The organism is Segatella cerevisiae, from assembly GCF_024054555.1.
In the GTDB taxonomy this organism is placed as follows: domain Bacteria; phylum Bacteroidota; class Bacteroidia; order Bacteroidales; family Bacteroidaceae; genus Prevotella; species Prevotella cerevisiae.
The window spans coordinates 1-57,671 of the sequence record NZ_JAMXLY010000013.1; the positions used below are offsets into that span (position 1 = coordinate 1).

At 44.9% G+C, this 57,671-nt stretch carries 38 protein-coding genes, 1 tRNA gene, 2 rRNA genes and 1 pseudogene (1 of these 42 running past the window's edge); 27 read left to right on the forward strand and 15 right to left on the reverse strand.

All coding sequences use genetic code 11. The features are described from left to right. The 9 genes from NG821_RS04925 to NG821_RS04965 form a co-directional block, all read left to right on the forward strand. Window positions 1-223, forward strand: a 23S ribosomal RNA gene (locus NG821_RS04925); the annotation flags it as partial. A gap of 80 nt (window positions 224-303) precedes the next feature. Then, window positions 304-416: ribosomal RNA gene (rrf, locus tag NG821_RS04930) — 5S ribosomal RNA — on the forward strand. A 279-nt stretch (window positions 417-695) separates the two neighbouring features. Then, complete coding sequence (locus NG821_RS04935) at window positions 696-1,058, forward strand: ISAon1 family transposase N-terminal region protein (protein ID WP_252760549.1); 363 nt, start codon at window positions 696-698, stop codon at window positions 1,056-1,058. A gap of 500 nt (window positions 1,059-1,558) precedes the next feature. Further along, window positions 1,559-2,089, forward strand: coding sequence for a YceD family protein (locus NG821_RS04940; RefSeq protein WP_252760550.1), 531 nt, complete (start codon window positions 1,559-1,561; stop codon window positions 2,087-2,089). 21 nt (window positions 2,090-2,110) lie between these two features. Continuing rightward, window positions 2,111-2,296, forward strand: coding sequence for a 50S ribosomal protein L32 (rpmF, locus tag NG821_RS04945; protein ID WP_252760551.1), 186 nt, complete (start codon window positions 2,111-2,113; stop codon window positions 2,294-2,296). Then, window positions 2,296-3,321, forward strand: a complete 1,026-nt coding sequence (locus NG821_RS04950) for a beta-ketoacyl-ACP synthase III (protein ID WP_252760552.1) — start codon at window positions 2,296-2,298, stop codon at window positions 3,319-3,321. Before rpmF ends, NG821_RS04950 begins: the two co-directional genes overlap by 1 nt. Before the next feature lie 205 nt (window positions 3,322-3,526). Next, on the forward strand, window positions 3,527-4,408 hold the full coding sequence (gene era, locus NG821_RS04955) for a GTPase Era (RefSeq protein WP_252760553.1): 882 nt from the start codon (window positions 3,527-3,529) through the stop codon (window positions 4,406-4,408). 157 nt (window positions 4,409-4,565) lie between these two features. Beyond that, complete coding sequence (gene der / locus NG821_RS04960) at window positions 4,566-5,879, forward strand: ribosome biogenesis GTPase Der (RefSeq protein ID WP_252760554.1); 1,314 nt, start codon at window positions 4,566-4,568, stop codon at window positions 5,877-5,879. Next, a complete protein-coding gene (locus NG821_RS04965) occupies window positions 5,879-6,277 on the forward strand; it encodes a hypothetical protein (protein WP_252760555.1) in 399 nt (132 codons plus the stop codon). The genes der and NG821_RS04965 overlap by 1 nt, the downstream gene beginning before the upstream one ends. 164 nt (window positions 6,278-6,441) lie before the next feature. Here NG821_RS04965 and NG821_RS04970 read toward each other — a convergent pair whose 3' ends face one another. Beyond that, window positions 6,442-7,206, reverse strand: coding sequence for an ABC transporter ATP-binding protein (locus NG821_RS04970; RefSeq protein ID WP_252760556.1), 765 nt, complete (start codon window positions 7,204-7,206; stop codon window positions 6,442-6,444). Between the two features lie 18 nt (window positions 7,207-7,224). Further along, complete coding sequence (locus NG821_RS04975) at window positions 7,225-7,971, reverse strand: MlaE family ABC transporter permease (RefSeq protein WP_252760557.1); 747 nt, start codon at window positions 7,969-7,971, stop codon at window positions 7,225-7,227. 161 nt (window positions 7,972-8,132) lie between these two features. On the opposite strand from NG821_RS04975, the gene lptB reads away from it, so the two are divergent. The 18 genes from lptB (at window position 8,133) to NG821_RS05065 (ending at window position 36,344) form a co-directional block, all read left to right on the forward strand. After that, a complete protein-coding gene (lptB, locus tag NG821_RS04980; protein ID WP_252760597.1) occupies window positions 8,133-8,963 on the forward strand; it encodes an LPS export ABC transporter ATP-binding protein in 831 nt (276 codons plus the stop codon). A gap of 120 nt (window positions 8,964-9,083) precedes the next feature. Continuing rightward, window positions 9,084-10,439 carry a trigger factor gene (tig, locus tag NG821_RS04985; protein WP_252760558.1) on the forward strand — a complete coding sequence of 452 codons (1,356 nt, stop codon included), beginning with the start codon at window positions 9,084-9,086 and terminating at the stop codon, window positions 10,437-10,439. Between the two features lie 344 nt (window positions 10,440-10,783). Next, window positions 10,784-11,488, forward strand: a complete 705-nt coding sequence (gene clpP, locus NG821_RS04990) for an ATP-dependent Clp endopeptidase proteolytic subunit ClpP (protein ID WP_252760559.1) — start codon at window positions 10,784-10,786, stop codon at window positions 11,486-11,488. Between the two features lie 2 nt (window positions 11,489-11,490). Further along, window positions 11,491-12,726 (forward strand): ATP-dependent Clp protease ATP-binding subunit ClpX, encoded by a 1,236-nt coding sequence (gene clpX, locus NG821_RS04995; RefSeq protein WP_252760560.1) that lies wholly within the window; start codon window positions 11,491-11,493, stop codon window positions 12,724-12,726. A gap of 925 nt (window positions 12,727-13,651) precedes the next feature. After that, entirely contained in the window at window positions 13,652-15,877 is a 2,226-nt protein-coding gene (gene recQ, locus NG821_RS05000) for a DNA helicase RecQ (RefSeq protein ID WP_252760561.1), read from the forward strand. An 837-nt stretch (window positions 15,878-16,714) separates the two neighbouring features. Then, complete coding sequence (guaB, locus tag NG821_RS05005) at window positions 16,715-18,208, forward strand: IMP dehydrogenase (protein ID WP_252760562.1); 1,494 nt, start codon at window positions 16,715-16,717, stop codon at window positions 18,206-18,208. 42 nt (window positions 18,209-18,250) lie between these two features. Beyond that, entirely contained in the window at window positions 18,251-19,654 is a 1,404-nt protein-coding gene (locus NG821_RS05010) for a peptidylprolyl isomerase (protein WP_252760563.1), read from the forward strand. 8 nt (window positions 19,655-19,662) lie between these two features. After that, a complete protein-coding gene (locus NG821_RS05015) occupies window positions 19,663-21,171 on the forward strand; it encodes a peptidylprolyl isomerase (RefSeq protein ID WP_394802060.1) in 1,509 nt (502 codons plus the stop codon). Beyond that, the gene (locus NG821_RS05020) at window positions 21,168-22,889 is read left to right on the forward strand and encodes an OstA-like protein (protein ID WP_252760565.1); all 1,722 of its coding nucleotides are present in this window, start codon (window positions 21,168-21,170) and stop codon (window positions 22,887-22,889) included. Before NG821_RS05015 ends, NG821_RS05020 begins: the two co-directional genes overlap by 4 nt. A gap of 313 nt (window positions 22,890-23,202) precedes the next feature. After that, entirely contained in the window at window positions 23,203-25,029 is a 1,827-nt protein-coding gene (gene mutL, locus NG821_RS05025; protein ID WP_252760566.1) for a DNA mismatch repair endonuclease MutL, read from the forward strand. A gap of 330 nt (window positions 25,030-25,359) precedes the next feature. Then, a complete protein-coding gene (locus tag NG821_RS05030; RefSeq protein ID WP_252760567.1) occupies window positions 25,360-26,520 on the forward strand; it encodes an OmpA family protein in 1,161 nt (386 codons plus the stop codon). Between the two features lie 535 nt (window positions 26,521-27,055). After that, window positions 27,056-27,130, forward strand: a tRNA-Val gene (locus tag NG821_RS05035). 209 nt (window positions 27,131-27,339) lie between these two features. Further along, window positions 27,340-28,686 (forward strand): adenylosuccinate lyase, encoded by a 1,347-nt coding sequence (purB, locus tag NG821_RS05040; RefSeq protein ID WP_252760568.1) that lies wholly within the window; start codon window positions 27,340-27,342, stop codon window positions 28,684-28,686. Window positions 28,687-28,988: 302 nt separating this feature from the next. After that, complete coding sequence (locus NG821_RS05045) at window positions 28,989-30,566, forward strand: pseudouridine synthase (RefSeq protein WP_252760569.1); 1,578 nt, start codon at window positions 28,989-28,991, stop codon at window positions 30,564-30,566. Between the two features lie 61 nt (window positions 30,567-30,627). Next, window positions 30,628-32,028, forward strand: coding sequence for an asparagine--tRNA ligase (asnS, locus tag NG821_RS05050; protein ID WP_252760570.1), 1,401 nt, complete (start codon window positions 30,628-30,630; stop codon window positions 32,026-32,028). Between the two features lie 168 nt (window positions 32,029-32,196). Continuing rightward, a complete protein-coding gene (trpS, locus tag NG821_RS05055; RefSeq protein WP_252760571.1) occupies window positions 32,197-33,285 on the forward strand; it encodes a tryptophan--tRNA ligase in 1,089 nt (362 codons plus the stop codon). A 265-nt stretch (window positions 33,286-33,550) separates the two neighbouring features. Next, window positions 33,551-33,904: a hypothetical protein gene (locus tag NG821_RS05060; protein ID WP_252760572.1), complete on the forward strand. Its 354-nt coding sequence runs from the start codon at window positions 33,551-33,553 to the stop codon at window positions 33,902-33,904. A gap of 64 nt (window positions 33,905-33,968) precedes the next feature. Next, the gene (locus tag NG821_RS05065; protein ID WP_252760573.1) at window positions 33,969-36,344 is read left to right on the forward strand and encodes a TonB-dependent receptor; all 2,376 of its coding nucleotides are present in this window, start codon (window positions 33,969-33,971) and stop codon (window positions 36,342-36,344) included. Window positions 36,345-37,231: 887 nt separating this feature from the next. On the opposite strand, the gene NG821_RS05070 is transcribed toward NG821_RS05065, so the two are convergent. The 13 genes and pseudogenes from NG821_RS05070 to NG821_RS05130 all read right to left on the reverse strand — a co-directional run. After that, window positions 37,232-37,867 (reverse strand): GDSL-type esterase/lipase family protein, encoded by a 636-nt coding sequence (locus NG821_RS05070; protein ID WP_252760574.1) that lies wholly within the window; start codon window positions 37,865-37,867, stop codon window positions 37,232-37,234. After that, complete coding sequence (murQ, locus tag NG821_RS05075) at window positions 37,857-38,681, reverse strand: N-acetylmuramic acid 6-phosphate etherase (protein ID WP_252760575.1); 825 nt, start codon at window positions 38,679-38,681, stop codon at window positions 37,857-37,859. Before murQ ends, NG821_RS05070 begins: the two co-directional genes overlap by 11 nt. A gap of 9 nt (window positions 38,682-38,690) precedes the next feature. Further along, window positions 38,691-39,536, reverse strand: a complete 846-nt coding sequence (locus NG821_RS05080) for an ATPase (protein ID WP_252760576.1) — start codon at window positions 39,534-39,536, stop codon at window positions 38,691-38,693. Next, on the reverse strand, window positions 39,533-40,693 hold the full coding sequence (locus NG821_RS05085) for an acyltransferase family protein (protein WP_252760577.1): 1,161 nt from the start codon (window positions 40,691-40,693) through the stop codon (window positions 39,533-39,535). Before NG821_RS05085 ends, NG821_RS05080 begins: the two co-directional genes overlap by 4 nt. A 13-nt stretch (window positions 40,694-40,706) precedes the next feature. Continuing rightward, window positions 40,707-41,933: an exo-beta-N-acetylmuramidase NamZ family protein gene (locus NG821_RS05090; RefSeq protein ID WP_252760578.1), complete on the reverse strand. Its 1,227-nt coding sequence runs from the start codon at window positions 41,931-41,933 to the stop codon at window positions 40,707-40,709. Then, window positions 41,930-43,279 (reverse strand): MFS transporter, encoded by a 1,350-nt coding sequence (locus tag NG821_RS05095; protein WP_252760579.1) that lies wholly within the window; start codon window positions 43,277-43,279, stop codon window positions 41,930-41,932. Before NG821_RS05095 ends, NG821_RS05090 begins: the two co-directional genes overlap by 4 nt. Before the next feature lie 53 nt (window positions 43,280-43,332). Further along, window positions 43,333-45,219 carry an outer membrane protein assembly factor BamB family protein gene (locus NG821_RS05100; RefSeq protein WP_252760580.1) on the reverse strand — a complete coding sequence of 629 codons (1,887 nt, stop codon included), beginning with the start codon at window positions 45,217-45,219 and terminating at the stop codon, window positions 43,333-43,335. An 11-nt stretch (window positions 45,220-45,230) separates the two neighbouring features. Continuing rightward, on the reverse strand, window positions 45,231-48,284 hold the full coding sequence (locus NG821_RS05105) for a golvesin C-terminal-like domain-containing protein (protein ID WP_252760581.1): 3,054 nt from the start codon (window positions 48,282-48,284) through the stop codon (window positions 45,231-45,233). A 530-nt stretch (window positions 48,285-48,814) separates the two neighbouring features. Continuing rightward, the gene (locus NG821_RS05110; RefSeq protein ID WP_252760582.1) at window positions 48,815-50,539 is read right to left on the reverse strand and encodes a RagB/SusD family nutrient uptake outer membrane protein; all 1,725 of its coding nucleotides are present in this window, start codon (window positions 50,537-50,539) and stop codon (window positions 48,815-48,817) included. A 30-nt stretch (window positions 50,540-50,569) separates the two neighbouring features. Then, on the reverse strand, window positions 50,570-53,929 hold the full coding sequence (locus NG821_RS05115) for a SusC/RagA family TonB-linked outer membrane protein (RefSeq protein WP_252760583.1): 3,360 nt from the start codon (window positions 53,927-53,929) through the stop codon (window positions 50,570-50,572). A 202-nt stretch (window positions 53,930-54,131) separates the two neighbouring features. Continuing rightward, entirely contained in the window at window positions 54,132-55,460 is a 1,329-nt protein-coding gene (locus NG821_RS05120; protein WP_252760584.1) for a transglutaminase-like domain-containing protein, read from the reverse strand. 90 nt (window positions 55,461-55,550) lie between these two features. Continuing rightward, window positions 55,551-56,609, reverse strand: a pseudogene (locus tag NG821_RS05125) (dipeptide epimerase); the annotation flags it as partial. Window positions 56,610-56,679: 70 nt separating this feature from the next. Next, on the reverse strand, window positions 56,680-57,671 hold the 3' portion of the coding sequence (locus NG821_RS05130) for a C40 family peptidase (protein ID WP_252760586.1). 19 nt of this gene lie beyond the right edge of the window; the window shows 992 of its 1,011 coding nt (coding positions 20-1,011); its start codon lies beyond the right edge, outside the window — the gene reads right to left on this strand; its stop codon occupies window positions 56,680-56,682.

Consider the following 57,671-nt stretch of genomic DNA (forward strand, 5'->3'; position numbering starts at 1 on the left):
GGACCGTGACGGACAGACCTCCGGTGTACCGGTTGTGCCGCCAGGCGCATCGCCGGGTATCCGAGTCTGGGCAGGATAAGCGCTGAAAGCATCTAAGTGCGAAGCCAGCCGCGAGATGAGAGCTCCATAGAGGGCCGTCAGAGACGATGACGTTGATAGGGTGCAGGTCCAAAGGCGGCGACGCCAAAGCCGAGCACTACTAATTGCCCGAAATCTTTCCGAGTGATGGGATAGTAAATAAACAGATGGCAAAGCATAGAAAAGCGGTGTTCCTGATTGTGTAGAAGATATGTCAACGCCAAACCAGGTGGCTTGAGCGGTGGTGTCCCACCTCTTCCCATTCCGAACAGAGAAGTTAAGCCCACTTGCGCCGATGGTACTGCAATGCAATGCGGGAGAGTAGGCAGCCGCCTCCTTTTAAAAAGAAAACTAGAAGGACTGAAGATGAGGACCCCGGAGGCAGGAATGCTTCCGGGGCCCTCTTTTTTGTGCCGCCGGCTCATGTCAGGACCAGGGCTTGCGGAGTGGTTGTTTCATTCCCTGGATTAACGGGTCAGGCCATAATCTTGGAATTTCATGTTATATTCTTCCGGTAAATGCGTATCTTTGCAGGATATAAAGCTAAAAGACATAGTAGGTATATAATCTTGGGGATTTAACGTAAGAGTCTATTGATAATTTTCTATCTTTGTAGCATGGAAAGCAAAAAGACAACAGACTATAAATCCATTCTATCCCTGTTCCTACCGAAGGGTATGTTGGATTATTTTGACTTTACTGACTATGCCGATATGGGCTCGTATTACATTTTCTGTCTGGAGGAGAAGCCCTCGATTCCTGACGACCTATCCCATCTTCCACTGGTTCCGAAAGGTTTCTACCCTGAGATAGTCGTGACGGACTTTCCTGTCCGCGACCATACAGTCTACCTCAAAGTCCGTCGCCGCCGTTGGGAGGATAAGTTGACAGGTAAAAGTTACAGCCGTAATTGGAAACTGGTAGCCGACGGAACCAATGTTACGGCTGAGTTCAGTGCTTTTTTAAAAGAATTGCCTTGATAGCCACGAGGTAAGCATTAAAAGTCTGGCAGATTTCTGCTGGATGGAGGACAGTACATTCGGCAATTATTACAAGGTTGATGTGCACATGCTTATGCGTACCATATTGGAGTATGGAGGGCAGTACATTCGGCAATTATTACAAGGTTGATGTTGTCCATGCTTATGCCTTATAACATTGGTGTATGGGTGCAGTACCCTCGACAATTATTATAAGAAGCACAGTTCAGTTATTAATCTTGGTGATTTGCGATTCTTCTCCATTTAGGCATCATATTATATTACATGAATGGTATTGAAAATATAATGTGAGCTTCTTGATGATGAGATAAAGCATAGTCATCCTAACAAAAACGTATAAAGGTTAAAAGTTGGAAATGCATGGTATAACTTTTTAGTTTTAACTAATTGAGGTGAATACTTAAAAACATTGATTTTTAGGGTGAAAATTATATTATATCAGAAATAATTCGTAACTTTGCAATCCGTAAATTGTACCTATGTATAGTTTGACGCCATTTCATATTGACCTGAGAGCTTTAGGTGAGGGTGAGAAAATCTTTACGTATAAGCTTGGTAATGAGTACTTTCAAGCAATAGATGCAACGGAAGTGCACCGTGGAAATTTAGATGTTAATCTATCTGTCTATAGGGTAGATAATCTATTTGAACTCCATTTCAAAATCAAGGGCTTTGTATGTGTTCCTTGTGATATCTGTTTGGATGATATGGATCAGCCAATAGATACAGCAAGTAAATTAGTGGCAAAATTCGGAGAAGGTCTTTCTGAAGATGAGGATCTTGTAATAGTAGATGAAGATAAAGGTATACTCGATATTTCGTGGTATATTTATGAAACGATAGTTCTCAATATTCCTATTAGGCACGTGCATGAACCTGGAAAATGCAACCCTGTCATGATAGAAAAGTTTAAGGAACTTTCTACTACCCGAAGTAGGGGTGATGGAGATTCTGAAATCGACATTGATCCCCGTTGGGCAGCTCTGAAAAAACTGAAGAAAAGAAATTAAAACATTAAAATTTTAAGTATTATGGCACATCCTAAAAGTAGACAGTCTAAAGCACGTAGACTTAAAAGAAGAACTCATGATAAGGCAGTCGCTCCAACATTAGCAGTATGTCCGAACTGCGGCGCTTATTATGAATACCACAAAGTTTGTCCTACCTGTGGTTATTATCGTGGTAAAGTTGCGATTGTAAAAGAAGCAGCTGAATAATGGGAAAAGTTCACGCAATAATCACCGGTATAGGTGGCTATGTCCCAGATTATATCCTCACGAATGAGGAATTGTCCAGGATGGTAGACACCAACGATGAATGGATAACATCTCGCGTGGGAATCAAAGAGCGTCGAATTCTGACGGAAGAAGGCTTGGGTACGAGTTATATGGCTCGTAAGGCAGCCAAGCAATTACTCCAAAAAACCGGTGTAGATCCTGATACGATTGATGCACTGATTGTCACTACGACAACACCGGACTATCCTTTTCCTTCTACAGCTTCGATTGTATTGGGAAAACTTGGTCTGAAAAATGCTTTTGCGTTTGACCTCTCCGCAGCTTGCTGCGGTTTCTTGTATTCGTTGAATATTGCGGCAACGATGATAGAAAGCGGACGCTATAAGAAAATTATTGTCATAGGAGCAGATAAGATGTCTTCTGTAGTCGATTATACAGACCGCTCAACTTGTACGCTCTTTGGCGATGGCGCTGGCGCTGCCTTGATCGAAGGTACAGAAGAAGAGGGCATTGGACTTCAGAATTCTTTCCTTCGTACAGATGGAAAGGGACTTCCTTTCTTGCATATGAAAGCAGGTGGTTCCGTTTGTCCGGCTTCTCGATTCACAGTTGATCATCGGTTGCATTATATCTATCAGGAAGGCCGTACGGTATTCCGTTATGCTGTGACAGATATGAGTGATGATGTCGTGAAGATATTGAAAGACAATAATCTGACGGCTGATGATATCCAATGGGTTGTTCCTCATGAGGCCAATTACCGTATAATCGAGGCAGTTTGCCGTCGTGCAGGCGTTCCTTTGGAAAAGGCTGTAGTCAATATTGATCATTATGGGAATACGAGTTCTGCTACGATTCCTCTCGCTCTTTGGGATGCTGAAAGCAAACTCAAGAAGGGTGACAATATTATATTTACAGCTTTTGGTGCCGGATTTGTACACGGCGCTTCTTACTATAAATGGGCTTATGACGGAGCAAATGTTGCAGCACCGACAAAGAAATGAGAAAATTAGTAAAGTAAGAAAAGCGCATCTTTCTTCATTAACTGGAAGGTGCGTTTTTTTATTGGATAGTGTAAGATCAGAGTCATCGTTTGGGCTTTGTGATTGCAATAGCAGACAGGATGATTGAGCAATTTAGGTGTTTGATTTTGCTTGTTGATAAAAACTTATAAGGATAAGAAAGTCAAACAGTCAATAAAGGAAACTTATGTTTAAAGCAGGTTTTGTAAATATAGTTGGCAATCCCAATGTGGGAAAGAGTTCTTTGATGAATCAACTCGTCGGAGAGCGCATTTCGATAGCCACTTTCAAGGCTCAGACCACACGCCATCGGATTATGGGAATCGTCAACAATGAGGATTGCCAGATTGTGTTTTCGGACACTCCGGGTGTCTTGAAGCCGAATTATAAGATGCAGGAATATATGCTGGCCTTTTCTGAATCGGCTTTGGCAGATGCGGATATTCTTTTATATGTGACAGATGTAGTAGAAGATCCGGAGAAGAATATGAGTTTTCTTGAGAAGGTCAGGAAAATGACTATTCCTGTATTGCTTCTGATTAATAAGATTGATTTAGTTGACCAAAAAGTTCTCGATGGAATCGTCGAGCATTGGCACAAACTCTTACCCGATGCCGAAATTCTTCCCATCTCAGCATCGAACAAGTTTGGCATAGATATCCTCCTCAAGCGCATCAAGGAATTGTTACCTGAGAATCCGGCTTTCTTTGATAAAGATCAGCTCACGGATAAACCTGCACGTTTCTTTGTCAGTGAAATCATCCGTGAGAAGATTCTGCTTTATTATGATAAAGAGATCCCTTATTCAGTGGAAGTCCGCATAGATGAATTCAAAGAATTGGCAAAGATCATTCACATTCATGCCGTGATTTATGTTGAGCGGGATTCGCAGAAAGGAATAGTAATAGGTCATAAGGGCGTGGCGTTAAAGAAAGTAGGGACAGCATCTCGCATGGCTTTGGAAAGGTTCTTCGGAAAAAAGGTTTTTCTGGAACTCTTGGTCAAGGTCGATGAAGATTGGAGAAGTTCTCAGCATGAACTGGATCTGTTTGGGTATAATCCCAAATAGAGAAGGGCGTGCAATGACAGACTTCTAAAAATATTTAGGAATAGCCCTGAATGCAAAGAGGGTTTAATTTTCTTTGTCTAGAATATCCGATTGCCCTAATACACGGAATCAGACAGGGAGGACCGAAGAATGTATAACTTCAGAAATTAAACAGAAAATGGAAAATTTAGTAGCAATTGTAGGCCGGCCGAATGTAGGCAAGTCAACTCTTTTCAACCGACTGACACAATCCCGTCGTGCCATTGTGAGTGATCAGGCGGGAACAACCAGAGATAGTCAGTATGGCAAATGTGATTGGAATGGTGTAGAGTTCTCCGTTGTCGATACCGGAGGTTGGGTGGCCAATTCGGAAGACGTATTTGAAGGCGCTATCCGCAAACAGGTCCTTGTCGCAACTCAGAAGGCTGACCTTGTTCTCTTCTTGGTAGATATAGAAACGGGTGTGACAGATTGGGATGAAGATGTAGCCAGGATATTGCAGCGCAGTAAGGTCCCGGTCCTGTTGGTTGCTAATAAAGTAGACAATAGCGCAGACTATTATGAAGCTGCCGAATTTTATAAACTTGGTCTGGGTGAACCGCAATGTATCAGTGCTGCCACAGGTGGCGGAACAGGCGATCTGCTGGATTTGGTCTTGCAGAAACTGAAAACCATACCTGCAGAGAAGGTAGAAGAAAATATACCTCGATTTGCAGTTGTAGGTCGTCCTAATGCAGGGAAAAGCAGTTTGATCAATGCAATGATCGGCGAAGACCGCAATATTGTGACCGATATTGCCGGCACGACGCGTGACAGCATCTACACAAGATACACGAAATTCGGCTTTGATTTTTATCTTGTAGATACGGCAGGTATCAGAAAGAAGAATAAGGTTACCGAGGATTTGGAATTCTATTCAGTCATGCGTTCTATTCGCTCTATTGAGAATTGTGATGTGTGTATTCTGATGCTGGATGCGACCAAAGGCATAGAGGCACAGGATATGAATATATTCCAGTTGATTCAGAAAAACAACAAGTCTTTGGTCGTTGTCGTGAACAAGTGGGATTTGGTAGAAGATAAGAGCAAAACCGTGATTGATACTTTCACAAATGCAATTTATCAGCGCATGTCGCCGTTTGTGGATTTCCCCATCATTTTCGCTTCTGCGCTCACCAAGCAGCATATATTCAAAGTCCTTGAGACCGCCAAGCAAGTTTACTTGAACCGTAAGATACATGTCGGTACTTCGAAACTGAATGAGGTGATGCTTCCGATCATTGAGGCAAATCCCCCACAGAGCATCAAGGGAAAGTATATCAAGATCAAATATTGCACACAGATCCCTGACACACAGATCCCCTCGTTCGTGTTTTATGCCAACCTTCCACAGTATGTGAAAGAGAACTATCGCCGTTATCTGGAAAATCAGATCCGGGAGCATTGGTCTATGCATGGTTGTCCGATAAATGTTTTCATCCGTCAGAAATAATGAGAAGATTTACTTTCTTTTTTATAGGTTGTACTTTGGTGGTATCCTTATTGGGATGCCACCGAAAAATAGATCCTTCCGAGATGGCTGCCATCACGGCCAAAGGCTATTATGATCAGCTTCTGAAAGGAAAAGCTAATGATTTCGTGAATGGTACCTATCATGCTTATCCTATTCCTAAGGTCCTGCATGAGCAGTTGGTTGCAAATGCCAAAATGTTCATTTACACGCAGGACTCACTTCATCAGGGAATAAAGAAGATTGATGTCGGAGATTCCAAGATAGATACCGCATCTCATACGGACAACGTTTTCCTGAAATTCTATTATGGGGACGGCTCACAAGAGAATATACTCGTCCCAATGGTAGAGCACAAAGGAAAATGGATGATGAGATGACTTTGAAATATTAGAACAAGCAAAGTCAGTAGGTTTGGGATCAACTACTGTCTCTATAGGTTTATTCATAGATGAAGCGGTTTAGATACCGCTCTTTTACTGTCGCTTTTGAAACGTCAGGCTGAAGGGCAAGGCGAGTTTTATGCTATCCTGAAGAATGGTGTTCATTCTTCATTCGTTTCTACTTCTTTCACTTTCTTAAACAAGTCAGAAGCGAAAATCAAGTCATTCAGATGCTTATTGGTACTGTCCATGATTTGGTCCTTAGTCCCCTGCCAGTTCTTGTGCCCTTGATAAATGAACAAGATGTTTTCACCGATGTTGATGACAGAGTTCATGTCGTGAGTGTTGATGATCGTTGTCATCTTATACTCTTTTGTAATACCCGAAAGAAGTTTATCGATGACAATAGAGGTCTTGGGATCAAGTCCTGAGTTAGGTTCGTCACAGAAAAGGTATTTGGGATTCATGACGATGGCACGTGCTATCGCCACACGCTTTTGCATACCACCGGAGATTTCCGAAGGATATTTGTTTTCTGCATCGAGAAGATCGACGCGAGCCAGGCATTCTTCAGCGCGTTTGACACGGTCACGAAGAGTCTTATTAGAGAATACATCTAGAGGAAAACGCACATTCTCCTGTACTGTCAGCGAATCGAACAGTGCTCCACCTTGAAATATCATTCCCATTTCCCGCCGCATCATTGCAACCTCTCGCTTGCCCATTTGGACAAAATCCCTCCCGTCATAAAGCACCTGACCCGTGGTAGGCTTAAGTAACCCTACAAGGCTCTTCATGAGCACAGTTTTTCCTGAGCCACTTTGCCCGATGACCAGATTAGTCTTTCCAGTCTCAAAAGTTGTATTGATATCGAAAAGAACGGTCTTGCCGTCAAATTTCTTTGTTAGATCTTTAACTTCTATCATAAACTCGAGCTTTAAGAATTAAGAAAGCAACTGTGTCAGGAAAATGTCTGAGAACAGGATGAGCACACTGCTGCTCACGACAGCATTCGTACTTGCTTTTCCGACTTCTACGGAACCTCCTTCTACTGTAAATCCGAAATAGGAAGAAACGCTGGTGATAATAAAAGCGAAAAAGAGGCTTTTTATCATACTCATCCAAATGAACCACTCGTTGAAAGCATGTTGAATGCCAAGTGTCAGGTCATCGGGAGAGATAATATGCCCGATATAGGCAGTACCGTAGGCACCGACTATTCCCATTGCCGAGGAAAAGATGACCAGGAACGGCATGATGGTCATGAGTCCTAATATTTTAGGCAATATCAGATAGTTGGCAGAGTTCACACCCATAATGTCGAGGGCATCTATTTGCTGAGTGACCCGCATCGTCCCCAATTCAGACGCGATATTGGAACCTACCTTTCCTGCCAGAATCAGGCACATAATGGAAGAGGAGAATTCAAGCAACATGATTTCCCTGGTCACATACCCTGATACCCAGCGAGGCATCCAAGGACTTTGAACATTGACTTTGATCTGAATGCAGATCATGGCGCCGATGAAGAAGGAGATCAGCAACACAATACCTATGGAGTCCACTCCCAGTTGTTGCATCTCCTTGACATACTTTTTCATGAACATCCGCATTCTATCCGGCTTAGTGAAAGATCTTCCCATAAGCATCAGGTATTTGCCAAATGTTGTCAGCCACTTGAATAATATCATATATGAATTTTCAAACGTTTGTTGTATGCAAAAGTAACCAAATTCTAATAAAAAACTGCAATATTATGGAGAGTTTTTAAAATTAACCACTTTATTCTATCCTTTTTTCGTATTTTTGCATTTAAATATAGGATATTATGAATAATATGGATGCGGGTCGGATGGAATCTCCACAGACCCCCGATTTCGGACAGCAGAGCGCCCAAACTTTACAAAGGTCAGTCTTGAGGACCGAAGGGTTGGTGAAGCGATATGGCAAGCGTACGGTAGCGAATAAAGTGACGATAAATGTCAAGCAAGGAGAGATTGTCGGTCTTCTCGGACCTAATGGAGCCGGTAAAACGACCTCTTTCTATATGACCACCGGACTTATTCGTCCTAATGCAGGTCATGTTTTCCTGAACGACAAGGAAATCACCGATTATCCGGTATATAAACGTGCGCGTGCCGGCATTGGCTATCTGCCTCAGGAAGCCAGTGTCTTCAGGAAGATGAGTGTGGAGGATAATATCATGTCCGTTTTGGAAATGACAAAACTCTCCCATAAGCAACAACTCGCAGAGTTGGAGAGTTTGATCAAGGAATTCCGCCTCACTAAGGTCAGGTACAATAAAGGTGACCGCCTCTCAGGAGGTGAGCGCCGCCGTACAGAGATTGCACGCTGCCTGGCCATTCGCCCTAAGTTTATCATGCTGGACGAGCCGTTCGCAGGCGTTGACCCTATTGCCGTCGAGGACATCCAGCATATCGTGTGGCGCTTGAAGTACAGGAATATCGGCATTCTGATTACTGACCATAATGTGCAGGAGACACTGTCCATCACAGACCGTGCTTACCTCCTTTTTGAAGGCCGTATACTTTTTCAGGGATTGCCAGAGCAACTGGCTGTCAATCCTGTAGTCCGTAAAAATTATCTTAGCGAGAATTTCGTTTACCGTCGTTTTAAACCTAATAAAGAAGACGAGGAAGCAGAGGAAGAGTCAGAGAAATAAGGCGTTATCCTGAATGGTAAAAAAAACAAATTTTTCACCTTTTATTAGGAATATTCGCTAATATTGCGTAATTTTGCACTCCTATTGCTGCATAATTAATTAAAAACAAATACATCAGAAATGAAAATTTCATTTGAAAATCCCGACAATGTCAATGGTTTGTTGACACTGACAGTTGAAGAGCCTGATTACAAAGCTGATGTCGAGAAGACACTGAAGGACTATCGCAAGCGTGCAAAAGAACCAGGATTCCGTCCTGGAATGGTACCTATGGGACTGATTAAGCGTCAGTTCGGTGCTGCTGTGAAAGAAGACGCTATCAACAAGTTTGTGGGGAATCAGATTTACAAGTATGTAAAGGATAATAAAATACAGATGTTGGGTGAACCTCTTCCTTCTGACAAGCAGAAGCCTCAGGATTTGTCTAAAGAACCTCCTTATACCTTTATTTTTGATATAGCCGTAGCTCCAGAGTTTAAGATAGCTCTCACCGGCAGGGACAAGATCGAATACTATAATATCACTGTAGACGATAAACTGCTTGACCAACAAGTGGATATGTTCGCTTCCCGGTCAGGCAAATATGAGCAGGCAAAGGAATACAAAGACGGTGATATGCTCAAAGGTCATCTGGTAGAACTTGATGAGAAGGGTAATGCCCTGAAGAATGGCATATCTCTTGACGGAGCAGTCATCATGCCGAAATACATCAAGGTAGAAGACCAAAAGAAACTTTTTGACAATGTCAAACTCGGTGATGTGATCACCTTCAATCCGAGAAAAGCTTATCCGGATAATGATACAGAGGTGTCTTCACTGTTGAAGATAGATCGCAAAGACGTCAAGGACCACACTAATGACGTCACTTATCAGGTATCTGAGATCCAACGCTTTGTCAAGCATCCTGTAGATCAGGAACTCTTTGACAGTGTGTTCGGAAAGGGTACTGTGAAGGACGAAAAGGAATTCCGTGAGAAGATTGCCGTAGGCGTCAAGGCTCAGTTGGCTACGGATGCTGATTATAAATTTATTCAGGATGTGCGGGCTCATTGTGAGAAGAAAGTCGGTAAACTGGCTTATCCTGATGCCCTCCTGAAACGAATTATGCTGGCTAACAACAAAGATAAGGACCAGGCTTTTGTCGACAAGAACTATGATGAGAGCATCAAGCAACTTACCTGGCAATTGATCAAGAACCAATTGGTTGAAGCCAACGGCATCAAGGTAGAGGAGCAGGATGTGAAGGAAACAGCCAAGGAGGCAGCCCGTGCACAGTTTGCTCAGTATGGTATGGATAATGTGCCGGAAGAGTACATCAACAACTATGCCGACGAGATGCTCAAGAAGAACCAAAACAGCGATGCGCTTGTCGACCGTACAGTCGATAGAAAACTGACTGAGGTTCTGAAGAAAGTTGTCAAGTTGGATCCCAAGGAAATCTCTTTGGACGATTTCAATAAGATGATGAGCAAATAATAATATTTAAGAAAAAAAACTTTTTTTTATAAAGGGTTATCGACTTTTTTTCCTATCTTTGTTTCTACGAAGGAAAGAAGGAAGGGCGATAACCCTTTTTATTTGCAACAGTTGAAGAGAAAAGCCATTTGCCGGTTCCTAAGAAGTTGTAAAGAGCGCTGCAGAAGGGGACAACAAATGACTTAGAATTAGAATAGAACCTCGATTAGTCGTCTGATTTCTGAAAAGGGAAGGATGAACGTTCCTGAAAAAAGGAGGAGAGGTTGTTGTAATAGTAAGAAAGAAGGAAGGAAGATCGAATGATCCCTCCCTTTATTTGTCTAATAAATAAGAAAGGAAAATTGATGGACGTAAAAAGCGATTTCAGGAAATATGCCACACAGAAACTGAATATGAATGGCATGGTGCTGGACGATGTCGTCAAGGCACAGCAGCAATACTTGAATCCTTATATTCTTGAGGAACGTCAGTTGAATGTCACCCAAATGGATGTCTTTTCACGCTTGATGATGGATCGTATCATCTTTTTGGGGACAGAGATAGATGATTATGCCGCAAACACTTTGCAGGCACAACTGCTTTATTTGGATTCTTCTGATCCGGGGAAAGATGTATCCATTTACATCAATAGTCCCGGCGGAAGTGTGACTGCAGGCCTTGGCATATATGATACGATGCAGTTTATCTCCAGTGATGTGGCTACGATTTGCACGGGCATGGCCGCCTCAATGGCTGCAGTCCTGTTGGTCTCCGGAAAAGAAGGCAAGCGGTCAGGTTTGGCACACAGCCGTGTCATGATTCATCAGCCGTTGGGCGGTGTTCAGGGACAAGCTTCGGATATCGAGATCGAAGCAAAGGAAATCCAAAAGTTCAAGAAAGAACTTTATACTATTATCTCTAATCATTCACATCAACCTTTTGATAAAGTCTGGAAAGATAGTGACCGTAACTATTGGATGAATGCAGAAGAAGCAAAAGACTATGGCATGATAGACAAGGTCCTCCTGCCTAAGAAAGATGAGAAAAAGAAAGAGGAGAAGAAAGAATAATTATGCCTAAGAAAGTTTGTAGCTTTTGCGGAAGGTCTGAAGATGAGGTCAAACTCCTCATCTCGGGCTTGAACGGTTATATTTGTGAGGATTGTGCCCGACAGGCTTATGATATTGTCAAAGAGACAGGTATCTTGAAAGACGAGAGCACTTCCGACAGCAAGGCGCAACAACCTTTGAATCTGAAGAAGTTGCCCAAACCTAAAGAGATAAAGAAATACCTTGACGAGTATGTCATCGGACAGGACGAGGCAAAGGAGTACTTGTCAGTGTCCGTTTACAATCATTATAAGCGTTTGCAGCAACCTGCGGACAATGACGGTGTAGAGATCGAAAAGAGCAACATCATCATGGTCGGAAGTACGGGGACCGGCAAAACGCTATTGGCGCGCACGATCGCTAAACTACTCGATGTTCCCTTCACAATCGTAGATGCTACTGTGTTTACGGAAGCTGGATACGTGGGAGAAGATGTCGAGAGCATCCTGTCACGCCTCCTTCAGGTGGCCGACTATAATGTCGAAGCTGCCGAACGGGGTATTGTCTTTATTGATGAGATAGACAAGATTGCCAGAAAGGGCGATAACCCTTCCATTACACGTGATGTAAGCGGTGAAGGTGTTCAGCAAAGTATGCTGAAATTGCTTGAAGGTACGATGGTCAATGTGCCGCCTCAGGGCGGCCGGAAGCATCCGGATCAGGAATATATTCATGTCAATACTAAGAATATATTGTTTATCTGTGGGGGCGCATTTGACGGTATCGAGAATAAAATAGCCCAGAGGTTGAATACCCATACTGTAGGTTATAATTCTGTCCAGAATACCAGAAAAATCGACAAGGGGGACTTGATGCAGTACATCCGGCCTCAGGATTTGCGGTCCTTTGGACTGATTCCTGAGCTTATCGGCCGGTTGCCGGTATTGACTTACTTGAAACCTCTGGACCGGGTCGCACTGAGACGGATATTGGTAGAACCGAAAAATTCAATCATCAAGCAATATATCAAACTCTTCAAGATGGATGGTATAGATCTGGTTATTGATGAGAAGGTGTTCGATTTCATCGTTGACAGAGCAGTTGACTTTAAATTAGGTGCACGTGGACTCCGTTCAATCGTCGAATCCATTATGATGGATGCCATGTTTGAAATCCCTTCCAAGAAAGTGAAGAAGTTTGAAGTGACCTTGGAATATGCCAAGTCCCAGTTCTCGAAATCTCTTCTGCGCTCAGCCTGAAAATTAAGAGGGAGGAAAAGGCTTGAGCATCGGGGCTGTAGGGACAGAGATCTTGGAACCTGTTAATATATTCATTTCGGGATAACGGTGAAAGCCATATCCTGATTCAATCTTATGGGAGAGTTGATTGTAACCGATTGAATATCAATAAAATAAATTAAAAACATACGATAAATTTGTTCGAATCAAATTATTTTTATACCTTTATGTCCCTCGATTGCAAAGTTGAGAGATAACGTATGAAAAACTTGGCTGGAAAGATAATATCTTCGTTTAGAAAGAAGTGAGTAAACTGGACTCGTATCGGGAGTCCCGGGACTGCTTTCAAATGACAATCGGAATGTAGGAGTTGCGGTTGAATTGAGGTCTTTGCCTTCTGTGAAAGTTATCCGGCACAGCGAGAAGCAGATTCGAAACGATGACGCAGGTGGACCGTGAAGTTGTTTGGACATCCCGCAAAATATCAGGCAATGCTGTCCGTATTCGCAAGAGACAGTGCCATAAGTAAAGCAATAAACTGGTTGGATGCTGAGGATACGTTCTTTGATTTCATGGAGAATTCTCTGAACTTCAAATGATCATAAGCGAAGTGTCAGGTATTTGAAATCTATTGGAGGACTCAGGTGTTGGACAGTTGGATTCGATACTGTTTTTTAGAGGATTATATTCAATCGTAGAGATGTAGAAAACTGAGAAGTGTTGTGCTATCTTTGCTTTATTTAAGTTGTAGCGGCATCGTAACAGATGTGGTTAATGTCAATTGATAAAGGCTGTTATATAAAAATGTTTTCTGATAGATCATCAAGACTTTGTCAGATATTTGGTAAGTTGAAGGAGAATACGATATCAGAGATTCCTATTCTTCCCTATTGATGATGATTTGGAAATAATAAAACTACTCATATAGAATGAGTCAGCTTGTTATATGGAAAAAAAAGTTAATCTTACAGTAGAGTTAAAGCGCTTTTTTGGTTTTGATAAATTCAAAGGTGACCAGGAAGCGATTATCCGGAACCTCATAGCAGGAAACGATACTTTTGTCCTTATGCCTACCGGCGGAGGGAAAAGTTTGTGTTACCAACTCCCGTCCTTGATTATGGATGGGATGGCTATTGTCATTTCACCACTTATCGCCTTGATGAAAAATCAGGTCGACGTGATCAATGGAATGAGTGAAAAAGAAGGTGTAGCCCATTATCTGAACTCTTCTTTGAATAAGTCGGAAGTGGAGAGAGTCAAGAACGACGTCCTCAACGGGATTACGAAACTCTTGTATGTGGCTCCTGAATCTTTGCTTAAAGAAGAGGATGAAAAGGACGAGAATGGGAATACGGTAGTCGTGAAAAAAGTGAAGTTCGCTTTTCTGAAAGAAGTGAAAATCTCTTTTTATGCTGTAGACGAAGCTCATTGTATTTCGGAATGGGGACATGATTTCCGCCCTGAATACCGGAACATCCGTAAAGCCATTGATATTCTCGGCCGTGCTCCTATCATCGCTTTGACGGCGACGGCTACGGACAAGGTCAGATCGGATATCCTGAAAACTCTGGGGATTACCGGAGCAAAAGAATTCAAAAGCTCTTTCAACAGACCGAACCTCTATTATGAAGTGCGCCCTAAGACGAGTGACATTGACAGTCAGATCGTCAAATTCATCAAGCAGAATCCTAAAAAGAGCGGCATTATCTATTGCCTCTCCAGAAAGAAGGTCGAAGAACTTGCTGCGGTCTTGAAGGTCAATGACATCAAGGCTGCTCCTTATCATGCAGGCCTTGATTCTTCTACCCGTTCCAAGACTCAGGATGATTTTCTGATGGAGAGGATCGATGTCATCGTGGCTACGATCGCTTTCGGTATGGGAATAGATAAACCTGATGTGCGCTTTGTCATCCATTATGACTTTCCGAAGAGTCTGGAGGGTTATTATCAGGAGACAGGCAGGGCAGGACGCGATGGCGGTGAAGGCATCTGCATCGCTTTCTATGCACAGAAGGACCTGAAAAAACTGGAGAAATTCATGGAAGGTAAACCTGTGGCAGAACAGGATATCGGGAGACAACTCCTTCAGGAGACTGCCGCCTATGCCGAGTCTTCTGTCTGCCGCCGGAAGATGCTGCTCCATTACTTTGGCGAGGACTATCCCAAGGATAACTGTGGCAGCTGTGACAATTGCCTCCATCCGAAGAAAAAGATAGAAGCCAAAGATGCGTTGCTGATTGTGCTGAAAGCCGTGAAAGCCTTGAAAGAGAATTTCCGCCAGGATTATATCGTCGATTTCGTCAGAGGACGTGCAACAGACAATCTGGTCTCTCACAAGCATGACCAACTCGAGGAGTTCGGCATGGGAGAGGATATCAAGGAGAGCCTTTGGAATCCGGTGATCAGACAGGCCTTGCTGGCTGGCTATCTGAAAAAAGATGTGGAAAGTTATGGCATCTTGAAACTGACGGCTGCCGGCAAGCGGTTCATTGCTCATCCCAAGTCTTTCATGATCGTCGAGGATCATGATTATGGCGATGGAGATGATGAAGAAGAATCCGGGGATAGTGCCACTGCAGCACTTGATCCTGAGTTGTTTGCGATGCTGAAGGGTCTTCGAAAGGAGAAGGCCGAAAAGCAGGGTGTACCTCCTTATGTCATTTTCCAGAATGTCTCTTTGGAACAGATGGCGACAATGTATCCGGTTGATTTGGAAGAACTCCAGCAGATCCAAGGTGTCGGAGCCGGAAAGGCGAAACATTACGGGAAGGACTTCTGTAATCTGATCAAGAGTTACTGTAAGGAAAATGATATTCAGCGGCCGGAAGAACTGCGCGTCAGGACTGTTGTCAAGCGGAGCATGCTGAAAGTGAATATCATTCATAGCATCGACCGCCAGATCCCTCTTGACGAGATTGCCAGGGCCAAAGGGTTGGAATTTGACGATCTCTTGAGCGAGATAGAGGCGATCGTGTTCAGCGGTACTAAAATCAATATCGATTACTTCATTGATGACGTCATGGACGATGACCGCATAGATGATATCTATGACTATTTCATGAATAGTGAAACGGATGAACTCAATGCGGCAATGGAGGAACTAGGGGATGACTATACCGAGGATGAAATCCGACTGGTACGTATAAAATTCCTGTCTGAGCAAGCCAACTGAAAAGAGCTTGCCTTGCGGGGAAGATTTCTCGGAATCAGGAGCACCGGAAGAATATTTCTCCTAGTGCGCCTTCTTCTACAACTCTGATATAGTGATCCTTATCTGAATCTTTTTAGGAATGACAGGCATTTTGCTTGTCATTTATGTTTTTATAGGAAGGACATTCTTTCTGAAACCCTTTCGGAAAGAATGTTCAGTTGCGTTTACAAAGGTAGAAGACAGTTTGTCATTCAGTAATGGTTATGACCTGAAAAGTCATTGAAACAGAGGTTGTCGTAGTTTCTCGAAAGAGGAGGTCATCGTTTCGAGAAAGTCAGACCTCTCTTTCTCGAAACAAGACGCCGCCTTTCTCGAAACTAAGAAGGGCTGTCTTTTACGGAGTTGAGTAAGGTTGTTCAAGGTCCATCTTTCGAGAAACTGTTCTCGTGTCGTTTCGGAGTCTTTCCTTTAAGTTGTTTGCCATAATGGCGGTACTGTCAACTGATTCAAATGCAGCACTTTTGTCTTTTTCTAATCTTTTTCCTTTCATTCTAACCTTATGCCGAAGAACTCGTTTCTTGTCGTGTTTTTTAGATCAGGAATTTTACCTTTTGCAGAGGGACATGATCCCGGAATGGTCTCCTGATTTCATCGTGTTGGAATAGGACATCATTGGGATGATGCGCTCTGAAAATCACTCTTCCGTGAGCTGATTATTACAGAGGCTGTTGGATAGGGTGAGCAGTCGGATTTATTGTTGGGTTAAATTGCTTTAATTGGAAATGAAATTCACGAAAGGCAGGAGTTATCTGAAAAATTATTGGTATATTTGCACGCAATAAATTTCTTAAACTATATATGTCATCATTTGTTGCAGATAAAATTGTAATGGACGGTCTTACTTTTGACGACGTCCTGTTGATACCCGCTTATTCCGAAGTATTGCCAAAGGAGGTAGTGTTAAAGACAAAATTCACTCGCCACATCAGTTTGAATGTTCCTTTTGTGACGGCAGCAATGGATACCGTAACAGAATCAGCTATGGCTATTGCTATTGCCCGTGAAGGTGGAATCGGCGTGATTCACAAGAATATGTCGATAGCAGAGCAAGCTCGCCAAGTGGCTATTGTCAAGCGTGCTGAAAACGGCATGATCTATGACCCTGTAACCATTCGGAGAGGAAAGACAGTGAAAGATGCCCTTGGCATGATGCATGAATATCATATTGGCGGTATTCCTGTGGTAGACGAGGAGAATCATCTTGTGGGAATTGTCACTAATCGTGACCTTCGCTTTGAGAAGCAAATGGACAAGAAGATCGACGTCGTGATGACTAAAGAGAATCTGGTAACCACCCGCCAACAAACTGACCTGAAGTCAGCTGCACAAACTTTGCAGAAATATAAGATTGAGAAATTGCCGGTTGTGGATAATGACAATCACCTTGTGGGGTTGATTACTTATAAAGATATTACCAAGGCAAAAGATAAACCGATGGCCTGTAAGGATGAGAAGGGCCGTTTACGTGTGGCAGCCGGTGTAGGCGTTACCGTAGATACCCTGGAACGTGTGCAGGCTCTCGTGGAGGCTGGTGTCGATGCTATTGTCATTGATACCGCTCACGGACATTCCAAAGGTGTTGTAGGAAAACTGGAAGGTGTGAAATCTTCTTTCCCCAATGTCGAAGTGGTAGTGGGTAATGTTGCCACAGGCGATGCTGCGAGATTCCTGGTGGATCATGGCGCTGATGCAGTGAAAGTCGGCATCGGTCCGGGATCTATCTGTACAACGCGTATCATTGCCGGAGTCGGTGTCCCACAGTTGAGTGCCGTATACGATGTCTATTCTGCCTTGAAGGGTACAGGCGTGCCATTGATAGCTGACGGTGGCATCCGTTATTCCGGTGACGTGACTAAAGCTCTTGCTGCAGGTGGCAACTGCGTGATGATTGGATCGATGGTCGCTGGTTGCGAAGAGTCTCCCGGCGATACAATTATATTTAATGGACGTAAATTCAAGGAATATCGGGGAATGGGTTCTCTGGAGGCTATGGAGCAGAAGAACGGATCCAGGGACCGCTATTTCCAGAACGACATCAAAGATGCCAAGAAACTTGTTCCTGAAGGGATCGCAGGACGTGTGCCTTACAAGGGAACACTGCAGGAGGTCATCTATCAACTTGTAGGTGGACTCCGCTCGGGTATGGGTTACTGTGGAGCTGGTACTATCCAGAAACTCCATGATGCTAAATTCGCACGCATCACCAATGCCGGCGTTCTGGAGAGTCATCCTCATGATATCACGATTACCAGTGAGGCTCCGAACTACAGTCGTCCTGACGAAATGGACTAAAAGTAACAGTTTGTTGTCATGATAGGGGTTCATGCGTTGTTAATGGCTGCTTTCCTTCTTACGGGAATGTCAGCCGGAGCTCAGGATGATCCGACTGTGATGACAATAGCCGGGCACCCGGTACACCGCTCAGAATTGGAATATTCTTACAACAGGAATTATCCGCAAGGGTCGGTTGACAAAAAGGGTCTAAAGGATTTTGTCCCGCTCTTTATCGACTATAAATTGAAAATACAAGCGGCACTGGATGCTCGCCTCGATACCCTTCCATCGTTCAGACGTCTTGTAACGGATTTCGGCACTGGCGAGAAAACTTCTTCTTCATCCCGGAATACGGATGATGTGGAAAGGGAGACGCTCAGAACTTACAATTCTATCCGGCAACGGATTGATGATAACGGTGGTATAGTGAAAGTCGCTCAGATCCTGATACCTTTAGGGCAGAGGGCGTCGGATATGCAGCAGAGAACTGCAAAAATGCTCGCTGACTCCATCTATGTGGCTTTGAAGAATGGCGCATCTTTCGCTGACTTGGCCCGCAGGTTCTCAGGAGACAGCGCCTCAGCTTTTAATGGCGGGGATTTGCCGTGGATAGCAAAGGGGCAGATGCTCTCTGAGTTTGAAGATGCCGCTTGGAATTTGCCAGTGGGTGAGATCAGTCACCCCGTCTTGTCTCCCTTGGGTTATCACATCATACTCTTGAGGGCTAAGCGCTCTTTCCTTCCTTACGATTCCGTGAAATCCGATCTTGCCCGGTTCGAGGAAGCGAGTCATCTCCGGGGACAATTGATAGATCATCAACTTGCAGATACGGTCATCGAAACCGGAAAGACCTCCGGCGATCTCAAAGAGAGTGCGGAGGCCCCTGCGGATAAAGATTTGCAGTATCAGAGACAGGCATATCATGACGGTCTGCTTTTGTCTGAAATGAGAAATAGGGTTATCGGGAACCAAACTCTGAATAATGAAAAGAATCTGGCCGAATATTTCAAGGAAAACAAGAAAAAATACAGATGGTCTCAGCCTCGATTCAAAGGCATCGTCTGCTATGTGAAAGATGAGAAGGAGGTCGGTCAGGTCAAGCGTTGCTTGAAGAATAAGCCTTTTGAGGACTGGGAGCAGATCTTGGCGCAGACATTCAATGTTGGTTCAGACGCTCAGGTACGTTTCGAAAAGGGAATATTCAGACGGGGCGAAAACGCGGCGATTGACCGGAAAATATTCAAGGACAATGTGCCGGTACAAACGATGAAGGGGTATCCTTACGAAGTGGTGTACGGCAAGAAGATGAAGAAGGGACCTGAGACTTACACCGATGTCCGGACATTGGTCATAGCTGACTATCAGGACGACCTCGAGAAACAATGGGTAGAGACTTTACATAAGAAATATCCGGTGACTATCAATGAAAAGGTACTGGCAAAAATATATCAACATCATAATTAGATCATAAGATGAGGAAAGGACAATATACGTTTTTGGGCTTAATGGCATTTCTGCTGTTATTGGGTGTATGCTCTTATGCAGCACAGTCTCACCATGGCATAGGGAGAAGTGCCGAGCCTGATTCTTTAGGAGCAGATTCCAATGCGACGGTAACTTCCGGCGCAGGGCAAAAACCGGCTTTGGCGCAAAGTCAGGATTCTGCTGAAGCTCCTTCTGCCACAAATGAGAACAGCATCGTAGATGAGGTGATCTGGGTAGTAGGAGACGAACCTATCTTGAAATCTGATGTTGAGGCTCTTCGCTTGCAGAGTGAGTCTGAAGGCGTGAAATTCTCCGGTGATCCGGATTGTTCCATACCTGAACAACTCGCGGTTCAAAAACTCTTCCTTCACCAGGCTGCACTGGATAGTATCCAGGTATCAGAGTCGGACGTCATTTCCGGCATTGACCAGCAGATCGATTACTGGGAACAGATGATCGGGTCGAAGGAAAAACTTGAAGAGTATCGTAAGGAGACTGTCGCTCAGATGCGTGAGGAAATGCACGATGATTTCAAAAATCGACAGTTGATCCAGAAAGAGCGTGAGAAGATCGTGGAGGATGTCAAAGTCACTCCGGGACAAGTCCGCAGCTATTTCAGAACAATTCCTGCTGACAGTATTCCTGAAGTGCCGGCAGAAGTCGAGGTCGAGATCCTTATGCGCCATCCTAAGGTGTCACAGGCTGAGATAGACCGAATCAAGGAGCAACTCCGTAATTTTACGGATCGTGTGAATAAAGGTGAGACCTCTTTCGCAACTTTGGCACGGCTCTATTCTGAGGATCCCGCTTCTGCCCGTAATGGGGGAGAATTGGGATATGTAGGGCGTGGTATGCTGGACCCGGCTTTTGCCAATGTCGCATTCAACTTGACTGACCCGAAGAAGATCTCCAAAATTGTGGAAAGTGAATATGGTTTCCATATCATCCAGTTGATCGACAAGCGTGGTGACAAGATCAATGTCCGTCATATCCTTCTCAAGCCTCAGGTATCTGATTCGTCCATTGTCAAAGCAACGGAGCAGTTGGATTCTATCGAAAGAGATATCCGGGCGAAGAAGTTTACTTTTGAGCAAGCTGCAACATTTATTTCTGATGATAAGGACACCAAGAGCAATCACGGTTTGATGGTCAATAATTCCCAGACTTCCCGTACTTCGCGTTTCCAAATGAAGGACCTGCCTACAGAAGTGGCCCGTGTAGTGGATACTTTGAAGGTGGGGGAGATATCTGTGCCTTTCCAGATGGTTGATGCCAAAGGCAAGACTACGCTGGCGATCGTCAAACTTATAGACAGGATCAATGCGCATAAAGCTACCATCACACAGGATTTTCAAGTGATGCGTGATGTCGTCCTCAACAAAGAGCGGGAGAAGGTCCTGCAAAATTGGATAGAAAACAAGATCAAGCATACTTATGTACAAATGAATGATAGATATAAAAATTGTCATTTCCAATATCAAGGTTGGGTGAGATGATTTCAGTCAAAGAGTTAAATTCGGTATGTCGCGGGCATAGATTCATCATCGTTTTGATTCTATGCCTGTTTGGCCTTTTCTTGGCTCAAGCAATGACACCTGTAAGGAAGAATCGTCGTGCGAAGTCATCTGAGCGGATCTACCTGTTACATGCTGATGAACTTTTTTACAACCAGTTTGGCAACAACCCCGGGGCTCAAATTGTCAAAGGCCATGTGGCTTTCCGTCATCAGGGCGCATACCTGTCTTGTGACAGTGCTTATTTCTATCAGGAATCCAATTCCGTAAAGGCTTTCGGACATGTCTATTTCAAACAGGGGGATACCTTGTCTTTGAGTTGTAACCGTGCCACTTATGATGGGGCTGCCCAGCAGATGGAAGCACGTAAAAACGTGGTGGTCCATCATCGCCGGCAGGTTCTGCGCACAGACAGTTTGAACTATGACCGTCTTTATAATCAGATCTTTTTCTTCGATGGGGGTTCTCTTGTTGACGGGCATGACAAACTTGTCTCAGATTGGGGAACTTATTATCCGGAAACACGCCAGGCGGTTTTCTACTATAATGTTCATCTGAGAAGTCCCAAGCATACGATCACCACTGATACCTTATATTATGATGTGAAGAAGGCGATGGCCCATATCCTCGGACCCAAGTCGAGGATTCGGACGGGCCAAACGGTCATCAGCACGTCAAATGCTTACTACAATACACGGACTGAACGAGCCCGGATGTACGGGCGGTCAACGGTGGTTGACGGGACGAAGACAATAACGGGTGACAGTTTGTTCTATGTCAAGAACGGATTCAGCAGGGGTTATGGACGGGTCATTTACAGGGATCTGAAGAATCATAATGCTTTGCACTGCGGCTATTTCAGGTATAATGAAAAGACGGGCTACGGTTTTGCGACGCGTGATCCGGTAGCTTTTGAATATTCTCATAAGGACACGCTTTACGTTCATTCTGATACCATGAAGATCTTCACCTTCAACATGAACAAGAAGAATGTGTACCGTAAAGTGTTGGCTTTTCATAAAGTGAAGGCTTTCCGGACAGATATTCAGGCGATCTGTGATTCTCTGGTCTATAACAGCAAGGATTCTTGTATGACCATGTACCACGACCCGATAGTCTGGAATGCTGACCGGCAGTTGTTGGGAGAAGTCATTATGGCTTATCTTGCCGATTCCACGTTGCGCAAGGCAGATGTGATCGGTCAGGCGCTGTCTGTACAAATCCTCCCTGACAGTGTCCACTATAATCAGATTTCATCCAAGGTGATGCACTCCTATTTTATAAAAGGTAATCCTCATACATCGGTGGCTATTGGAAATGTCCAGGCCGTTTACTATCCGGTAAATGACAAGGACAGTTCTCTGATGGGACTGAACTACACGGAGACGGATACGATGAAGATGTATATGTCTCCTGAAAAGAAATTGCAACGGATATGGATGCCTAAATCTCAGGGGACGCTGTACCCGATGACTCAGATTCCGCCATCGAAATTGAAGTTGCCTGATTTTCAGTGGTTCGCTGATCTGCGCCCTAAGAACAAGGATGATATTTTTGTATGGCGGGGAAAAGGTCAGGGGCAGCAACTGAAGATGCAGAAGCGGCATGAGGCTCCTCTCCAACATTTGGAGAAACCGACGGGTGTAACCGGAAACGGTCCTGATACTTCGCCTGTGACAGATGCCGCAAAAGGTTCCTAAGGGCAGCCTCGACCTCGATATTCTGATTACACCTTATTATATATACATTTCTCTTTGGCAGAAGGTGCACTTTGCCTTAATTTTGACACAGACTGTTGAGTGAACTGTTGTGCGCCTTTGTAAATTTTGGCAGTCAGAATTTCTTTTCGGGAGAGAAATGGCTTGTTTTTCATTCGTTCATTTGAATGGTACGGAATTTGCAGGATATCTTGATGGAGCAATCCCCGACGAGATGGAAAGGCAGTTCTACTGATATCCTTTTTGGTCAGATTCGCATCTCGGGGATGATGTTAAATGCTTAAAAAGTTCGTTTATGAGTGACAGAATACAACTTCTTCCAGATTCTGTAGCCAATCAGATCGCTGCAGGTGAGGTGATCCAGCGTCCTGCATCAGTGATAAAGGAATTGGTGGAGAATGCAGTGGATGCCGGGGCGAAGACGATACATGTGGTGATCGTGGATGCTGGCCGTACGTCTATCCAGGTGATAGATGACGGTTGCGGCATGTCGGAGACGGATGCACGTCTGGCCTTTGAACGCCACGCGACCTCAAAGATAAGAAAGGCTGAAGATTTGTTTGCCTTGCATTCTATGGGTTTCCGTGGGGAAGCCTTGCCTTCTATCGCTGCTGTGGCACAGGTAGAACTGAAAACCCGTCAAACTGGGGAGGAGATCGGCACTCATCTGTCCATATCCGGCTCTGAATTTGGGAGTGAAGAACCTTGCTCTTGCCCGGTGGGCAGCAACTTCAAAGTTGAAAATCTGTTCTTCAATGTTCCTGCCCGCAGGAAATTTCTCAAGTCCAATACGACAGAACTGAATAATATCATCACGGCTTTCGAGCGGATCGTGCTGGTTTATCCGCAGCTGACCTTTACGCTGCATAGTAATGGCGTCGAAGTTTTCAGTCTTCATCCGGGGAGTTTCCGCCAGCGGATTGTCGAGGTCTTCGGCAAAAGGTTGAATCAGGATCTGCTGCCTTTGAAGGTCGACACCTCTTTATGTAAGATCACGGGCTTCGTAGGCAAACCTGAATCTGCAAAGAAGAAAGGTGTCAAACAGTTTTTCTTTGTCAACGGCCGATATATGAGGCATCCTTATTTTCATAAAGCCGTGATAAATGCTTACGAGCGTTTGATACCTGCAGACGAGCAAGTCCCATATTTCATCTGCTTTGATGTCGATCCGAAGAATATCGATGTCAATATCCATCCGACGAAAACGGAGATCAAGTTTGACAGTGAACAGGCGATTTGGCAGATTCTGTCTTCTGCAGTGAGAGATGCTGTGGGAATGTTCAATGATGTCCCGTCCATTGATTTTGACACAGAGGGGAAACCGGACATTCCGGTATTCAATCCTGACAGTGCCGTGACTTATCCGAAAGTCAACTATAATTCCAATTACAATCCCTTCAGTACTTCTCCTTCAGGACAGCCGTCTTCGGCAGCTCCGAAAGAGTGGGAGAAGTTGTATGAAGGTTTGGAAAAGAAGGCGGACACACAAAGCGAAGGTATTTTCCCTTCTGAAAATGAGGTTGCCGGATCTGAAGGGCAATCTAAAATGACGGATGAAAAATCGCCCGCCCACTATCAGTATAAAGGTAAATATATTCTTACTGCCGTGAAGTCCGGACTGATGTTCATCGATCAGCATAGGGCCCACATCCTTATATTATATGAACAGTATCTCAAACAGTTGGAGCAGCACAAGAGTCATTCCCAGAAAGTTCTGTTTCCTGAAGTCGTCCAGATACCGGCTTCTGATCAGGTGATGCTGAAAACGGTTTTGCCGGAAATGGAAGAACTGGGGTTCGAACTTTCTGACCTGGGCAATGGAAGTTATGCTGTCAATGGCGCTCCGGAAGGTTTGGAAGGCTTGGACTTCAACAGTTTGTTCACGGATATGATCAGTGCGGCTGTTGAAAAGGGGTCTAAAGTCAAGGATGAGATTAACCGGACGTTGGCTTTGAGTCTGGCTCGTCATGCGGCTATTCCTCAGGGACAAGTTCTCAACAATGAAGAAATGGAAAATATTGTCAACAGTTTGTTCGCTTGCCAGCACCCTAAATACACCCCTGACGGGAAGTGTATTGTCGGAATTCTTTCTCAAAATGAGATCGATCATTTGTTGGATTAATGAAATTAGCTGAAAGAGGTCATTTGATGAATCTTAATTGCTTATCGAGCGAATTTCTTAGACTGATGACACACTTTTTTCGCTTATTTTGTTCATATTTTTCCAATTAGATAGTAATAAAAGATGATTGGAGTTGCAAAAAAATGTAAATTTAATTTTAAAAGATGTGTATATCGCGTATAAAACGTGGAAATGGCGCTATATAAATAAGATTTTAGTTAAAAACATCAATTTTCTTTCAATAAAGACGGCTAGTTTTGAAAATAATGTTTATCTTTGCCAAGAATTAAGAGTAATAATAAATTTAAATTGAGTGTTAAAATAAAAGTTATGAAAAAGTTTTTGATTCTTTTGGCTTGTGCTACGACAATGTCTACGGGCGTTTTCGCTCAAGACGAACAAGAAGCACAAGACGCTACACCTACGGAAAAGTACAGTGTGGCAACAAATTCTTTCTGGAGCAATTGGTTTATCCAGGGAGGTGGTAGCTGGAATGCATGGTATTCTAACGAAGAGCATGGACTGGGTCTTTCAAGATCTCCGATCAAGAAGTTCCGTTCTAATCCTGGTGCTTCAATCGCTATTGGTAAGTGGTTCACACCTGAGATCGGTCTTCGTACCAAGGTCCAGGGTATCTGGGGCAAAGCAGTAACCGATGGTGACAACTATGGCAATTCCAATAAGTATTGGACAGCTAACGAGCAAGTGCTTATCAATGCAAGCAATTTGTTCTTTGGCTATAATCCAAACCGTGTATGGAATGTCATTCCGTTTGCCGGTGCCGGTGCAACTCGTTCTATGACCTACAACCGCTATGCTGTAGCTCTTAGTGCTGGTGTTCAGTCCACTTGGAAGATTAACAACCTTGTTAATGTCTTCGCTGAAGGTGGCGTAATCAGTATGGGTGGTGACGGTGATGGTATCAATGCTAACGGTGGTCGTCATCGTGGCTGGGATAACCATGACAATCAGTTCTATGCTGAAGTTGGTGTCAACATCAATCTTGGTAAATCTACTTGGGACAAAGTTCCTGACGTAAATGCCTTGAACGCTATGCACCAGTCTCAGATTGACGCTTTGAAGAGCCAGCTTAATGACGCTAACTCTGAAAACGAGCGCTTGAAGAACGAACTCGCTAACCAGAAGCCTGCTGAAAACGTTAAGGAATTTGTCAATACTCCTGTTTCAGTATTCTTCAACCTTGGCAAGTCTACGATCGCTTCTCAGAAGGATCTCGTAAACGTTCGTGCTTTGGCTAACTACGCTAAGGATAACAGCAGCAAGCTGAATGTTACCGGTTATGCCGACAAGGCTACAGGTACTCCTGCATTCAACCAGACTCTGTCTGAAAAGCGTGCTCAGACTGTTGCTAACGAACTCGTTAAGATGGGTGTCGACAGCAGCAATATCAATGCCAAAGGTGAAGGTGGTGTAGATGAACTCTCTCCAATTTCCTTCAACCGTCGTGTAACTGTTCAGGTAGCTGAATAAGTTATTTAAGAAATTATAAAAGGGCGATCTCTTTCGAGACTGCCCTTTTTTTGTCTTCTTATGTGAGAGGAGTTGAAGACCTGGCGTGGTCGGAATCAGACGCAAGTTTTACTGAAATAAAGGACTTTGGCAGAGCCTCCCTTTGAGTGCTGTGTTGAGGTTGATGGAGGCCTTCTATACAAAGGATATCTTCAGAGAAGACGACCCTTCCAGATGTGTAGGGCTCTCTTAGAATAGCAGGCGATGAATCTAATCTTTTCGGAATTATGTTCGATGGTATGTCGGTGGATTCTCACTGATCCTTTTCTTTCAATGTACAGATGCGCCAAGCGGTCTTATCCGAAATGTTTTCGGTTGCATAGGACCCTTAAAAAAACGTCACACAGTGGTCAAAAGTCGCTGATACCAGTCCCCCTTCAATGTCTTTTGTTGCTCGCATTATAACTTGTATTTTGGAATTTTTATTAAAAAATTGGTGAAATATTTGGCAGGATAAAATAAAATCACTACCTTTGCACCCGTTCTACAGAAGTGAGGGCGTTTAGCTCAGCTGGTTTAGAGCATCTGCCTTACAAGCAGAGGGTCGGCGGTTCGAATCCGTCAACGCCCACGAGGGGTGTTCCCTGTAGTCCTTCGGGATTGCAGGGATTTTTTTATAACCCTCTTTAACTCTTTCCAAATGTTGACCTGAGGCCTTGAAATTGACATTTAGTAACCTGTTTGTATGTTTTTCTTTGTTTTAAAATAATTTATCAATTCTATTTTAGGCTTTATCGATTTTAATCATTATATTTGCAACATATATAAATATACACGATAATGAATCTTGATGTATTAACCGCGATTTCACCTATTGATGGCCGCTACCGAAACAAAACGGAACTTTTGGCAAATTATTTCTCCGAGTATGCTCTAATAAGGTATCGCATTCACGTGGAAATAGAATACTTCATTACACTTTGTGAACTCCCTTTGCCTCAGTTGAAATCTTTTGACCATCAATTATTCGGTCAGTTACGCGACATATACAAGAATCTTTCCGAAGAGGATGCACAACGTGTAAAGGATATTGAGAAGGTAACAAATCACGATGTCAAGGCTGTAGAGTACTTTATCAAAGAGCAATTTGACAAATTAGGCATAGATGAAAAATACAAGGACTTTGTCCACTTCGGACTGACTTCACAAGATATCAATAACACTGCAACACCCTTGATGATCAAGGATGCCCTCAATAAGGTCTATATCCCACAGTTGGAAGAACTGATTCAGTTGCTTCAGGGTTATGCTGAGGAGTGGAAAGATATCCCAATGCTGGCAAAGACTCATGGACAACCGGCTTCCCCGACACGTTTGGGAAAAGAGATCGAAGTGTTCGTCTATCGCCTGAATACCCAACTCCATTCTTTGAAAGACTGCAAGATCACAGCGAAGTTTGGTGGGGCAACGGGTAATTATAATGCACAATATGTCGCTTATCCTGACTATGATTGGAAGAAAATAGGGGATCGGTTTGTTGAAGATAAACTCGGGCTTGAGCGTGAACAGTATACGACTCAGATCAGCAATTATGATAATCTGGGGGCTGTCTTTGATGCGCTTCGTCGCCTGAATACGATAATGATAGACCTCGACCGGGATTTCTGGATGTATATCTCGATGAATTATTTCAAACAGAAAATCAAAAAGGGCGAAGTCGGTTCCAGCGCAATGCCTCACAAAGTCAATCCAATTGACTATGAGAACAGTGAAGGCAATTTGGGTATCTCAAATGCCATTCTTCAGTTCCTGGCTCGTAAGTTGCCGGTGAGCCGCCTGCAAAGGGACCTTACAGATTCTACTGTCATCCGCAATGTGGGGGTTCCGATGGGACATAGTATCATTGCTATCCAGAGTACTATAAAAGGACTTCACAAACTCATTCTGAATGATCAGAAGATCCAAGAGGACTTGGATGATAATTGGGCTGTAGTCGCCGAAGCTATCCAGACCATTCTGCGTCGTGAGGGATATCCTAATCCCTACGAAACTTTAAAAGACCTCACCCGTACCAATGAAAAGATAACGGAAGAAAAGATTCATGATTTTATCAATGGACTGAATATAAGTGACCGTGTGAAAAAAGAACTCCTGGCAATTACACCACGCAATTATACAGGTATGTAATAAATAAAGATAACAAAGTTGACAATCAACGCTAAAGCAAAAGATTTGATACCGTATTGACCGAATTTAGATTTACACGTGAATGATGAGTTTTTCTCATTGAACTGAAAGTGCCGGACAGATGGTTTTGAATAGAAAAGGACAGAGTAGTTCTCCTTTCCCTTTTTGTAGCTCAGCAAATAAACAAATGGAAGTAGCGTGTTTTCAGATAGGGTAGAGTAAGGATACTATTAATTTACATAGAATAATAAAGATTTTATTTTAACTAACCTGGCCGTGAGGCCATAAAAGGAAATTTAGACATGGATTCAGAAGAAAACGAAAACAATCTTAAAGACGCGTCTGCAACAAATAACAATAGCAGTCGTAACAATAACGATAATAGTTCAGATAACTATAAGTCGTCAGATAGTGCTCAGAATAACTATCGGGGAACAGGGCGTCCCCGTCCCCGTATACATGTTCAGAAAGCTTATAGCTCAAATCGAGGCGGTAATGGCAACCCGTCGGCTGAAGGTGGTGGGTTCATGCCTGAAGGTTTTGGCAATGGACTCCAGAATGGTCAGGGTGGCAACTCTGACTACCAGCAGCACTCGGGTTATTCTCCAAGAGGGGGAGGGTATCATTCCTCCAGAGGAGGCTACAATAACAATAGGGGCGGTTACAGCTCCGGTGGCTATAATGGCAATAGAGGAGGCTATGGAAATCGTGGCAATTATCAGCCCCGTCAGCAAGGTGGCTATCGCCCGAGATATAATAATGGTGGTCCTGACGAAGGTGGCTATCGTCCGCGTTATAACGCTCCTGAAGGAGAAGGAAACGGCTATCGTCCCCACTATAATAATAATTCTGACGAGGAAAACGGTTACCAGTCTCGTGGCGGTTACCAGTCCCGTGGTGGCTATCAGTCACGAGGTGGCTATCAGTCCCGAGGAGGATATAACAACAATCGTGGGGGATACTCCCGCGGTGGTGGCTATGGCAATCGCAACAGCGGCGGTTATGGTTATAATCGTGGCGGTGGCTATGGCAATAATAGAGGCGGCTATGGCAATAACAATTACCGTGGCGGCAGTCGTCCGCATTCCGATGACTACGATCCGAATGCAAAATATAGCCTCAAGAAACAGATAGAATATAAAGAAGAAAATGTAGATCCTAATGAACCGATACGTTTGAATAAATTCCTTGCCAATGCCGGTGTTTGCTCCCGTCGTGAGGCAGATGAATTCATTCAGGCTGGTGTCGTGCAGGTGAATGGCAAGGTGGTCACAGAACTGGGTACGAAAGTCCTTCGCTCTGATGAGGTGAAATTCCATGATCAGGCGGTTACCTTGGAGAAGAAGGTCTATATCTTGTTGAATAAACCTAAAGGCTACGTCACTACGAGCGATGATCCACAGCAGCGTAAGACGGTGATGGATCTGGTTAAGGGGGCTTGCCCTGAACGTATCTACCCTGTCGGTCGGTTGGACCGGAATACGACAGGTGTTCTCCTGTTGACGAATGACGGGGACTTGGCTAGTAAGTTGACTCACCCGAAATTCCTGAAGAAGAAAGTTTATGCCGTCCAACTTGACAAACCTGTTACGGCTCATGACCTGCAGCAGATCGCTGACGGCGTTACCTTGGAAGACGGGGAAGTTCATGCTGATGCAGTGGAATATGCTGATGATAGGGATAAGACCAAGGTGGGCGTAGAGATCCACAGTGGCAAGAACCGTATCGTCCGTCGAATCTTCGAGAGTCTTGGCTATCGTGTCATACGACTTGACAGGGTGCTCTTCGCAGGTCTGACTAAAAAGAATCTCCGCCGAGGTGACTGGCGCTTCCTTACGGAACAGGAAGTGGATATGCTTCGAATGGGCGCTTTTGAATGATACAGAGAGAGCCGGCATTTCATAAAGGCCGGCTCTTTGTCAATTAATAGTTAAGAGAGAAATGAAAAGAACAAAAGTTGTTTCTGCTTTAAAAGGTACTGACTTAGGAAAAGAAGTCAATGTAAAAGGATGGGTCCGCTTTCATCGGACGAGCAAGGCCGTTGATTTTATTGCTGTAAATGATGGCTCAACCATTAATAATATACAGGTTGTCGTCAGTCCTTCTGATTTCGACCCGGATACGCTGAAGAAAATAACTATAGGTTCTTGTATCAGTGTCATTGGCACGTTGGTCAAGAGCAAAGGAAAAGGACAGGCTTATGAGATACAGTGCAAGAGTATCGAGATATATGGCCTTTGTCCTTCTGATTATCCCATGCAGAAAAAGGGGCAGAGTTTCGAGTATATGCGTAAATATGCTCACCTCCGCCTGCGGACCAATACCTTTGGCGCCGTTTTCCGCATTCGCCATCATCTGGCTATGGCTATCCATAAATACTTCGATGAGCATGGTTTCTACTATTTCAATACACCGTTGCTTACCTCTTCGGACGCCGAGGGCGCAGGGGATATGTTTCAGGTGACCACTTTGGACATTGACCATGATAAAATCAAACCTGGAGCAGAGGGAAAAACAGATTATAGTGAGGACTTCTTCGGCAAGAAAGTGAACCTGACTGTCTCCGGACAATTGGAAGGGGAGTTGGGGGCGACTGCACTGGGAGCCATTTATACTTTCGGACCGACATTCCGCGCTGAGAATTCGAATACCCCCAGGCATTTGGCAGAGTTCTGGATGATTGAACCGGAAATAGCCTTTCTGGATATGACCGGGTTGATGGATCTCGAAGAGGATTTCATCAAATTCTGTGTGAAATATGCTTTGGATCATTGTCAGGACGACTTGGCTTTCCTGAATAAGATGATTGACAAGGGGCTTCTGGAACGCCTGCAGTCGGTGCTGAAGGAGGATTTTGTCAGACTACCTTATACTGAAGGCATTAAAATCCTGGAAGAAGCTGCCAAGAATGGGCATCACTTTGACAATCCTGTCTCCTGGGGTATCGATCTTGCCAGTGAGCATGAGCGCTATCTCGTGGAAAACCATTTCAAACGCCCTGTCATCATGACAGACTATCCTAAAGACATTAAGGCTTTCTACATGAAGATCAACGAGGATGACAAGACCGTTCAGGGAACGGATGTCCTTTTCCCGCAGATCGGTGAAATCATCGGAGGAAGTGTCAGAGAGGCTGATTATGACAAACTGCTTTCTGAAATCCATCGCCGTCATATTCCGATGAAGGATATGTGGTGGTATCTGGATACACGGAAGTATGGTTCCTGCCCTCATGCCGGTTTCGGACTGGGATTTGAGCGTCTTGTCCTCTTTATTACAGGTATGCAGAATATTCGCGACGTCATTCCTTTCCCGCGGACACCGAAAAATGTGGAATTCTAAATAGGAAATTCAAATTTCCGGCCTTTCTAATGTTCAGATATCGGTCTGTGGCAGCGGAGGCAGGAGATTTCTAAAATGTTGAATAATGGCAGAGTACCTTTCTCCTTTTCTCTTTTAATAGATGTAAGAGCGGAGACGGGGACTTCTGACTACAAATAAGTAAATTTCATGGGGAAAGTAATTTTAACGGGAGATCGTCCGACAGGGAAACTTCATCTCGGACATTATGTGGGTTCACTTCAGCGTCGCGTCCAACTTCAGAATCAGGGCGACTATGACCGTATGTTTGTCTTTATGGCTGACGTGCAGGCTTTGACAGATAATGCTGACAATCCTGAGAAGATCCGGCAAAATATCATAGAAGTAGCTTTGGATTATCTTTCTGCCGGCCTTGATCCCGAGAAATGCACACTCTATATTCAGAGCCGGATTCCTGAACTTGCCGAATTGACAGTTTATCTGGAAAATCTGGTCAGTGTGAGCCGTGTACAGCGCAATCCTACTGTGAAGACTGAAATCAAGATGCGCAACTTTGAAGCGAATATTCCTTTGGGGTTCTTTTGCTATCCTGTCTCACAGGCTGCGGATATTGCGGCTTTCAAGGCAACGACTGTACCTGCAGGTGAGGATCAGGAACCGATGCTGGAACTGACAAGGGAATTGGTCCGCCGCTTTAATCAGATCTACGCTCCTGTATTGGTGGAGCCTAATATCATGCTCCCCGAGAATTCTTCTTCTCGTCGGTTGCCGGGTACGGACGGCAAGGAGAAGATGAGCAAGAGTTTGGGTAATTGCATTTATCTGAGTGATGACAAAGATACGGTTTGGCAGAAAGTACGTTCCATGTACACGGACCCTTCGCATGTCAATATCGATGATCCCGGACATCTGGAGGGAAATACCGTATTCACTTATTTGGATGCGTTCTCCTCAGAAGAGGATTTTGCCGATTTCTGGCCTGACTACAAAACTCTGGATGACCTCAAGGCTGCTTATACTCATGGAGGTGTGGGCGATATGAAATGTAAGAAATTCCTGAATAAGATCCTGAATAAGATGCTGGACCCTATTCGTGTACGGCGTCATCAATATGAGCAGGATATTCCGGAAATCTACAATATCCTGAAAAAAGGATCTGATAAGGCACGTGAAGTGGCTGCACAGACCATGGATGAGGTTCGTAAGTCAATGCGGATAGATTATTTCGAAGACCAACAGTTGATTCAGCAACAGGCCGAGAAATACAAAGCAAAATAAGGTCTGAATGATAAAGACCGATAAGGCTGTGTCTTGAATATGGACACAGCCTTTTTGCATTTATGGGAAGGCTTGCCTGTCAGGGAGGAATTGTCTGTCAGGGAGGAATCGTCTGTCAGAGTGGGATGGCTTGACTATTAAATGTGAATTTGTTTTCATAAAACTTTTAATCGTTTTTCAGAAAGGATGATATAAAAGACGAAAATTCGTTAAATCGATAGCCTCATAATGGCTTATTGGAGAAAAAAGGTTTAACTTTGTTATCGTGAATTTAGGCAAAAGACGACAACGTATCGCTCAGTTGCTGCTGGCCGTGTTTGTACCGGTCCTGCTTCTGACTATCACACACTGTCATACAGAGGTGGAAAAGCCTGCTGCACCTTGTGTGCTCTGCCTGCATCATGTGCCTCATACTGATCTCTCTTCGGGTGCTTTGCTGGCATTGCAGAACTGCGTTATCTGCCATTTCTCCGTATTGCCCTATATCATACCAGTATTGATAGGGTTTATTGCGGTGGCATTGTCGCTTTCTATTCTCTTTTTCAGAAAGAAAATAGATTATCTTTTTGTCTATTCTCCCAAACTTCATTCCAGAGCACCACCGTATTTGATATTTTGATCAGTTTTTTATTAGGGACTGTGAGAGCCCTTAATGTCATTTCTTCAAAATATAAATACGAAATATGAAAGTATTGAATTTAATATTGTCACTGTTGTGCTTTGCCATGACTGTGACAGCAGAACCTGTAGGTCAAAAAGTCCAACTCCAGGGTACTGTGACTGATGCCGTAGATGGCAGTCCTCTTACGGGAGTCGTGATTTCTATTCCCAGTCTCAACAAAAATGCGGTAAGTGACAGTAATGGGAAATACATTTTTAATGATCTTACTCCATGTAAGGCTTTAGTCCAAGTCAGTTATCTGGGACATCAGACTCAAACTAAGATGGTCGATTTGACCAAAGTGTCGAATCTGGACTTTGTCATGAAAGAAGCCAATGCAATGATCAATGAGGTTGTCGTGACCGGCATCTCAGGGAATACGTTGAGTAAGAATTCTCCTATGCCTGTCGCAGTTTTATCTGCTGAGCAGTTGCAACTTACTTCTTCTACCAATATCATCGATGCCTTGTCCAAGGTGCCTGGCGTATCCCAGGTAACGACTGGAGGCGGAATTTCCAAACCTGTTATCAGGGGTTTGGGCTATAATCGTGTCGTTGTTGTCAATGACGGTGTTCGTCAGGAAGGCCAGCAATGGGGTGATGAACATGGTATAGAAATTGATCCTCAGACGGTTGGCTCTGTAGAAGTGTTGAAGGGCCCTGCAAGTTTGATGTATGGTTCAGATGCCATGGCCGGTGTGGTGATTTTCAATCGCGACCCTTTCATGCCTGAAGGAAAGATGATGGCTCAGGTCGGTTCGGAATATCAGACGAATAACGGTTTATTTGATTATACCGTCGATTTTGCAGGTAATCAGAAGGGGTTTGTCTGGAACGGCCGCTATAGTGATAAAATGGCTCATGCCTATAAAGACAAATATGATGGTTATGTGCTCAATTCCCAGTTCCGTGAACGTGCTGCCAGTGCTGTCATGGGATATAATGGACCTAAAAGCAGTACGCTGCTTACTTTAAGTTATTATCACCTGACACCGGGTATCGTGGAAGGGGATCGTGATGAAACGACCGGTCAATTCCTGATGCCGTATAATAATAATGGACAGGAAGACGAACGTATTGCTACTGATCATGAACGGAAAACATATGGTAGGGGAATGCCTTATCAGCAGATCCATCATTATAAGGCTGTACTGGACAATACCATCTTTCTCGGTAGCGGACAGTTGAAGACTTTGATTGGCTATCAGCAGAACCGTCGCCAGGAATTTGAGAACCCGGTAACCCCCAATACTTGCGGGTTGTATCTCTTATTGCATACCGTCAACTATGATTTCCATTATCAGTCTCCGGTCTTCAATGGGTGGAGCATGGCGACAGGTATCAACGGAATGTATCAGAAGTCTGTCAATAAAGGTTCGGAATATCTGATACCTGCATACCGACTTTTCGATTATGGCGTGTTCGCTATGGCTGACAAGGACTTGGGTGATTTCCATTTCAGTGGTGGCTTACGCTATGACCAGCGTCATCTGCACAGCGATGCTTTGACGGATGACGGCAAACAGCGTTTTACTTCTTTCAAACATGACTATCATGGAGTGACCGGGAGTTTGGGAGCAACATGGAATGCTACCAGACAATTGAACGTGAGGTTGAATCTCTCTCGGGGATTCCGTGTTCCGACAATCAGTGAACTCGCCTCTAATGGTGTTCATGATGGGACTGTTCGTTACGAACTCGGACAGAAAGGTCTGAAACCGGAGAACAGTTGGCAGGTGGACCTTGGCTCTGACTATACTTCTGACATCGTTTCCGCTCAGGTTTCTCTGTTTGTCAATCGGATCAACCATTATGTCTTTTCGAGAAAGTTGACTGATGCAGATGGAAAACCCGTGATTACTGATGGCTTTGATACGTATCAGTTTGCTGCCGGTAATGCGTGTCTGTCAGGCGGTGAACTCAATATTGACATTCACCCGGTTGAGGCTTTGCATTTTGAGAATGACTTCTCTTATGTCAATTCCATACAGTTACATCAACCGAAGGAATCAAAATATCTTCCGTTTACTCCTGCTCCTCGTTGGAATTCTTCCTTGCATTATGATTTTATCAGAGACGGACGTGTCTTCAACAATCTTTTTGCAGGAATAGACATGGAGTGTGACTTTAAGCAGACCCATTTCTATGCAGAGGGCGGAACCGAGACAGAGACACCTTCCTATACGTTGTTCAATCTTTCTGCAGGAACTGAAATCCGTAACAAAGGTAAGAAATTGGCTTCTATTGTCTTTTCTGCGAACAACATCTTCGATCGGGGCTATCAAAGTCATTTGAGCCGTCTGAAATATGAGGATGTCAATAATTACACCGGTAGAACAGGTGTATTCAACATGGGACGTAACTTTGGAGTCAAAGTCTTAGTGCCTATTGCTCTCTAATTGGACAGATCTTAGAATAGCTTTCTTTTATTATAAAGGGCAGGAATATCTTATATCCCTGCCCTTTTTTATTATAGATACCTGTTGGCATAATTTGTCCGGAGTACATTTAACTCTCCTAATCGGTCGTTGACTAATGGAATCGAGTGATATTGCAAATAGTCTGGTTCTTGCAGGGATCATGGAAAACTGGTCTGCAGTTGGTTTTGCATCATTACGGAAAATGATTTTACTCTCGTCTGACAGAGTTTGACGTTTTTCGTTCCTGTCGGTGCACGTCTTTGTATCTGAAGATGCACGTCCTTTCATGTCGTTGGTACTTATCCATTCATTGTGTGCTGTACGACTATACGTTCTGTTCACCGTTTTATCAGGTTCTGTTGATGAGTTCCATGAGGTTTTATTGATAAGTTTTATGAGGTTCTGTTCACGTGCTTTATGAGGTTCTGTTCACGTACGTCCTTACACTGTCAAGACGTACGACATGAGCCCCTAATAACGTACGTCCTTACACCCTAATAACGCACGTCAACAGATTAACATAACCGTTTTGTCCACCAAAAGCCCAAATAGGGAACGAGGAGGGAACGTACAGGGAACGAGAAGGGAACGGGAGGGAACGGATTTGTTTTTGACTTGTCCTTGATTTGTCTCTACGACAGAAATGCTGAGGAGCAGGTGGTGATTACCGGTTACTTGGTCGGCAAGTGGCGGTATATTGCAACTCTCAGCAGAATATTTGATCTTTTGTTTGTTGCGTTTTCAAGTCATCGTATTTTTGGAACTAAAGGCAGATCTTCTCTTGTTTTCTCAAGAGGTTATCCCCGTTATCTGTGATAAAACTCATCGATATTGCAGGGAGATAAGATTTGAAAACCGGGATGTTGTCAAGGTAGACCCAGTATTTTCTTCAGTGCCGTTACCCATATTGCATAGCCCTTTTCTGTCAGATGAAGGCCGTCGACAGTCAGTTCCGGTCGCATGACATTTGAGTCGGGTAGGGTGAAAAGCGGGAAAAGATTGAGGAAGGAAACGCCTTTTTCTTCTGCCTTCTGATGGAGCAGTGTATTGACTTCAACGACTGTATCGGTCTTCCTCTCCAGAAGTTTCCATTGATGGAAACTCACATTGATCGGAAGTAAACTTTGCAGTAGGACTTTCGTACTAGGAGACTGCCGGCGTATTTCAGCGCATATCCTGAAGATACCATTCGCCACTTCCTGCGGTTCATCATCGTGTGAAATATCATTGATGCCAGCGAGAAAGATGATGGCAGTCGGATGGAAAGGCAGTACCTGATAGAGCCGGTCATAGATGCCATCCGTATCATCGCCTGCAATCCCGCGATTGATATATGGCCCCTCATCCCTGCCTAATAAGCGCTTGTTCCAGTTTCCTCCGAATTGCGTCAGGCTGTCGCCTAACATGACTGTATCAGTAGGTCTGATCGGGGGCTCGGAATCAAACTGTTTTTTCATTTCCTGATACGAGTCACAATAGACGTGTCCGTTGTTATTTGTCATCCTCTTCACGATAAGCATCAATCGCTTTCTTGACAGATCCGTGCATGAGCAATATACGTTTGGCATGGTCGTAATCCAGACCCAGTTCATCCATGATCATCCGTGTTCCGCGATCGATCAGTTTTTTATTCGTCAGTTGCATATTCACCATCTTGTTTCCTTTTACACGACCAAGGCGGATCATGACTGTTGTGGAGATCATATTGAGGATCATCTTCTGTCCTGTCCCGGACTTCATCCTGGAACTTCCGGTCACGAATTCCGGCCCTACGATCATTTCGATGGGAACATCAGCTTCTGCCTCTATGGGTGCCGAAGGATTGCTGGTGATGCATCCTGTGAGGATGCTGTGGGCTCTGGCTTCATGTAAAGCCCCGATCACATAAGGTGTTGTCCCGGAGGCAGCGATGCCGATTACAGTGTCGTGGACATTGATATGGTGTTCCTGCAACTCTTTCCATCCCCGTTTCGTATCGTCTTCCGCATTCTCTACCGCATTGCGGAGGGCAACGTCTCCACCTGCAATGAGTCCGATGATATGAGTAGGGGGAACGCCGAATGTCGGTGGAATCTCAGAGGCGTCAAGCACGCCCAGCCTGCCGCTTGTACCTGCTCCCATATAAAAAATACGTCCGCCTTTCCTCATGCGCGGTACAATGAGAGAAACGAGTTTTTCGATTTCCGGAATGGCTTTTTCCACTACAAAAGCCACCTTCTTGTCCTCTGTATTGATATCTACAAGCAATTCATGGATTGATTTTTTCTCGAGATTGTCATAGAGCGAGGACTGTTCTGAAATTTTTTGAAATGCCATAAGCTAATGTTATATTTTACCTGTGTGGAATGCGATTAGTCCTTCCATGGGGGATTTGATGATCCTGCCTAGTGTCATGCCTTCTTGCTCGAGGGCATCCTTGAGCGGGGCCTCGAAGAAATAGGCGATGGAACCATTGAACCCTATCGGCAAGCGGTCCCAACCTTCATATTGTCTGACATTGCGCCTTAGAAAACTCCTGAATTGGGTCACGACCAACTTGTAAATGTTTGGGTCACTGAGATTTTCCTTCAGGAAAGGAACGAAACTTGCCAGAAAGCGATTGGGGAATGTCTTCCGGTACACTCTGTCGATGATTTCGGCACTTGTCAGATGAAAGGTCTCGTCGAAACGTCTGATGATGGTCTCTGGGAGTTGCTTTTTGAGAATGTCTCCGACAAGGGTCTTCCCCAATACGGCTCCGCTGCCTTCGTCACCGAGTATGAATCCCAGAGGAGAGACATTGTCTGTGATGCTCTTGCCGTCATACGAACAGGAATTGCTGCCGGTCCCCAAGATGCAGGCGATGCCTGCCTGATGCCCACAGATACTGCGGGCCGCAGCCAACATATCTGTTGCAACTTCACACGTGCCGGTTATCCGGAGATGCTTCCTCAGGCAAGCTTCCAGTATAGGTGTCTTTTCAGTTGTACACCCTGCACCGTAGAAATAGACATCATCGATGACCTTTCCCGGGAGTTGGGGAATCAAGGCCGAGACGATCTCCTTGGAGATCTCCTCTGCTGTTTGGAAAAAGGGATTGGTGCCTTTCGTCTTGATGATTTTCGTGTTCTGACAATCATCTAATAGGCACCAGTCTGTTTTGGTGGAACCACTGTCTGCTAATAATATCATAGTTTTATAAATATTTTTTTCTTATAGAGCATGTATCCGAAACACCAGTTGAGCAGGACAAAGAGAACGGCCCAAACTAGAGAGGCTGCCTTGATGCCCAGCAGGGGGAGCAGGATATGCTCTCCGATCATGACCCGGATGGATGACCCGTTGAAGAGGATGATGCCAAAGGGAATCAGCAGGATGTCTGAGAGGACAAAGAGGGCCAGGGGATTGACGCCGAAAACATGAAAGAAACGGGTCAACTTATCCTGATGTTTCTTCTTGTCAATGAGCCATGTGAGTAAGGCGAGCAGTGTTGAGGCCAGCCCGCAGGTCACCAGGGAAAAAGTAGGCGTCCACAATTTCTTGCTGAGGGGGCAGGCATAGGAGAGCAGGAAGCCAGAGAAGGTGAGGAGTGCACCGAAAATGAACAACCTTTCGATTTTCTCATTCAGGTCCTGAAGGTTCATGATGCTTCTGCCGACGCAGAAACCTATGAGCACATGGGCTAATGCCGGCAGAGTACTTAATATTCCTTCAGGGTCCGGAGTATCGGCATTGTAGACATGACCTGGTCCCAGTATGGCATGATCGACAATGGCCAGGATGTTGGAACTGTCATGGGCAAAGCCGTTGCAACATTCCAATAGAATATAATAGCCGATGAATATTACGGCAATGATCCAAGGAATATACTGCTGCTTCACAGACAGTGCAATCACGGCTGACAGACCATAGCAGATGCCCAGGCGGGGCAGAACCCCTAAGAGGCGCAGATGTGCGAAGGTGTCAGTTGAAAGATAGAGGCGTTCCGTGAAAGGGAGTTGGGCATTATGCGGGTTCTCCATACCTTGGAAGAGCATGACAAGCCACGTGACGGCAAGTCCTATCAACCAGAGGAGGAAGGTCCTTTTCAGTACCTTCCTGGCACAGGCTTTGGACCATTCAAACTTGAATTTACGGAGAGACAGGTAAGTTGTAATCCCCATGATAAACATGAAGAAGGGGAATACCAGATCTGTCGGTGTCAGTCCGATCCATTCTGCATGTTGCAGAGGGGCATACGACTGCATCGTGCCGGGATTGTTGACAAGAATCATTCCGGCTATAGTCATTCCCCGAAGAATATCGAGGGCCAGGATCCTCTGACTGGGTTGTACTGAAGTTTTCTCCATATTATCCTCAATTTTATTTATACAGATAATATCTTTTGGCAATTTCCCTGAAGGCCTTCACGTCTTTGTTCCAATAAGGTTCAGCGTCTGCCCACAGATGTCGTTTCAACAGCAACTGGCGGATTTGCTTCGATCCGCATATCTTGTCGATCATATCCAGGCGGTCCTTTGCACCGTTGGCCAGAATATCATGGTCAGGATAGAGTTTGTGGAGTTCCTGGATGACATAAAACTGGATCTCGCACAAGTTGGCTTTCTCATAGTCGGTGAAATAGACCTGTACTCCTTGAAGTTCTTTTCCTTGTCCCGGACCGTAAAAAGGAGTGTAGTAGATGGGTCTGAACAGTATTCCGGGAAGATGCAGACCGTTCATGTCGTTGGCGAAATCATGAGCGTTGATCCAGGAAGCACCGAAAAGTTGGAAAGGAAGGGTGTAGCCGACTCCGATAGAGAAATTGTCCAGTTCGCCTACGATTCCCGAAACGGCATAGTAGGGAGCTGTTTCGGCTGTCGGGATATGAGGGGAGGCAGGGACCCAATGGAGTCCTGTATCCTTATAGGTCATCCGGCGTTTCCACTTTTTCATTTTGATCACAGTGAGGTCGCATCTCTCGTCCGGCGTACGTTGCCCGTTGAGGAATAGGGCAAGTTCTCCAGGAGTCATGCCATAGACATAAGGCACTCTGAGTTGGCTGACGAAAGAGAGGCAGTCATCTTCTACGATGTTCCCCTCGATCTTCTTCCCTCCTAAAGGATCAGGACGGTCGAGGACAATCACCTTGATGTGGCTTTTTGTTGCTGCCTTCAGAATATTGTCCAAAGTGCTGATATAGGTGAACGACCTGCACCCGATATCCTGGATGTCGTAGACCAGTACGTCGATTCCTTTCAACATATCAGGCGAAGGCATCCTGTTCTTGCCGAAAAGGGAATAGACCGGCAGATGCGTGATGGCATCCGAGTCATTGCCTACAGATGATCCGGCGTGTGCACTGCCCCTCAAACCGTGTTCAGGACCGAACAAGGCAACGAGTTTGACATTTGGTGCTCCGGCCAGTATGTCGATGTCTGACCGTAAGTTGTTGTCCACTCCAGTAGGATTCGTGACCAGTCCGACGCGTTTGCCTTCCAGAATCCTGAAATTCTGGCTCTTGAGGACTTCTATCCCTGTCTGCACTTTCTGTGCAAAGAGTTGAGTCATTGACAGAAAACAGAATAAAAGCAAAAAGTACTTCCTCATTTTTCTTCTTTTTGATGTTTAGTATTCTTCCCGTAATTTTCATCGACCCGTTGCTTGACAAAGAACGTGACGGCGACAGTCGCCAGGCAGCAGACCATGACCATCCAGAAGAAATCTTTATACCCCATCCACTCCTGGATATAACCGGCAAACATTCCCGGAATCATCATGCTCAGGGCCATGAATGCCGTACATATCGCATAGTGGGCAGTTGTGAATTCTCCTTCTGAAAAATACATCATATAGAGCATATAGGCTGTGAACCCGAAACCATAACCGAATTGTTCTACAGCCACGCAGGCACTGATGATGAACAGATTGGTCGTATGGTCGAGTCCTAGGAATACGAAAGTTGCACAAGGCAGTGTCATACTTGCAGCCATAGGCCACAGTGCCTTCTTCAGTCCCCATCTGGAGGCTGCAATACCTCCAATGATACCGCCGATGGTCAGGAAGAGGACACCGACAGTCCCGTAGACGATGCCCACGTCATCTGTCGCCAGTCCCAGTCCTCCTGAGGCTTGGGAATCCAAGAGAAAAGGGTTGACCATCTTCAGGAGAAAAGCTTCCGGTAATCGGTAAAGGAGCATGAAGACGATTGCCAGCAACACACTCGGTTTCTTGAAATAGGTGATGAAAGTCCGCCTGAATTCCCGAAGGATCTCTTTCGCCTTGTTGCTGGTGTCATCACTGATACGTGGGGCGTCAGCGGTGGCATGGGGGAGTATGAAGGTATGATATAGTGCCAATGCCGTAAACAGGACAGCGAGTATCCCCATCGTGACTTGCCAGGACATGGGAATGTTTCCGGACTGGCGTTCTAATTTGCCGGCAATATAGACGAGTACGCCTTGTCCGAATATTGAGGATAGCCGGTAGAAGGTACTCCTGATGCCGATGAAAAAGGACTGTTTGTCTTCGGGCATCGCCAACATATAGAACCCGTCTGCAGCGATGTCGTGGGTGGCTGAGGCAAAGGCTGTGATGATGAACAAGATCAGGGTAAAGGTGAAAAGGCTGATAGGTGTTGTCCCCGCCTTTATCGTTGCCGCATCAGGATGCGGGATAGTGAGTGTCAACAGGATGAAGGCACAACTGATGATCAACTGCATGGCGATGATCCACCACCGTTTGGTCTTGATGATGTCCACAAAAGGACTCCACAATGGTTTGATTGTCCACGGGAGATAGAGGAGACTGGTGAACAGTGCCATCTCACCATTAGGGACACCCATTTTCGTGAACATGGTCACAGAGATATTGTTCACGATAAAATAAGGAATGCCTTCTGCAAAATAGAGTGTCGGTATCCATGTCCAGTATGACAGGTTCTTGAGATTTTTCATTTTATGGTTGATATTTTCTATATGATTGATCCTTTAAGTTTCTGCAGTCTTATTTAGGGGATGACGAGTTTCCCCACCCATCCGTCTTCATTCGTGTATACTACTTCTTTCCTGTTGATGGGAACGACAGTATTGACAAGGGTGTTTTCGATTTTGTGCGACCAGAGGAGTTGTCCGGTAAAGGCATCCAAGGCGAAGATCAGTCCGTTCTTGGTCGAGGAGAACACCTGTCCGTCTTTCTCGGGCAGCATGACAGTGGCATGTTCGTAGCCGAATCCTACGTCAGTTGCCCATAACTCCTGAGGAGAATCTGATTCCGCAGAATAGCAGACAATACTATCCTGCATAGTCTTGGCATAGATGCGTTTTTTGTCGGCAGACAGACCTATGGATTCCCTCACCTTACTGCGGTAAGTTCTCCAGAGTTGTTTGCCTGTCTTTAAGTCAATAGCTGTCATGGCCCGTTCGGGGTCCACGATGAATACCTTGCCGTGAGCTGTTACTGGCCAGACTGCCGCAGGAGAGTAATGCATGCCCTTATCAGCACAGGTGACCCATTTCCATGCAAGTGTTCCGTCTTTCTTGTTCAATGCGTACAGCGTATTGTCCCATGCCCCGAAAATCACCTTGTCTTGGGTTACCAAAGGACGTGTCTCTACATATCCGTTGATGCCGTTAGCTTGCCAAATCAATTTCCCGTCCTTCACTCTGATGGCACGGAAAGTACTGTCGCTGGCTCCGATATAGGCAACCCCCTTGTCAATGGTGACGGCACTGACCACAGGGCGACGCGTCCCGAGTTGCCAACGGAGTTTTCCATTTGAAGCATCGATGCCATAGATACGGTTGTCTGCAGATCCGGCTACAAGTATGTCTTGTCCGATGTCGGGCGTGCCGAACAGACGTCCGTGCGTGTGATTACTCCAAAGGAGTCGGCCATCTTTCAGCGTATAGCAGTTGACATTTCCCAAATCATCCACAGTGTATACACGATTGTGGTATACGACAGGAGAAGAGAAGATAGCAGCATGTGACCGGACAGTCCATGTCTCCTGGACTTGCGGGTATTTTCTGTTGATACTATAGTCCGGACGCAGGTTGTAAGATCCCGGTTTTTCATCATAGTAGTGATGCGTGAGGGAAATCCCAGCCCAGCGATAGCGCGGGCTGCCTACAGGATGGGTATAGATGATCATGGAATCAGGGGTGATGTCGTATTCGTTGTATTGCCCGTATGGCTGTCCCTTCAATCTGAGGTTGGCAATATTCGTAAGTCCGGGGATGCCGTCATAAACCAGCGCATGGTTGGTATGATAATGTCCGTTGATAAAGGCCTTGACAGGGTAAGGACGTACGGCATCAGTTACTTCGAACCAGTTGTCCATGTCTTGTGGGAGCATTGGGATATGGGTAACCAAGAATATGGGCAATCCGTCTTTCCCGTTTTTTGCCAGTTCCTGTTTGAGCCATTCGATATCTTCAGGCGATACATGTCCGAGTGCCATCCTCATCATCGGGCCACATCCGAAACCGAGAAAGAGATAACCCTTGTGTACCAGTTTGAAACGTTCGTATCCGAAGATATTCTTGAAATCCATGCATCCGCTCTCACTCCATTTCTGGTCATGATTCCCCATGACGATGTAGTAAGGTCTCTTCAACCGGTCGAGTTCTTTCTTAGCTTCCAGCAATGAAGCTCGGTCCCCTTCATCGGCAATATCACCGGTCACCAGGATGAAATCGATGCTGTCCGAGGCATTGATCTGATCCACAGTATGCCGCAGATCTTCTATTGCGCTTGTTTCCTTGGCATTGATATGAATATCAGTGAGTTCGATGAAACGGAAAGGCTCTCCTCCCTTTGCCTGGAAAGGGCTGAGGAAGAGGAACAGGACTGCGATGCAGAATTGGGCAAGATGTTGGATTCGTTTACAGCACATGGGCAAAAGTATTATTTGAGTAGAAAATCCAGAATTTCTTTCATCAAGGCATTTCTGGCCGTGTCTCCTTTCAGAGACTCGAATGGAAAGCCGAATACGACCGTACGCCAGTGGTCTTGTTCTGATCCGCCGAAGACGATGCCTGCACTGAGGTTGTTCTCGGAATAGCGCAAGGCGGTATAGGCACAGGAGTCTGCAGGTTCGATGGCATCAGGGGATTCAACGACATAGGATTCTTCATTAGGGGTATTGTAATAAGTAAACTCTCCCTCCTTGGTGGTCAGGGGAGAGGCGGAGTATTTGACTTTCCCGTCTATGGCGGCTCTGTTGACGCGCCATTTGTATTTTAGGATATCCTGTGCAAATACTTTATCGCTGTCCTTAGCCGGGGCAAGGGGATTGAACCATAGGTCGGAAGCAATATATGAACCTGAAGCGAAGATGCGACCGCCGTTCTTACAATAGGTTGTAATCGCCTTCTGTAAATCGGTGTCGAAAGTCTTGAATCTGATTGGCGTCACTCCCGGACGGCCTAGTTTGGTCTGCTTCTCCTTGCCAAGGATCAGGTCGACGGCACTGTAATCGTCAGTATTCAGTAATTCTCTTTCAACTGCTGCAGATTTGCTGGCTGATACAAAACTGTAACCTGCGCTCATGATCGCCTGACCATGAAGGGCTGGGTAGTCGAAAGTGTTTCCGGCAATGGTCATCCGTTCATAATTGCCATAACTGTCACCGAATCCACCTGAATCATCATCTGTCCAAGGAATGGAGCGGCGGAACTCCTTCATCTTCCCAACGTAATTGATGGAAGTTTTGTAGGGTACGCCATTATCGATGTCAGCGAGGAACCCGGCTTCTTTGTCGTCCGAGGACCTGAAATCATCAGGGGCACTGAGGCGGTCAAAGCCATTGATGACGAGGACGGGTTTTACAGTGGATTGAGAAGATATACCTGCCGAAAGTATTTCAGAAGGAAAACTCTCTCCGCCTTTGTTGAAGGCTGTGACTTTAAAACTGACAACCTGATCTGTCGGGATCTTGCAGACGAAAACGGGTTTCTTTACAACTGTTCCATTGTCGAAATCACCATTTCCGATTCGCTTGTAGACGACGTACTTTTCCGGAACGGCAGTCGGCTCCAACGTGTCATTGACGGCCTTCCAGGTCAACTTGACTTGGTCATGACCTGCCATGACAACGGCAAAGTGGTCTACTGGCAAGGGCTGGACAACGTATTTGTAGCCATATTCATCACTGAGGAAACGGAGGATGCCTTTATAGACAGCACGACTCACACTAAACTGGAAGCGGGGATCGAGTCCATAGCGCAGGTCCGCAAAATTTTCGTGCGACAGGAGTTCCAGAAGCATCGCAGGAACACGCGGCTCCCAGGCTTCAAAGTAACTGGCATCCCACATGCCCCTTCTCGTCCATTTAGGTTCATAGAGTTTGCGGATGTCATTGGTGATGCTTGACAGAACCAGATCGCAGAGGTCATGACAAGCCATTCGGGATGTTCCGTCAGCAAACTTCCCGTCATATTTCTGCGTATCGTAAATGCCGAGTGTTCCGATGATGGAGTCTCCATAGACTGTCCCTGCGTCACTATGGAAAGCGAGAGAGAGGTCAACGGGGATATTCAAACCTTTATAGTCGGGAACGGCTTTTGTGCCACCGGCCAGATAGTTGACCCATGTCCCTCGGTCTTTATAGTCGTCTGCATAGTCATCACGCCCGTGAGTGGGAGAGTAGACGCTGTCGGGTATACCTGCCCATTGCAACCAGTAGCGTGCGCCTTCATCGAAGCGGGGATAACCGCTGACCTGATAGGGGTAGTCGATCCTTGGTTGATAGGCATTTCTAGGAATGCGCTTGGTCCTGCGGTCTGATTTCGTATTGGGGATGATGCTGTCAGAATCTGCCCGACGTGCGATATTGCCCATTCCTCCACCAAATTTTATGGCGTCGGCAGTGATTGTCTTGCCGGCTTTTGGTGCATAGTTGGTCAACACGACTTTTCCTTGTCTTCCTTTTCTAAAGGCAAAGGTACCTAAATAAATCCAAGTTCCGCCACCCATGGTCTGATTAACGGAGAAAGTAGTCTTTCCGTCTTTGTGGTATACGGTATATCTTGCCTGGGTCGTGCTGTTGGGGAGTGATTTATAAGAGACGTAAACGGCATAGTCTCTGTCTTTGGGAATGTCCGGCGTCCACGTTATCGTACCGGCATCTTTTTTCTTGTTTACGGTTTCTGTCTCTCGGTAAGTGCCTTCTGTAAAGGGATTTTCGAAATCCTTATAGGTCTTCCTTAGGTAGGCAAATCCGGAAGTTGTCCCCTCTTTCCATGGGAGACGTCCATTGATTTCTTGATAGGGTGAGGTTGCTTCGTGACCATCGTTGTCTACGATGACTTCATAAGGATTAGTATCTCTTTCCCGGGGCAGCATCACGATGGCTCCGGCATTTTCCAGCATGGGTACAAGGTAGGGCAGTACGTAACTCTCGGTATACTTGTCTTCGACAGTCTGCAGCATGCGGGCGCGTTGCCATTCCCATCGTTGAAGGCCTAATTCGTAGTATGTGCCGTGGCTTGGCCACATTGCGATATGCCTTCCGCTCAATCCTCGTGTCGGTGTATAAGGCCGGTTAAGATTGGTGACAAGAGGGATATCGGAAGGATTGGTAAAAGCCGGTCGCTTAGATTTAGATGGCAGGCAGGACCGGGGAATCAAGTCAGCTACGGACTTGTTATCCGTGAAAAGTCGTATGCCTTTAAAGGTATATTGGGAGGATAGTGAATCTTTCAACTTTTGGATGAGGCTGGTGTAATTCTCGTTTCTGAAAGGGACGTACGAGAAGTTGTCGGAAGTGAAGATGTTCAGTGTGTCGTTAGTAGATACAATGGAGTTTACTTTGATCTTTCCTGTCTGCACACCTTTTGTATAACTGTTGAGTATGCTTTCTACAACTGGGTATTCTGCCTTGGTTGAGGTCTGTGCATGGATGGCCACTGGGGCAAAACATCCGAAAAATACGAGTTTAAATAATAACTGATTCTTCATTCTTTCACGTTTTATTCTTCCAAGAGTTGAATGGTTATTGATTGTCAGATATATATTTTGTGGAACATTGGTGGAAGTAAACAGACTTCTCTTCTCTTGAGTGTGAACGGTGTTTCAATGTGTTCAAGAGAGATGAGTGATGAATATCGGAAAACGCTCTCGTGACCATTAGTGCTATGCAACTCTTCGTAGTTTCTCGAAAGCCGGCTTCATCTTTCTCGAAAGTCAGCTTCTTCTTTCGAGAAACTAAGATCCTCTCTTTCTCGAGAGAGCCAGACCTTGTTACCGATTATTGATTGGTGCAGTCATTTTTCCTGACTCTTATTGATGGACACACGTTTTTTTATTTATAGTTCTGGAGAGTTGTCATCTTCTGAAAATTTCTACCTTGTTCACAGATAAGCGGGAAACCGCGGATCATCATTTGTCGTATTATGAGCATTATTCTCTGATTTGAAGTTAATTCTGATACCTGTTGTCAAAAAAACAAGAGTTCAGGAACTCTGTAATCAGAGTCCCTGAACTGCCATTTATTGTTTCTCCCAACCCGGGTTTTGTTGCATTTCTTTATTCAAATTCAATTCATTGCTCGGGATAGGATAAAGATAATATTTTGGATCAAAGGTGCGGGTCTTGCCTGCTGCGATGATATATTTGTCTTGATCTACCGTCATCGTGTTATTCGCTACATTGGACAGATTCGCTCCTCGGTTGATGTTTGGATACTTTTGACTGTCTAGTTTGTCTAATTGGTGCCAGCGTACGAGATCCCAATATCTGTACCAGTTGTCGGTCATCAGTTCACAGCGTCTGCAACGGCGGATCTCCCAAATGAGATTGCTGACTCCCATGTCGTTGGCAGGATCAGTTTCAGGCTGTAATGTGATATTCGGTACATCCGCACGCGCTTCCAGCAAGTTGACCGTCTTGTCCAAGTCACTTTGAGTGATGGTTCCCAATTCAGCCTTTGCTTCTGCCTCATTCAACAGAATTACAGCATACCAGTAGAGAGGCGCATCGGTATAATTGGTGCTGACATTGTTGCGATAATAGGAATCAAGGGTAGTGTTATCAAACTTCCGGATGGTATAGCCGGTAGATGAAGTCATCAGTTGGGCTGCAGTCGGGAGATTGCCGTTTTCATCTAGTCGTGCCCAGCCATGCCCTTTGAAACAAATGATGGAGTCGATCAGGACACTGAGTCGTTTATCGCGATTTTTTAACATACCTGAAATGGAATAGTCGCCGTTCTTGTTCTCCACGGCCTTGTCATCCTTATCTAGAGAAGTTGTAGCCAGAGGCTTTCCGTCCTTGAATAGAAAAGCGTTGACGGCATCTTTCGTGATACCTAGTTGTTCACTGGAACTACTGGTATAGTCACAGAGACCGTGCATGACAATATCTTTTTCATAATTGCGGTAGAAAATGATTTCGGAATTGTTTGACAGGTCCAGGGAATTATAAATTTCACCATAGTTGGGCGTCAAACTGTATTTGCCGGTATTCATGATAGCTTCGGAAGCATTTTCTGATTCCAGCAGATATTTCTTTGCGCGGTCCAAATCAGGAGCTTTTCCATTGTCTGCCTGTGTCCGGTATTTACAGTAAGTGCCTTCATAGAGACAGATGTCACTCTTCATCGCTTCAGCCATCTCCTTGCTCCATTTCGTCTTGTCACTGACATTGGATGGAAGTGTCGCAATTGCATAATTGAGGTCACTGAGAACTGAATCCATCACGACATCCCTATCGGTTCTTTTCCCGTAGACTTGGTCATCATCAATATCTGTGATGGGGTAATCAATCCATTGTACATCACCATATTCACGTACGAGTTGATAGTATTTCCAAGCACGGTTCAGCCTGCTGATGGCGATATAACCATCTTTCTCTGATTGGGAAAGAGTGGAACTTTTGATTTCTTGAAGCAAGTAGTTTGCACGTCTTATTTCCGTGAATCCTCCCGACCAATAACTCGAAGTAGCAGGAATTGTGATAAAGCTCCAGTTGTCAAAGCTCGCATTTGCCTGATCATCACTGAGACTTGTGAAATAGAACCAACCAGATCCACCTCCATAACTGTATCCTACGTAGTTGTTGTAGAATTTATTGCAATAACTTTGCACGTCATTTGAGTTATTCCAGAACTCAGGATTGTTTGTGAAAGTATCACGAGGATCCTTATCGAGAAAATCATTACAACTGGTGAATAGCAGCAGGAACGCTGCAAGTAGGTATATAATAGATTTTTTCATATTTCTAAATTTTTATGTTGTCTGTACTTGTTAGAGTGTGACCTGAACGCCGAATGACCATGTTCTGGTAATCGGGTAGGTACGCCCCCATGTCCCATTGCCTAATCCGCCTTGGCCATCATTCATCTCAGGATCTACAGGTAGGTCTCCACTTCCTTTGTGAAGCAGGAACAAGTTGCTGCCACTGAAATAAACACGCAGCTTCTGCACATAGAATTTCTTGGAAAACAATTCCGGCAGCGTATAACCTAGGGTAATATTTTTCATCCTGAGGTAAGACATGTTAACGAGATATTTGGATTGTGGGTAATAGTTGTGGCTACCTCCGTAAGAAGCGAGGGCTGTTACATTCCCGGCAACCTCGTTGCCTGCATACAAACAAGGGAAGTCATTGCTTTCGCTGATATTCACGATTCCGTCAGCAGGATCGTAGACATTGTATTTGGTTTGATTTGAATAGATGGCGAGATCAGCACTCCGCATTTCCGGAAAGACAAATGAGGACAGTGTCCACATATCACGCTTGCCGACGCCTTGGAAAAACAAGTCCAAATCAAAACCTTTGAAAGTACCGCCAATGTGGAAACTGTATTCATATCGGGGGAGTACATTCCCAATGACTTTCAAATCACCATGATCATCTACCGTTCCCTTTCCTCCATCGATTTTTCCATCATTATTCAGGTCTTTGAATTTAATGTCTCCAGGACCATATACGAAGTTGTTGGTTTGTATGCCTGTTTGGTCAGCAACACCTTTCTTATAATTCCACGAACCATCTGCGTTTTGACCGTTGAAATCATTTTCTGTAAAGTAGCGGTCTGTTTCAAAGCCCCAAATATCTCCCCATGTTTCTCCTTGATAGGCATAAGAACGGTCTTCTGTATGGCCGATCAACTTGGAGGTGTTGTTCCATTTGGTTACGACTGTCTTGGAATCCCCGATATTGAAATTGGCATAGAGTCCTAAACTCTTATTCAATTGTTTACGCCAACTTAAAGATATTTCCCAACCTCTAGTCCGGAGTTGGCCTGCGTTGGTATAAGGAGCTGAGTCTCCTACAGCTGAAGGAAGGGCATTGCCCGGTGCCAGCATATCTTTAGTGGTCCGTTGATACCAGTCTGCAGTCAGGGAGAGTGCATCATTGAAGAAATCCAGGTCAACACCTGCGTCAAAGGTATAAATACGTTCCCAAGTTAACTGTGAGGATACCCAACTTGGCATATTGAATTGATTGACTTTTGCACCATCTCCATCCAACCAGTAAAGGCTGCCTTGAGCTACAGGTGAAATTGTTGAGATGAACATATTGTCACCTACAGCTTCATTCCCGATCTCACCGTATGAGAGCCGCAGTTTACCATTAGAGATATACTGATGGAGGTGATTCCAGTAAGGCTCTTCAGTGAATCGATAACCTAATGAACCTGAAGGGAAGAAAGCCCATTTGTCTCCTTGTGGAAATCTGGAACTGCCGTCATAGCGTCCATTGAGTTCCAAAAGATAGATGTCCTTGTAATTGTAATTGATTCGACCGAAATACCCGGCTGTAGAGCGGTCTCCTGTTGAGGCATCGATGGCAGCTTTGGTCATGTCTCCGTAGGCGAGATTCAATTGCGGATAATTTTCATCGTAAAGTTGGGTACGGAGCGCATCGAACATATCAGATTTGTAGTCTTCTCCGTTGATACCCAGCATAACGCTGAGGTTGTGGACATTGTCCCAAACATGTGTATAGTTGAGATAAGCATTGGCAGTCCATCTGTTGACCTTGATATTCTGACGGTAGGCATTCGTAGTTGACGGTTGAACGATATATTGCGGTTCCGTTCCCGTCCAGTTCATTCCATAAACGCTATGGTTACTGGAACTATAGTTGTAGTTGTCTACCTGGAAAGTATAGTCAGCATTTAATGTCAGATCCTTTGTGATATGTGCTGTCGCATAAGCATTCAGTTTAGTGACGTCATGGATGTCATAAATTCTGGATGCCTGCTTCTGCATGGCAATAACACGAAAGTCTTGGGGAGTACCGTTTGCATCATCCATGATCCCTGAAGGGATGAAAAATGACCCCCATCGCCAGATGTACTGATAAATATAGTTGTAGGCGTTGGCACTAGTCATGCGTCGACGTGTGAAATTAAAGCGGGTACCGATTGTTAACCAATCAGTGGCATCGGTCTTCAAATTGACCGTAGCATTGTATCTGTCAAGTTTCCCAGGATTAAATGCCATGACATCCTGTTTGTAATTATATCCTAAAGAAGTATAGAATGTCGTTTTACCGCTGGCTCCGGATATTGAGATGTTGTGGCTTGAAGAAGGTGCTGCGTCATTATACCAGATCTTCTGTAGATCATAATCCGCATAATACATCGGCTGACCGTCAATGATGGCGTAGTCGCCTACATCACTGTCGCTCTTATAAGGGCGCATGACGCTATAACCTTTTTTACCACTGTTTTGCTCTTTCCATTTCTCTGCGTAGGGAAGGAGCTTATCGAAGTACATGCCGAAGAGTTCTACTGAAGCCGCCCCAGCTCTGTTTTTTGCAGACATGGCAGCATTGAGCTGGGTAGGTACATCCGGAAAGTTAGGGAGGACAGTAGCATCATCCCAACCGAAGTTGTTTTCATACTTCACTGAAATACGGTCTCCTTTGTTAGCTTGCTTTGTCGTAATCAGGATGACACCGAAAGCTGCACGACTGCCATAGATAGATGACGAAGCCGCATCCTTCAATACCGAGATAGAAGCGATGTCATCTCCGTTAATCATAGTCAAGTCATCTGTAGGTACACCGTCCACGACGATAAGCGGGGATGAATTCTCACCGTTGGAGAGCGTTCCCAATCCTCGGATACGGATTGTAGGTTGCCCATTGATATCGCCACTTGTGTTAACTATAGAAAGTCCGGGAACAGCACCCTGAAGTGCTTTCGCAACATCTTGCTCAGGTCTGGAAGATAGGGTTTGGCTCAGGTCGACATTGGCGACAGACCCCGTCAGATCGACTTTCTTTTGCTGACCATAACCTACTGCCACGACCTCGTCCAGCATGGCATTGTCTGTAGCCATCTGTATTTTCATGCCGTTAGTAGCTTTTACAACCACCGTCTTATAACCGAGGTAAGAAATTTGAATCCTAGTCCCGGGTGCAAGTTTTAGAGAGAAGTTACCGTCGGCATCGGTAATACTCCCCCTTGTACTTCCGATCTCGGTGATGCTCGCTCCTACGATCGGTTCTCCTTTTTCATCAACGACGCGTCCTTTTACAAAGGCGTTATCCTGTGTAACATCTTCTGGTGCAGGTGAAGCATATAGAAAACTATCTATAGCACCACATGACAAGAATGCTGCTACCATCAAAGCAAGTAGTCTTTTCATAAGCTCTTTTTAAATTGGTTACTATTAAGTATGGTTATCGTTAGTTCAATTGAAAGTACTCGCCATTTTACTTGACTTAACATTAAATAAACTTTGTGTACAAAGATTGATTTTTTTCTGAATATAAACAAGAAAAATATGTTAAAGTATAGATTTTTGTTAAGATTATCCTTTTAACATTCCATTTACTCGTGACGAATTCCTAATTTGTCGATTTTATAACCGAAAGTTTCCAGTGCCAGTTATCAAAATATACGTTACCTCCTTTCCATTCAACTTCACCTCTTTGGAAATCGACTGTTTCACTACGGGGGTATGTCTTTTCCGGATATAAAGGCATACTGAAGTCGGAATTGACGACCAGTCTCCATGAATCGATGCCACCCAGAAAGAAATAGGTCTCTTTGTCATTCTTTGCATAACAGGGAATTCCGAATGACATGTCTGCAGGTACCCATCCTGCGCCTTCGAAATAGAGTTCTCCCCAGTCGTGCAGATTTTCATATTGGGGGTGCATCATGAATCCGCTTTCAAAATGTGCAGGTATACCACTGATGCGGCATAGCGTCAGAAAGAGCAGTGTCACTTGACCACAGTCGCCATGATGATTCTCCAATACGTATTCGGGGATGTTTGATATGGTGGAATATTCACGTGCTGAGGCCCATGGGAAATGAGCGTTGATCCAAGTGAATATCTTTCTTGCCTTGAGTAGGGGATTGTCGGTGCCTTGTGTCAGACTGTCGGCTAGTTGCCGAAGGCGGGGCGTAAAAACGATGTGCTTGTCACGCTCTGATGTATAGGTCTTGTATAGTGGACTGTCTTTTTGATAGGGCTGAATATCTTCAGGTTTCAAGTCAAACCAACTCCCGAAGGATGTAAATTCAAAAGTCTCGGAAAAAACTGTAGGTTCACCCTTTATCGCCTTCTTCTCCATATATAATGATGAATGAGCAGAATTCTCAGGAGACAAGATATAACTCTTCTCACTGGCATTGAGCAACTTGACATCCTTTTGTCGCTGTATGTCACGACGTGGAAAAGGCATCCAGCATCTTACGATTTCTCCTTCCGGTACGGCATCAGCATTCACTGTAATGGTGTAGGTGATACGCATATGCTTGGGCTCTGCCAGATGTAAAGGATGGTGTGGGGCCTCACGGATAATAAGTGGGACATTCGTTTGATCTACCGTCTCATACCCGTTCTTTGCTATACCGTCCTTCGATTCTTTTATCTTCCGGCAGGATGGGTCAATAAGGAAAAGATTTGAAGCAGCGTTATGGAAATAGAGTTTCTTCCCATCAATTATTCTCGCTTCTAATGCTCCCGTCTTTTCCCAATTATCCATTTGCTGGTCGGAAACATCTGGAATATACTGCCGGATGTAAGTCTTGACCTCTTCACGAGTTTTGTTGAAATCATATAGGAGTCTGTGATGCAAATCAGACTCCCAATGGTAGTTTTCGGCAGGGAGTAAAGTCGATACCAAACATGCTGAGACCATAAGTAGAATTTGTCTTGTGTTCATTCCGAATCAATTTCTTCTAGAATATTCAAATAGGTTCAGACTGGGAACAAGCAGCCTTTACACCTATTTATATATTAGGGAAACGTGCTTTTAATCTTCTATCTTTCTTATACCGATGCCGGGGCTGTCAGGTAGGAATATTTTTCCTCCGATGACCTGCATACCTACGAAACGGTCGTTGGCGATGAGAAGATTCCCGTCAAGGTCGGCAAAATCAACTGCTGGAGAGAGTTGTGCGGCGGCACTGACTGCGCAAGAAGTCTCTGTCATACAACCGACCATGACTTTCATGTTTCTTGCACGTGCATAGTTGATCATCTTCCAGGCTTCTCTCATACCCGTACATTTCATGAGTTTGATGTTAATACCGGAATAGACTCCCTCCGTATCCTTTATGTCCTTCAACCGTTGTACAGCTTCATCGGCAAAGGTAGGCAGGGGACTGTGTTCCGTCAGCCACGTCATATCATCAATTTGTTCTTTAGGCATCGGTTGTTCTACCATGACAATGCCTTTTTCTTTAAGCCAGCAGATCATGTCAAGAGCTTTCTCGCGGTCTTTCCAACCTTGGTTGACATCGACGGCAATGGGAAGGTCTGTCACGGTGCGTATGGTATCAATCAACTCTTTGTCGTGGTCACTGCCTAATTTTACTTTCAGAATATTGAATTGACCGGCACATTCCCTCGTCTTCGTCTTTACCATTTCCGGACTGTCAATGCCTATGGTAAAGGTCGTCGAAGGCGCCTTGTCGCGATTCAGTCCCCATATCTTGTACCACGGAGCACCCAGCATTTTTCCTACGAGGTCATGAAGGGCAATGTCAATGGCGGCTTTTGCTGCCGTGTCTCCTGGCGAAAGACTGTCCACATAACTCAGAATATCTTCCATCTGAAAGGGGTCATGAAACTGACTTAAATCTGTCTTTTTGAGAAATGCGGTGACGCTTTCTACTGATTGCCCCAGATATTGGGGCATAGAAGCTTCTCCAAATCCCTTGATGCCATCATATTCTATTTCTAATTGGACGTCCGGAGTTGTCGTACGCGAATAAGAAGAAACGGTAAAGACATGCTTTAGTTTCAGTTCATAAGGGTAAAAACTCAGTTTAAGATAGTCGTCTTTCCCTTTGTGATTAATGTTGATAGAAGGGTTTTCTGTTTGATCCATTGCCATAACTTTTCGCCACTATTCCCCGGCCTTTGAAGGTCAGAGGCTGTTATTTGTAAAATTCGTTCTTGTCAGTTGTGTTGATGCCCTTTTCCTGATTGATGTAAGGCAGTACACGTTGAGCCCAAAGCAAGCGGTTGAGGTCATATTCATCATAGTCTTTGTCCTTAGGATTGAAACTGCTGATGTGGACGTATCCCAAAGAGTGTATGAATTTCTGTTCTCCGATATAGATGCCCACATGGCAGACGCGTGCGTCTTTTCCTTCACAACCGTCACATCCGAAGAAGAGCAGGTCACCCGGTCGGAGATTGCTGAAATCGTGGGCAATATCAATATGTGCACCGAGATAGGCCTGTTGTGAGGCGTCTCGGGAGAGAATGATGTCGTGCTGCATGAAAACTGTCCTTACAAACCCACTGCAATCCACGCCTTTAGTACTCATGCCACCCCACATATAGGGTATACCCATCAGTGTCTTGGCAGTGGCAATGATGCTTTTGGCGTCTTGCTTGATATTCTTGCGCCAGCCACTCACGATGGCGCCATCTGATTTGGGAAGATATCCGGTCCTCCCGTCAGGATAAGCCACATGATAGAATTTTCCGTTCTCGTCCAGCAGTTTGAGGCGGTCACTGGCAACGACGTCACTGATGGTCTGGGATTTCATGTCGTTCTTGCTATAGACGAAGCCGTAAATGGCCGTTACGACGATCTGAGGACCTTCGTTCCATGCTTTCACTTCATCCTTTGTTGCCCGGCAGAGGAAAGAATTAAGCACCCATGATTCATAGTCGTCAGGTGTCTGGACTTTCATCCAAGTGCCGTCTTCAAGTATTTTTATCGGGGTGCCCAACAAAGCCTGGGATGCCATTCCCGCATCATAGTCTCCGGATTGTCTCAGGTTGCAGACGGAAACATCTACGATGCCCCATGGTTTGTCGTCTGTTGTATCTTTGATTCTTACAGGTCCTGCACCTGGTACAGCTCCAATAATAGGGGACATGATCATCAGGCAGTTGGCAGAGGTAATCAATTTTT

Coding starts and splice junctions, on each gene's coding strand:
- NG821_RS05100 (WP_252760580.1), bottom strand. CDS start 45,219: ATGTGCTGTAAACGAATCCAACATCTTGCCCAATTCTGCATCGCAGTC.
- rpmF (WP_252760551.1), top strand. CDS start 2,111: ATGGCACATCCTAAAAGTAGACAGTCTAAAGCACGTAGACTTAAAAGA.
- NG821_RS05085 (WP_252760577.1), bottom strand. CDS start 40,693: ATGGAGAAAACTTCAGTACAACCCAGTCAGAGGATCCTGGCCCTCGAT.
- era (WP_252760553.1), top strand. CDS start 3,527: ATGTTTAAAGCAGGTTTTGTAAATATAGTTGGCAATCCCAATGTGGGA.
- lptB (WP_252760597.1), top strand. CDS start 8,133: ATGGAATCTCCACAGACCCCCGATTTCGGACAGCAGAGCGCCCAAACT.
- der (WP_252760554.1), top strand. CDS start 4,566: ATGGAAAATTTAGTAGCAATTGTAGGCCGGCCGAATGTAGGCAAGTCA.
- purB (WP_252760568.1), top strand. CDS start 27,340: ATGAATCTTGATGTATTAACCGCGATTTCACCTATTGATGGCCGCTAC.
- NG821_RS05065 (WP_252760573.1), top strand. CDS start 33,969: ATGAAAGTATTGAATTTAATATTGTCACTGTTGTGCTTTGCCATGACT.
- NG821_RS04950 (WP_252760552.1), top strand. CDS start 2,296: ATGGGAAAAGTTCACGCAATAATCACCGGTATAGGTGGCTATGTCCCA.
- NG821_RS04970 (WP_252760556.1), bottom strand. CDS start 7,206: ATGATAGAAGTTAAAGATCTAACAAAGAAATTTGACGGCAAGACCGTT.
- NG821_RS05015 (WP_394802060.1), top strand. CDS start 19,663: ATGAGGAAAGGACAATATACGTTTTTGGGCTTAATGGCATTTCTGCTG.
- guaB (WP_252760562.1), top strand. CDS start 16,715: ATGTCATCATTTGTTGCAGATAAAATTGTAATGGACGGTCTTACTTTT.
- NG821_RS05030 (WP_252760567.1), top strand. CDS start 25,360: ATGAAAAAGTTTTTGATTCTTTTGGCTTGTGCTACGACAATGTCTACG.
- NG821_RS05115 (WP_252760583.1), bottom strand. CDS start 53,929: ATGAAAAGACTACTTGCTTTGATGGTAGCAGCATTCTTGTCATGTGGT.
- NG821_RS05095 (WP_252760579.1), bottom strand. CDS start 43,279: ATGAAAAATCTCAAGAACCTGTCATACTGGACATGGATACCGACACTC.
- NG821_RS05045 (WP_252760569.1), top strand. CDS start 28,989: ATGGATTCAGAAGAAAACGAAAACAATCTTAAAGACGCGTCTGCAACA.
- trpS (WP_252760571.1), top strand. CDS start 32,197: ATGGGGAAAGTAATTTTAACGGGAGATCGTCCGACAGGGAAACTTCAT.
- NG821_RS05120 (WP_252760584.1), bottom strand. CDS start 55,460: ATGAACACAAGACAAATTCTACTTATGGTCTCAGCATGTTTGGTATCG.
- NG821_RS05010 (WP_252760563.1), top strand. CDS start 18,251: ATGGCTGCTTTCCTTCTTACGGGAATGTCAGCCGGAGCTCAGGATGAT.
- NG821_RS05020 (WP_252760565.1), top strand. CDS start 21,168: ATGATTTCAGTCAAAGAGTTAAATTCGGTATGTCGCGGGCATAGATTC.
- mutL (WP_252760566.1), top strand. CDS start 23,203: ATGAGTGACAGAATACAACTTCTTCCAGATTCTGTAGCCAATCAGATC.
- tig (WP_252760558.1), top strand. CDS start 9,084: ATGAAAATTTCATTTGAAAATCCCGACAATGTCAATGGTTTGTTGACA.
- asnS (WP_252760570.1), top strand. CDS start 30,628: ATGAAAAGAACAAAAGTTGTTTCTGCTTTAAAAGGTACTGACTTAGGA.
- NG821_RS05105 (WP_252760581.1), bottom strand. CDS start 48,284: ATGAAGAATCAGTTATTATTTAAACTCGTATTTTTCGGATGTTTTGCC.
- NG821_RS05070 (WP_252760574.1), bottom strand. CDS start 37,867: ATGACAAATAACAACGGACACGTCTATTGTGACTCGTATCAGGAAATG.
- NG821_RS05110 (WP_252760582.1), bottom strand. CDS start 50,539: ATGAAAAAATCTATTATATACCTACTTGCAGCGTTCCTGCTGCTATTC.
- recQ (WP_252760561.1), top strand. CDS start 13,652: ATGGAAAAAAAAGTTAATCTTACAGTAGAGTTAAAGCGCTTTTTTGGT.
- NG821_RS04975 (WP_252760557.1), bottom strand. CDS start 7,971: ATGATATTATTCAAGTGGCTGACAACATTTGGCAAATACCTGATGCTT.
- murQ (WP_252760575.1), bottom strand. CDS start 38,681: ATGGCATTTCAAAAAATTTCAGAACAGTCCTCGCTCTATGACAATCTC.
- NG821_RS05090 (WP_252760578.1), bottom strand. CDS start 41,933: ATGAGGAAGTACTTTTTGCTTTTATTCTGTTTTCTGTCAATGACTCAA.
- NG821_RS04940 (WP_252760550.1), top strand. CDS start 1,559: ATGTATAGTTTGACGCCATTTCATATTGACCTGAGAGCTTTAGGTGAG.
- NG821_RS05080 (WP_252760576.1), bottom strand. CDS start 39,536: ATGATATTATTAGCAGACAGTGGTTCCACCAAAACAGACTGGTGCCTA.
- clpX (WP_252760560.1), top strand. CDS start 11,491: ATGCCTAAGAAAGTTTGTAGCTTTTGCGGAAGGTCTGAAGATGAGGTC.
- clpP (WP_252760559.1), top strand. CDS start 10,784: ATGGACGTAAAAAGCGATTTCAGGAAATATGCCACACAGAAACTGAAT.
- NG821_RS04965 (WP_252760555.1), top strand. CDS start 5,879: ATGAGAAGATTTACTTTCTTTTTTATAGGTTGTACTTTGGTGGTATCC.
- NG821_RS04935 (WP_252760549.1), top strand. CDS start 696: ATGGAAAGCAAAAAGACAACAGACTATAAATCCATTCTATCCCTGTTC.